The sequence below is a fragment of the Micromonospora humida genome, assembly GCF_016901255.1.
Classification (GTDB): Bacteria; Actinomycetota; Actinomycetes; order Mycobacteriales; family Micromonosporaceae; genus Micromonospora; species Micromonospora wenchangensis.
Genome location: NZ_JAFEUC010000015.1, coordinates 169999 through 221992, shown reverse-complemented (window position 1 = coordinate 221992; position 51994 = coordinate 169999). Strand labels below are relative to the sequence as shown.

Here is a 51994-nt window from a genome sequence, read left to right as displayed (position 1 = left end):
CCACAGATGCTCAATCACCTGCCGATGACCCGCTGTCAACACATGCGCCCGCGCCATCCCCACTCCTTCGACCGATCCATACCGTGATCAACGATCACTTGCACAGACCGGTCGAACCCGCCGCCCGAATGCTGACGCAAACTTCTTGATCACCGCCGCTCGGCGCGGTGTCCCGGTGGAGCGTCCCGTGATCAAGAGGTTTGCGTCACCGTTGAGCCGATTTCCGCCCCAAACTTCTTGATCACCGCCCCGTGGGCGCGGTGTCCCGGCGGTGTCCCCGGTGATCAAGAAGTTTGCGTCATCGTTCAGCCCGATACTGACGCGAACCTCTTGATCACCGGGGGCAGCGGCTCGGGGGGAGAACGGCTCAGGGTGGGAGAGGGGTGGGTCGGGTTCGGGGGCTGGTTAGGGTCGACGGGTGGACGACCTCGACGTGCTCGACTGGCGGGAACGCACCGCCGCGCTCTACCTGTCCGACACCGACCTGGCCGGCTTCCGGGCCGCCCGGGACGAGTTGTTCCGCAGTCACCCGGCCAGCCCGCTGCCGGCCGCCGACCGGGCCGGTTTCCCCGGGCTCGGTTGGTTCCCACCGGACCCGGCGGTGGTGGTCGAGGCCCTGCTGCGACCCGCCCACGGCACCGAGACCATCGACACCGGGGGCCCCGACGGGGTGGTCCGCTACCGGCGGCTGGCGGTCGCCGAGACCCCGTGGGGGCCGCTGACCCTGTGGTGGATCGAGGCGTACGGCGGGGGACTGTTCGTCCCGGTCCGCGACGGCACCAGCGGCCGGGAGACGTACGGCGGTGGCCGGTACCTCACCGACACGGTCAAGGGGACCTTCGGGCGGGGACTCACCGTGCTCCCCGGTCACCGGGTACGCCTCGACGCCAACTACCTCTACAACCCCAGTTGCGCGTACGACGACACCTGGGCCTGCCCGCTGGCACCCCCGGAGAACCGGCTCGCCACACCGATCCGGGCCGGTGAACTGGTCTATCCTCGCCGCGACCGCTGACCCTGCCACGTCCCCGCCCCGCCCCGCCCCACCCGCCCCGCCGCTCGGCGAGAGGTGAGGTCAGCGGCCGGCCTGGCATGCCCAGGTCAGGAATCGGTCGGTCACGTCCACGGGCCTGCCGCCGTCGAGCTGCGTGAGCTGGTCTTCGGCTTCCTCCTTGAGCGTCGACAGCAGGGTCAGCAGACCCGGCCGGTCGTCGGCGTACGCCGCGAGGAGCGCGAGTTTCGCTTCCCCGCAGGGCCACGGGTGGGCGTCGATCCGGCAGAGCCAGGTGGGTGGTAGCGGCGTGTGCCGGCCGGGAAGCAGCTCGGTCATGCCACCATGACCCTTCCCGGGACCGGCCTGCGCGGAGCCGGTCGACGGGGGCCGGGCTCCAGACGCGTCGCTCCGGCCGGCATCAGGAACAGGGTCCGCCGCCGGACCGCGTCGCCGGCTGCGTCCAACTCGTAGGCGTCGATCCACAACCAACCGTCGTACGTGTGCCGGTCGGTGAGCACCCGGATGACCCGTACCGTGATCGGACGGATGAACTGCACGCTCGCGGCGCGCGTCAGGTGGAGCACGTCACCGGGGCGGATCGTGTGCGGGGTCACCGGGCTGGCTCCCGTTCCAGCCGGGGGGTCCGGCGGTGGCAGTGGGTCCGGCGGTGGCAGGGGACGGCGTTCGCCAGCCGGCCGGGGCCTCGCCATGGTGGGATGAACGGCCCGATCGGGCCGGGCACCGACGGGCGTGCCGGTGGTGGGTCGTCGTCAGGCTTGCGGTGCGGCTCGGGCGGCGGTGGGCGGTCGGGCTCCGGCGTGTCCGGCATGGTGCTCCCCCTTCGTAGCGGTGGATGGAACGGGGGCCGCCTCCTGCCCCTCCACAGGAGACGGCCCCCGCAGCAGACGCGGCCGGCGGATCTCCCCTCCAACCGGCGGCGCCGCTCTGGACTCCACCTTGCCGAGGGTTGTGGAGCAAACACACCGCGTAGCAATATGCAGGCAGACGTTCATAACGTTCGGCCGCAACGTGGGAGGGAGCGGGATGAATCTGGCAGTCAAAGAGGCCATGGCGCAGACCGGGGAGACCGCCGAGAGTCTGGCAGCTCAGGTCGGGGTCGACCCGAAAACCGCAGCCAGGTGGGCACGCCACGGGAGCATCCCGCAGACCCGGCATCGCGCCAAGGTCGCGGCGGTCCTGGGCCGCGACGTCCTGGACCTCTGGCCGGATGCGGTGAAGCGCCACGAGCCGGTCTGGTTCCGACGATGGGTGGACATCGAGCGCGAGGCGGTCGAGCTGCGATGGTTCGAACTCGCGTGGGTGCCGGGACTCCTGCAAACGGAGGCATACGCGCGGGCGACGCTGGCGCTGGCGACACCCACCCCCGAAGAGGTCGACGAACTGGTGACGACACGGATGCAGCGGCAGGCGATCCTCCACCGGCCAGAGCCTCCGCTCGTCGTCGCGGTGATCGATGAAGCGGTCCTCCGGCGGCGTGCAGGCCGCGACGGCAAGCTGATGCGCGAGCAGTGCGAACACCTCGCGGCCTGCGCCGAACTGCCGTGCGTGCAGGTGCACGTCGTACCGCTCGACACGCCCATCTACCTGGGCATGGGCGGTCCGTTCATCCTGGCCGAGCTGCCGGACGGTGCGCGGATGGCGCACCAGGACGGTCCGGCCAGCGCACACATCATTGACGACGCGGCAGAGATCGCTAGCCTTGAACGTAGGTGGGCCCGCATAGTCGGCGAGGCCCTACCCCGGTCGCAGTCTCTCGACCTCATCAGGAAAGCGGTGGCAGCATGGACCTGACCGGCGCGCGGTGGCGCAAGAGCACGAAGAGCGGGGACAACGGCGGCGCGTGCGTCGAGGTCGCCGACAACCTGCCCGGCGTCGTCCTGGTGCGGGACACGAAGGACCGTGAGGGTGGGACGCTGGCGTTCGCGCCGGGTGCGTGGCGGGGGTTCGTGGACTTCGCGCGGGCGTCCCGCTAGCCAGAAATCTCAGGCCCCCCGTCGGCCGGGGCATTCCTCGCTGCCCGGGTGACGGGTGCTCCCGGCGTGTCGTGGTCGGGCCGCCCGCCCCGGTCAGGGGCCGACGACGCGACCGCCGCCCTGGCGCGACCGCCGCCCCGGCGCGACCGCCGCCCCGGCGCTGGGCGCGTCGGGACGGCGGCGGGGTCGGACGGGTCAGCGGGCCGTGGCCCCGGTCGGGGTCAGGTGCATCCGGCCGAGCATCTGCCGCGCCTGGTCGGCCAGGGCGGCGTCGACGGTCACCGCGTACTGGCCGGCGCGTAGCGAACTGGCCGAGGTGAAGTCGCGCTGGCCGCCGGACATGGCGTGCGCCACCGCGCCGAACACGGCACCCCAGATCGCGCCGATCACCAGTCCGACCAGGATCACCGCGAGCCAGTTGCCGACCGTGAAGATGCCGAACAACAGGCCGATGAACAGACCGAACCACGCGCCGGTGCCGGCACCCAGCAGGGCGGCGCGTCCCGTGGTGAGCCGGCCGAGCACCGTCTCCACCAGGGTGAGGTTGGTCCCGACGATCGCGGTGTGCTCCACCGGGAACCGGTTGTCGGCCAGGTAGTCCACCACGCGCTGCGCGGACGGGTAGTCCGGGTACGCACCGATCGTCACCGTGGGCGGACCGGCCTGCGGGCCGTGTCCGTCCCCCGGTGGGGTCGCCGGCCGGCCGGCCGGACCGGACGGGAGGTTGTCGCCGCCCGGCATCCCGGGGCGCCAGGTGGCGGTCGGGTTCGCTGCTCTGGTCATGGCTCCTCCTTCGTCAACGACCGGCGTTCCCGCCGACCCGCCGGGATAACACCCGGCGGCCCGGCAATAGGAGCGGCCCGGCAATCCGGGCCGCGGGGACAACCCCGCCGGGCGAGGCATGCGGTACGAGGAGCCCGGGTAACCCGCCCTGTGGACAGCGGACGGATCAGCGAGCACGGGTTCCTCGCCGACGGGCGCAGCGCCGCGCTGGTGGACCGGCACGGCTCGGTCAACTGGTGGTGCCCGGCCCGGTTCGACAGCCCGTCGGTGTTCGGGCGGCTCCTCGACGACCGGGCCGGGCACTGGTCGATCGCCCCGGAGGGCGACGACGTCCGGGTGTCCCGCTCCTATCTGGACGACTCGCTGGTGCTGCGTACCGTCTTCCACACCGGCACCGGCTCGGTGGCGGTCACCGACGCGCTGGCCCTCGAACCGGGGGCGCGGGGTCACGACATCGGCCTGCGTTCGCCCCGGGTGCTCGCCCGGCTGGTCGAGGGGCTCTCCGGCGAGGTGCCGGTACGCGTCGAGTTCGCGCCCCGGTTCGAGTACGGCCGGGTCACCGCGTACCTGACCCACGCCGACGGGGTGATCGACGCGCGGGCCGGCGCGTGCCGGCTCAGCCTGCGCTCCGACGTACCGTTGGCCTGCCGGCACGGCGACGCCGTCGGCCGCGCGACCGTCCGGGCCGGGGACACCCTGCGGCTCACCCTCGGGTACGCCCCGACCTACGACGGCGGCGAACCGGCGCTGCCCGACGCCGACCGGGTGGTGGCCGACGCGGTGACCGGCTGGCGCTCCTGGGCCGACCTGCACGACTACCGGGGCCTGTACCGCGACCAGGTACGCCTCAGCGCGATGGTGGTGCAGGGCATGACCTACCAGCCCAGTGGCGCGATAGTCGCGGCGGCCACCACCTCGCTGCCGGAACAGGTGGGCGGCGACCGTAACTACGACTACCGCTACGTCTGGGTCCGCGACTTCAGCCTGACCCTCCAGGCGCTGTGGCGGTCCGCCTGCCCGGACGAGGCCGACCGGCAGTTCTCCTGGGTGGCGCGGGCGATGGGCCGCATCGACGACGGCCGGGTGCCGATCATGTACGGCGTCGAGGGGGAGCGGGACCTCACCGAACACTCCCTCGACCACCTGCGCGGCTACGCCGACAGCCGACCGGTGCTGGTCGGCAACGACGCCTGGACCCAACGGCAGAACGACGTGCTGGGCGAGATCCTCGACGCCGCCTGGCTGATGCGGCACTACCTGGACCCGATGTCGCCCGACGTACGGCACCTGCTGCGCGCCCTGGCCGACCAGGCGGTCCGGGCCTGGCACCTGCCGGACTCCGGCATGTGGGAGTCCCGCGACGCCGAACGGCACTACCTGTCGTCGAAGGTGCAGTGCTGGACGGCACTGGACCGGGCGGTCCGCTTCGGTCACCGGCTCGGTGACCCGGCCGACGTCGGGCGGTGGACGCGGGCCCGCGACGAGGTCCGCGCGGCGGTGCTGCGGCGGGGGTGGAACGACCGGCTGGGCGCGTACACCGGGGCCTTCGACTCCGACCGGTTGGACGCCTCGGTGCTGCTCATGCCGCTTGTCGGGTTCCTGCCCGCCGCCGAGGCGAGGATGCGCTCCACCATCGACGTGGTGGAGCGGCGGCTGTCCCGCGACGGGCTGCTGCGCCGCTGGGACGGTGACCCGGCCGGCTTCGTGATCTGCTCGTTCTGGCTGGCGAGCTGCCTGGCCCTGGCCGGCGAGCAGGAGCGGGCCACCCGGCTGTTCGAGCAGCTCGCCGGCCGGGTCAACGACCTCGGCCTCTACGCCGAGCAGATCGACCAGGTCACCGGCGAGCAGGTGGGCAACTTCCCGCAGGCCTTCTCGCACATCGGCCTGATCAACGCGGCCGGGTTGCTCACCGACATCGCCGAACGACGACGCGACCTCGCCACCGACCGGCCGCATTTCGTGACGACCGGCACCGACGTCGTGGCGACGTCGACGTGAGCCGTGCCGACCGGCACGGACCGACGGAGAGGACACGCTGATGAGCGGACGACTGACCGGCCGCACCGCCCTGATCACCGGCTCGGACTCGGGTATCGGCCAGGCCACCGCGATCGAGTTCGGCCGGGAGGGTGCCGACGTGGTGGTGCACTACCTGCACGACCACGCCGGCGCGAACCACACCCGGGCCGAGATCGAGAAGGCCGGCCGACGGGCGGTGGTGGTACAGGGCGACATCAGCGTCGAGCACCAGGTCGAGGCGATGTTCGACGAGGCGCTGGCGGCGTTCGGCGCGCTTGACGTGCTGATGAACGACGCCGGGGTGGACGCCTCCGGCATCGGCGTGGCCGACCTGGACACCGAAACCTGGGACCGGTGCATCCGTACCAACCTGTACGGGATGTTCTTCTGCTGCCGACGGTTCGTCCGGCACCGCCGCGACCAGGGCGGCGGTGGGAAGATCATCAACATCACCTCGATCCACCAGGAGGTCGCCCGGGCCGGCGGGGCGGACTACGACGCCAGCAAGGGCGGCATGCTCGAACTGGCCAAGAGCCTCGCCCTGGAGGTCGCCCCGATGCGGATGAACGTCAACAACATCGGACCCGGGATGGTGCTCACCCCGTTCAACCAGGAGGCCATCGACGACCCGAAATACCTGGAAGAGCAGGTGCAGAGCATCCCGTGGAAGCGGGCCGCCGAGCCGGTCGAGATCGCCCGGCTGGCCGTCTTCCTGGCCAGCGACGACGCCGACTACGTGACCGGGTCGACGTACTTCATGGACGGCGGCCTGATGCAGAATCAGGGTCAGGGCGCCTGAGCCGGCCGGCCGCGCCCGGCCCCCGCCCGGAAGGCCCGCCTGATGCGGCTGCTCATGATCGCCGACACCCACCTGCCCCGGCGCGCCCGGGACCTGCCGGACGAGGTCTGGGCGGCGGTGGACGCCGCCGACGTGGTGCTGCACGCCGGGGACTGGGTCGAGGTGGAGCTGCTCGACCGGCTGGCCGACCGGGCCCGCCGGCTGGTCGGCGTGTACGGCAACAACGACGGCCCCGACCTGCGGGCCCGGCTGCCCGAGGTGGCGGAGGTGGAGCTGGCGGGCCTGCGGGTGGCGGTGGTGCACGAGACCGGGCCGAAGACCGGCCGGGAACAGCGCTGCGCCACCCGGTTTCCCGACCGTGACCTGCTCGTCTTCGGCCACTCGCACATTCCGTGGGACAGTGTCGCGCCGGGCGGCCTGCGGCTGCTCAACCCGGGCTCACCCACCGACCGGCGGGCCCAGCCGTACGCCACGTACCTGACCGCCGAGGTGGCGGCGGGACAGCTCGACCGGGTCGTGCTGCACCGCCTGCCACCCCGCTGAGGTCACCGGCCCCGGCCGGTCTCCTCCTGCAATTCGTCGATCCGCCGGGACGCCTCCGCCTTGGTCAGGTCGTCCGGCACCTCCTCGCCGGCCTCCCGGGCGAGGGTGTGCAGGTACGACTCCTGGGCGGCGGTCGGCGGTTCGTCCCCGGTCACCCACTCCTCCGGGTCCTTGATCGCCCCACGTGGGTCGGGCTGCTGGTCGTTGCGGTCGGTCATCACGTTCACCTCTCCTCGAACAGCCGTGCCAATACCCCGCCGGTCGCCCGCTCATGCCGGTCGCGGTGCCTACGATCAACAGGTGGACACGGACGTGATCGTGGTGGGTGCCGGCATCGCCGGGGTGGCGTGCGCCGGGGAGCTGGCGCGGGCGGGCGTACCGGTGCAGGTCCGGGAACGCGGTCGGGTGCCCGGTGGCCGGATGGCCAGCCGACGCTTCGACGGCCGCCCCGCCGACCTGGGGGCTGCGTACCTGACCGCCGACGACCCGGACTTCGCCGAGGTCGTCCGGCGCTGGCAGGCCGCCGGGCTGGTGCGGGAGTGGACCGACACCTTCGTCGCGTACGGCCCGGACGGCCGGCGGGAGGTGCCCGGTCCGGTCCGCTGGGCCGCTCCACGCGGCCTGCGCTCCCTGGTCGAGGAGCTGGCCCGGGAGTTGCCGGTGACCGTGGACCGGTTCGTGTCGGGCGTCGCACCGGGGCCGGTGGTGGACGGGGAGTCCGCCGCTGCCGTGGCGCTGTGCACCCCGGGGCCGCAGGCCGCCCTGCTGCTCGACCCGGCGCTGGCCGGGGTCACCCGGGCCGCCGGCCGGCAGCGGTGGTCGCCGGTGCTCGCGGCGGTGCTGCGCTTCCCCGGCCGGCGGTGGGCCGACTTCCGGGGCGCGTTCGTCAACGACCACCCGGTGCTCGCCCTGGTCTGCGACGACGGCGACCGGCGGGGCGACGCCGCCCCGGTGCTGGTCGCCCACACCACGCCGGAGTTTGCCGCCGGGCACCTGGCCCAGCCCGGCGCGGCGGGCCCGGCGATCGAGGAGGCCGTGCGGGACCTGCTCGGGTTGCCGGACCCGGCCGAACTGACCCATGTGCACCGGTGGACGTACGCCCGGCCGGTCGAGCCGGACCCCGACGGCGGGTTCTTCCTCGACGACGACCTGGTCGGGCTGGCCGGGGACGCCTTCGGCAGGCCCCGGGTGCAGAGCGCCTGGCGCTCCGGCCGGGACCTGGGCCGGGAACTCGCCCGCCGGCTCACCTGACCGTGCGGCCGGCGCGGTCCGGTGCCCGGTCAGCTTCGGGCGGCGTCCAGGGCCGGCTCGTCGCGCCGGCCCCGCTCCGACGGGTCGGCGGTGCGTTCACCGGCCCGGTCCAGCAACTGCATCACCGGGGTCGCGGCGATCCCGTGCACCACCACCGACACGACCACCACCAGGCCGACCGTCGCCCAGATCAGGTCCGCCTGGGCGAAGTCCGCCTTGGTGGTGGCGTACGCCAGGTAGTAGAACGAGCCGACGCCCCGGATGCCGAACGACGAGATCACCCAGTGCTCCGCCGGGCGACCCGGTGCGCCGCGCAGCGACAGCCAACCGAACAGCGGCCGGATGACGAACACCAGCGCCAGCCCGACCGTTGCCGCCTGCCAGGTGAGCGGGGCGAGCAGGCCGGTGATCACCGCGCCCCCGAACAACAGCAGCAGCAGGACGGTCAGCAGCCGTTCGGTCTGCTCGGCGAAGTCGTGCAGCACGGCGTGGAACTCGTGGGTCCGTTCGGCGGCCCGGATCGCCCGCGCGGCGACGAACACGGCCAGGAAGCCGTACCCGCCGATCACCTCCACCAGCCCGTACGCCAGGAAGGTGGCGGCCAGCGCGAGGAAGCCCTCGGCGTGCCGGGCCAGCCGCAGCTCGCTCGGGGCGCGGAAGAACAGCTTGCCGAGCAGCCAGCCGATCAGCAGGCCCCCGCCGATGCCGACTGCCAGCTTGTAGAGCACGTCGACGGTGAACCACTCGGCGAACCAGCCCGACGGGGCAAGCCCGGCGGTGGCGATCGCGATGGCCGCGTAGACGAACGGGAAGGCCAGGCCGTCGTTGAGGCCGGCCTCGGAGGTCAGCGCGAAGCGCACCTCGTCCTCGGAGTCCTCCGCGTCGGTGGGCTCGCCGACCTGCACGTCGGAGGCGAGCACCGGGTCGGTGGGGGCGAGGGCCGCGCCGAGCAGCAGCGCGGCGGCCGGCACCAGGCCCGCCCACCACCAGCCGAGCAGCGCCACCGCCGCGATGCACAGCGGCATCGCGATCGCCAGCAGCCGCCAGGTGGACGACCATTTCCGCCAGCTCAACGGTCTGTCGATCTTGAGGCCGGCGCCCATCAACGCCACGATCACACCGATCTCGGTCAGGTGGGTGGCGACCTGCGGGTACCGCAGCGGGTCGGGCGCGGGCAGCCCGATCGGCAGGGCGAAGACCAGCATCCCGAGGCCGAGGAACGCTATCGGCATCGACAGCGGACGACGCTCCAACAGGCGGGGGAGCACCCCGGCCAGCAGGGCACCCACGCCCACCAGCGCGAACTCGACATCGACCAGTTCCACCCCGACCGCCTCTCACCCCCGGCCACGAGCGTGGGCGGGGGTGGGACTGTGCCCCGTGACCGGCCGGGCTAAGCCTGGGTGTCCGGCTTGTCCCGGCACGGGCGGTCGATCACTGGCCGCCGATGGCCGCCGGCCGGGTCGGACCCACCGGCACGGGCGGTCAGGTCGGAGGCAGGAGGATCTCGAACCAGACCGTCGAGCCGCGTACCGTCGGGTCGGTGCCCCAGGCGTCGGAGAGCTGTTCGATCAGCCCGAGGCCCCGGCCCCGGCTGCTCAGCGTGTCGGTCTGGGCGCGGGTCACCGTGCCCCGGGTGCCCGAGTCGGCCACCGACACCAGCAGCCGTTCCGGGCTCAGGTCGATCTCCACCCGGGCGGCGGTGCCGGCGTGCAGCAACGCGTTGGTGGTCAGCTCGCTGGTGCACAGCACGGCCGCGCCGATCACCGCCTCGGGCACCTGCCACTCGGCGAGCTGTGCCGTCATCCAGTGGCGTACCCGGCTGGGCGCGGTCGGTTCGGCGGGCATCTCCATCCCGGCCGACCGGCTCGGCTTGAGCGCGTGCTCGACCGCGAGCACCGCCACGTCGTCCTCGGTGGCGCCGGGGACCGCGCCGGTGGCGACCGCGCACAGCGCCCGGGGGTCACCGCTGGCCGCCCCGGCTACCGCCGCCGCCAACCCGGCCAGGCCGGCGGTGAGGCTCTGCCGCCGCCGCTCGACCACCCCGTCGCTGTAGAGCAGCAGGGTGTCGCCGGGGGCGAAGGGCACGGTCGCGGTGGGCGGCCGGCACCCCAACCCCAGGGGCGCGCCGGTCGGCAGCTCGACGAAGTCGGCGGTGGCGACGCCGTCCGGCCCGGTCCGCCGGATCAGCGGCGGGGGATGACCGGCACTGGCCAGGGTGATCTCGCCCCGGTCGGCGTCGACCACCCCGAAGGCCACCGTCACGAACAGCTCGTGGGTGCCGGTCTCGGTGCCCAGGCTCGCCACCAGCCGGTCCAGCCCGGCCAGCACGGCGTCCGGGCGGGGATCGGTCAGCGCCAGCGCCCGCAGCGCGGCGCGTACCTGCCCCATCCGGGCCGCCGCCTGCACGTCGTGCCCGGCGACGTCGCCCAGCACCACGCCCAGGTCACCGGAGGGCAGCAGGAACGCGTCGTAGAAGTCGCCCCCGGCGGCGTTGCCGTCGACACCGGGGTCGTAGCGGGCGGCGATGCGCAGCCGGGGCAGCGCCGGCAGTTGCTCCGGGAGCATGCTGCGTTGCAGCAGCTGGGCGGTGCCGTGCTGGGTCTCGAACCGGCGGGCGCGCTCGGCAGCCTGACCGACCAGCTCGGCCGAGGCGGCCAGCAGCGCCCGTTCCGCCGCCGTCCAGCCGTGCGGGGCCTGGTAGCCGACGGCGAGGCCGCCGCGGATCACCGACGAGCGCAGCGGCAACGCGGCCAGCGAACGGATCTTCTGGTCGTGCCGGTCGACGGCGGTGTCCCGCAGCGGCTGGCCGTCGCCGGCGAAGAAGGGCACCCCGCTGCGCGCGCCGACCACCACCGGGGCGGTGGTGTCCGGCGGGACGGGCCGCCACAGCGGGGGCAGCCGCTCGTCGGCCTCGTCGAGCAGTTCGCCCCGGATCCGGCGGACCAGCCGCCAGGCGGGACCGTCGTCGACGGCGAAGGAGACCTGGTCGGCGTCGAAGGAGTGCAGCGCGTAGCGCAGCGTCACCCGGGCCACGTCGTCGAGGGTGAGGGTGCCCGACAGCGCGGCGGCGAAGTCGGACAGGCTCTGCAACTGCTGGGTGAGCTGGCTGGTCTGGGCGGCGACGGTGAGCACGCCGACGATCCGCCCGGTGCTGTCGCGGACCGGGGAGTGACCCCTGGTGAAGACGGTGTGCTCGCCGGTGCCCTGCTGGTGGACGGGGAGCACCGACTCCTTCTGGAGGAAGGACTCGCCGTACCGGTAGGCGCGCTCGATGACCTCGCCGACGCCGGGGGCGTGCCACAGGTCGGCGTAGACCTCGGGGGCGGGCCGGCCCATCGCGTCCGGGTGCCGGTCGCCGATCACCTCCGCGTACGCCTGGTTGTAGAGCAGCACGAAGTCGTCGCCGTAGTGCAGCGCCATCGGCACGGGGCAGGACAGGATCACGTCGACCAGGACGCGGATGGTCACGTCCCAACCCTGTTGCGGGCCCAGCGGGGTGTCGGCCCACGGGTGGGCGGGCACTGCCGTCGCCTCCGGTTCGACCCCGGCCGGCCCCGGTGCGGGGGTTGGTGACGTCGGGACCCGCCCGACCGTGCCTGGCATGCCCGCAGCCTATCCGGAGCCGGCCCGGACGACCCGATCATGCCCGGCGCCTCCACTGACGCCGACCTTCGTGCAGTTCCGGCCACTTTTCTATAGACATGTCGGGAAAATCGGTGCGGATTCTCCGGCGTGCTGCTGCGGCGGACGGGTAACCGGGCGGCGCAGTCCATTGGACAGGAGGGACATCATGCCGGAAACCCTTGCGGTCAGGCAGGTCGACATCGGTAGCGCCTTGACCGACATGTGGCGATCGGTGCTGCTGTTCGTGCCGAGAGCCATCGCGTTCATCGTCATCCTCGTGGTGGGCTGGCTCATCGCCCGCGCGGTACTGAAGATCGTGGACGCGGCGCTGGAACGGGTGGGTTTCGACCGGGCGGTCGAACGGGGCGGGATCAGACGCGCGTTGGAACGCACCAAGTACGACGCCAGTGACATCCTGGCCCGCCTGGCGTACTACGCGGTGCTGCTGTTCACCCTGCAGTTCGCGTTCGGGGTGTGGGGCCCCAACGCGATCAGCGACCTCATCCGGGGGGTGGTGGCCTGGCTGCCACGGGCGTTCATCGCGATCGTCATCGTGGTGGTGGCCGCCGCCATCGCCAACGCCGTGCGGGACCTGGTCTCCGGTGCGCTCGGTGGCCTGTCGTACGGCAAGGTGCTGGCCGACCTGACTGCCGTCTTCATCCTGGCGCTCGGGGTGATCGCCGCGCTGAACCAGGTCGGCATCGCCACCACGGTCACCACGCCGGTCCTGATCGCGGTGCTCGCCACCGTGGCCGGCATCCTGATCGTCGGTGTCGGCGGTGGTCTGGTGAAGCCGATGCAGTCCCGCTGGGACGGCTGGCTGGACCGGGCGGCCGAGGAGTCGCGGGCGGTCCAGGAGCACCGGCGGGCCCGCGCGGCCGGGCAGGGTGACATGAGCCGGCAGATGGCCGACCGGGGCGGCGAGCGGACGCAGGCCATGCCGCGCGTCGACGAGGCCCGCACGATGGCCGGTGGCCGGGGCACCTACCAGTCCGGCTCCGGCGACGAGACCCAGCAGTTCGGCCGTCCGGGCAGCTGAGTCGACAGCACACCTACAGGCAGGGTGTCCGCGCACGGCGCGGGCACCCTGCCTGCGTGCTTCCGGTCAGGCCGGGTCGAGGTGCCGGGGGTCGAGGGTGCGGGCCAGGGCGCAGACCGCGAGCAGGCGGACCAGCACCCAGTCCGGGGCGGTGAAGTCCGCCGCGCCCTCGGGGAACAGGCCGTGCGCGCGGGCGGTGTCGCGCACCCCCTCGGCGTAGCCGGCCAGGGCGGCCGGGGTCAGCGGCTGGCGGTCACCGTCGAGGCTGTCCCGGATGGCCGCGGCGTGCTGGTCGACCAGCGCGAGCAGGCCGGGCCGGGCCGCGGCGGCGGCGAGGCCGGGGGCACCGACCGAGGCGCTGAGCAGGGCCAGGTGGGAGCGTGCCGCGCGCACGGCGGTCTGGGTCGCGACCTGGGGGTACGGCACTCGCATGAGGACCGAGGTTAACCACCCGGTAACCCCGGCGGTGTCGGCCAGCCGGCCGGTACGGGTCCCCCCGCCGGTCGACCGGCCCTCGGCCACCGGGACCGATCCGCCCCCGGCGGCCAGACGGCGCACCGCCCACCGGCGGCGTCGGGGCGGACAGCAACGGGACGCGGTGCCGGAATCCGCCCCGGCGCGTCAGGGGGTCAACGACCCGAGCAGCACGGTGCCGCCGCACGGCAGCTGCCCGACGTTGCCGACGGTCAGCACGTACTGCCGTTGGCGGGAGCCGTCGGGGTTGGCCCGCTGCACGTACCGGCTCCGGGTCACCTCCAACTGGCAGGCGTTGCCCCCGGCGGCTCCCGTCGGGGCCAGGCCGGGCAGGTAGACAGCGGTCAGCGGGTTGGCGTTGTTCCAGGTCCAGGTGGCCGAGCCCCCGACGGCGAGCGTCCCGGTCGACCACGACGCCGACGGGTCGGTCTCGGCGAGTTGGAACTGACCGGAGCAGGTGATCGTGCCGATGTTGCGGAGCACGAAGTAGAACTTGCGTACCCCGTCCGGTTCCTGCCGGTACCAGCTGCGGGTGATCTCCAACTGGCAGGCGGCCGTCGCGGTCGCCCCGGTCGGCGTCACCCCCAGCAGGTACGACACGGTGGGCGCGATCTGCTCCACCCAGCCGTAGTTTCCGCTGGCCCCGGGCGCGAGCGCGCCTGTCGACCAGTCGTGGGTCGGCGTCAGCCAGGACAGCAGGACGGTGGCCGTGCAGGTGAGCGTGCCGCTGTTGCGGATCACGAAGTGGAACCGGCGCTCGCCGCCCGGCTCCCGGGAGTACCAGGTCCGGGTCACCTCGAACTGGCAGGGGGTCGTGTCGCCGGCCCCGGTGGGGGACAACCCCACCTGGTAGGCGGCATTCAGCGGGTTGGCGTTGTTCCACACCCAGCCCTGGCTGACGCCCGGTGCGACCGGGCCGGTGGACCACGTCGCCTGCGCGGCGGCGCTGCGGACGGCGGCGAGGTCGCGGGCGTCCCGCTCGCCCACGACCGGGGCGGCCGACGCCGGGGTCGGGGTGAGCGCCACCACCACCAGCAGGCTCAGCAGCCACGTCCACACCGTCGGTCGTCTCGTCACGGTCGGCGCTCCTCGGGGTCGGGGTGCCGGGGTACGGCGACCGGAGCACGGCGGGTGCCGGGCCCGGTGCCGGTGTGCGGCGGCATGCCGACAAGGTCGCACACCGGTGGCCGCCGTGGCGGGGCCGATATCCGACAGCGCGGGACGACGCCCCGGGCGGTGCGGCGTCGCTACAGTCCAGATCCCACCCGGAAGGAATCCCATCGATGGCTCTGTCCCGTTCCGCCCGCCGGTGGTTCGGCGTGCGCCTCGCCGGCACCGTCGCCCTGGCCCTGACCGTGCCGCTCGCCCATCCCGGGGCGGCCGTGGCCGGCACCGGGCTCGGCGACGGCGACGTGCAGATCGCCCGGACCGCACAGGACTACACCTACCGCACCTACCAGCGGCACTGGTCGGTGGTCGCCGTCCAACCCGCCGCCACCGCCGACTGGGACCTGACCCTGCGCGACGCCGCCGGCAGCACGCTCGCCACCAGCCTCTACGGGCTCGGTCGCACCGACTTCGTGGTGGTCGACTCCACGGCCGGGCACCGGCCGTTCGGTGCCTACACGGCAGCGGTCACCGCGTACACGCCCGGCCCGTACTGGGTGCAGCAGCGCACGGACACCACCACGATCACCCTGCCGCCGGTGACGCACTCCGGCACCACCGGCGCGTCCGACCCCGACCTGACCTTCTCCAGCCTGGTCGACCACGACCTGGTCACCATCGCCGACCTCTGGCTGACGGCGGGGGAGTCGTTCTGGGCGCACACCACGACGGCCGCGTCCTCGCTGCTGCTGGCCGGGAGCGACCCGGCCGACCCGACGAGCTTCGTCCAGAGCCGGGCCACCGTGACGGCCCGGCAGCACACCGAGGTAATCGACGGCTGCACCCGGTACACCGCGCAGCGCACCGGCTGGCACGCCCTGATCCAGATCGGCGACCGCGCGCCGAGCACGCACGTCCCGACGCAGGGCACCGGGTACGCCCTGCACCGGATCGACCCGGCGCGCCCGCTCAGCTGCCCGCAGCGGGAGTTCCCCGGCCCGACCCCGTGACGGGGGGCCGCCGGGCGGTTCAGTCCGCGCTGGTGGCGTCGGCCGGGCGACGACGGCTGGCGTCGTCGGCGATGATCACGGTGGCCACCATGAGCGCGACGCAGAGGCTGAACAGCCACGAGTCGTCGGAGGAGAACCTGGCGGAGACCGGGGCCTGGATGGCGGCGAGCAGGAAGCCGAGCCAGGCCAGGCGACGCTGACGAGGGGTGAGGAAACCGGAGCCCTGTTGCATCCCGAAAGTCTTGCGCGACCCCTTCGGATTACCGTCAGCCGAACGGCGGATTCTGGACGACCTGTCCGGTTTACTGCCCGTCCGGGCGTTCCAAACCACCGGTTCGGGGGAGGCGACAATCACGTCGACCCGTTCCCGGAGATGCGGCAGGATGAGCCTCCGTGTCCGTCGCCCCGCCCCGTACCTCCCTGCTCCTGCTCGCCTACCTCGCGTTCGTCAGCCTCGGCCTGCCCGACGGCCTGCTCGGCGTCGGTTGGCCCTCGATCAGCACCGAGTTCGGCGTACCGACCGGCGCGGTCGGGCTGGTGCTCACCGCCGGCACGATCGGGTACCTGACCTCCAGCGTCCTGGCCGGGTTCACCCTCGCCCGGCTGGGCGTGGGCCGGCTGCTGGCCGGCAGCACCCTGCTGGCCAGCCTCGCGCTGACCGGGTACGCCAACGCACCGGCGCTGACCGTGCTGATCGGCTGTGCGCTGGTGCTCGGTCTGGGCTCCGGGGCGATCGACTCCGGTCTCAACGCGTACGCCGCCGGGGCGTTCGGCCCCCGGCACATGAACTGGATGCACGCCTTCTTCGGCCTCGGCGTGGCCATCGGCCCGCTGGTGATGACCGCCATGCTGAGCACCGGGGCCGGCTGGCGCTGGGGGTACGCCGTCACCGCTGCCGCCCAGCTCGCGCTGGCCACCGCGTTCGCGCTCACCGTCGGCGCGTGGCGGGACCGTGCGGCCGGCCCCCCGCCGCCGCACGCCGCGCCGGTCGACCGGACGGTCGGTGCGCGGCCCGACGACACCGTCGTCGCACCGGCCGGCCACCCCGGACCGGTCGACGGTCCGGCGGAATCCGGGCGAGGTGGACCGGTGGACGACCCGGCGGTGGCCGGGCGTGGTGGACCGGTGGAGGGTCCGACGGTGGCCGGGCCTGGCGGGTCGGACGGTGGCCCGGCGGGGGTGCGGATCGCCGACACGCTCCGGTTGCCCGCCGTCTGGTTCGGCGCGCTCGCCTTCGCCGTCTACGTGGCCATCGAGGTGTCCGCCGGGCTCTACGCGTTCCTGCTGCTCACCGAGGGGCGGGGGGTGTCCGCTGAGGCCGCCGGGGTGGCGGTCTCCGGCTACTGGGGCAGCCTCTTCGTCGGCCGGGTGGTGCAGGGGCTGGTCGCCGAGCGGCTCGGCACCGCCCGGGTGCTGCGGGGCAGCCTGCTGGGCATGGCGGCCGGCGCGGTGCTGATCGCGCTGCCGGGGCCGGGCTGGGTGACGGTGGCCGGCCTGGTCGTCCTCGGGTTCGCCGCCGCGCCCGTGTTCCCGCTGCTCACCCTGAGCACCGCCGAACGGGTCGGCCGGCAGCACGCCGACCGGGTGATCGGCGTGCAGATCGGCGCTGCCGGCATCGGGGCGGCCCTCATCCCGGCCGGGCTCGGCGTGCTGCTCGGCGACACGTCGGTGCGGCTGCTCGGCCCGGCGCTGACGGTGCTGGCGGTGGCGCTGCTGGTGGCGCACGCCGCAGCCGCCCGCCAGACCGCCGCACCGCCCCCCACCCACTGAGCCCGCTTCCGCCCTCTCGGGCTCGGCCAGCCAGGGCAACCGGGCTCCTGGGTCGATGATGCGGTGTCGTTCGACCGGGACACCGCATCATCGGCCCCCATGCCGCCGACCCCGACCCCGACCTGGACCCCGACCCCGACCGTCACATGGTGTCGGGTCCGGTCCGTCCCGTCGTGGAGGGGCGGTAGGCGCGCTCGGTGTCGGTCATCTCCCGACGCCCGGTCTGCGGGCCGGCACCCCGGTCCACCGGTTCGGGGCCGTGCCCGAAGGCGGCCTCCTCGCCCGCGTCGTTACCGGTCGGGTCGTCGGCCTGCCCGTCGATGGTGGACCTGGCGATCGCCCGGTCCAACTCCTCCAGCGGTGTCTTCCGCTCGTCCCGCCACACCCTGCCGTCGTTGTCCGTCATACCGTCGCCGTACCCCGACCCGATGATCGCAAACGGCCGGACCCGGACGCGGCGACGGCCGCCGGGGAACCGGCGGCCGTCGGATTCGTGCGTCCGGGTCGGGGGAGGAGGGCAATCAGGGCTGCGGCCGGTCGACCGACCCGCGCCACGCCCCGGTCTCCTGACCGCGACGCTCGATGAACTGCTTGAACCGCTCCAGGTCACCCTTGGCCCGCCGGTCGACCACGCCCAGCTTGTCGCCGGCCTGCTCGACCACGCCGTGCGGCTCGAAGTCCATCTGCAGGGTCACCCGGGTGTTGCCCTCGTCGAGCCGGTGGAACGTCACCACACCGGCCTGCTGGGTGCCGCCCGTCGACTTCCAGGCCACCCGCTCGTCGGGGAGCTGCTCGGTGATCTCGGCGTCGAACTCGCGCTTGACCCCGGCGATCTCCACCGTCCAGTGGGTCATCGTGTCCGACAGCTGCCGGACCTCCTGCACCCCCTCCATGAAGTGGGGGAACTCCTCGAACTGGGTCCACTGGTCGTAGGCGGTCCGTACCGGTACCGACACGTCCACGTGCTCGATGACGCCGCTCATGCGAAATCCTCCTCTGGCCGCTGGTGCTCGTCCGGATCGTGGGCCGATCCGGTCACCAACGCGTCGTCTCGTTCCGGTGCCCGAGTGCGGCCCACACCTCGGAAATCGTCTGGAAACGGGTGCCCTCCGGCAGGCGCTCCAGGGCGGCCACCAGGTCGTCGGGCGCGTCGTTCTCCCGCGCGTTGGCCACCAGCGTCAACCGGTCCCCGGGCAGGGCCGTCATCGTGATGAACCGACCCAGCCGGCTGCGCGCCTCCACGTCCTCCGAGGTCATCCCCTGCGGGGTGCCGGTGCGCAGGTCGCCCGCCGGTGCCGTGGTCGCGCCCGGCTGGTCCTCGCCGGCCGGCTCCGCCTCGCGGAACTCCTCGACCCGGGAGCCACCCGCGCCGGACCCCTGGACGAGGCCGCTGACCTCCTGGCTCATCTGGTCGTCGACCCTCGGTGCGTGCTTGCTGCTGCCACGTTCCATGTCTGTTGTGCTACCCGCGCCCGCCCCGGGGAAACACCGACCCGGACGCCGAACCCGACGGGTCACGAACCGGCGGTGGCCTTCGGCGGCAGCACCGGCTCACCCGGGTCGTCCTCGCCCGCCTGCAACCGGCGTCCGCGCTGCAACTCCGCGTTGATCTGCACCCCGAACATCAGCGCCGAGTTCGACAGGTACAACCACACCAGGAAGGCGATGACCGCGCCCAGGCTGCCGTAGGTGACGTCGTACGAGCCGAAGTTGGCCACGTACAGGCCGAAGCCGAAGGAGACGACGATCCAGGACAGCAACGCCACCGCCCCACCCGGGGTGAGCCACCGGAACCGGGGCTGCCGGACGTTGGGGGCGATCCAGAACATCAGCGACAACAGCGTCATCATCACCATGGCCAGCACCGGCCACTTCGCGACGCTCCACGTCGTGCGGGCCAGTCCGCCCGCGCCCACCAGGTCACCCACCGCGTCGGTGACCGGGCCGCTGACGATCAGACCCAGCGCCACCACGGCGAGCAGCAGCAGGGACAGCGCGGCCATCCCGATCTGCAACGGGCGCAGCCGGTAGAACGGCCGGCCCTCCTCGACGCCGTAGATCGCGTTGGAGGCCCGGGTGAACGCGCCGATGAAGCCGGACGCCGACCACAACGCGCCCGCCAATCCGAAGCTGAGCAGCACCTTCGTCCCGCTCTGCTGGTCGACCACCGTGCGGACCACCGAGACGAAACCCTCGTTGCCGACCACCGAACCGGCCCCGATGTCACGGGCCAGGTCCAGCACGGTGTCCACCGTCCGCTCGCCGTCGGAGACCAGCCCCACCAGGGCCACCACCACGACCGTGGAGGGGAACAGGGCGAGCACCCCGTAGTAGGTCAACGCCGCCGCCCAGTCGGCGCAGTTGTCCTTCACGAAACCCCGCCCGCTGCGGACCAGCACCCCCCGCCAGGTGGACCAGCTCAACTGGCGCATCCGCCGGGGAATCCGTAGCTGCGGTCCGTCATCGGCGACCGTGGTCGGCTCCGTCGTCGCTGCCATGCTCGGCTCCTCGTCGCCCGACGACCCGGCGGACCCGGCGTCCGGCGCGCGTCTGGGCGGGGCGGTACCCGACGGCGGAAATCGACAAACCCGACGTCGGTGTTTGCCGGTGCCGGCCCAGGGAACCGTCCGGTCAGCCAGACGAAGTCGACGCGGAGGAGGACGGGATGCCCGGGCGCGAGGTACTGCCCAGCACGCTGCGGCGCTCCCCGGAGAAGGCGCAGCGCACCTGGGAGAAGACGCACGACTCGGCGGTGGAGACCTACGGCGAGGGGGAGCGGGCGCACCGCGCCGCCTTCGCCGCCGTCAAGCACAGCTTCGAGAAGGTCGGCGACCACTGGGAGCCCAAGGGCCGCAAGGGGCCCAGCGACCGGCAGGCCGAGGGCGGTGGCCCCGCCCGCCGGGCCCCCACCGCCGGTGGGGTGGACGCCAACGCCACCAAGGACCACCTGATGCAGGTGGCGAAGAAACTGGACGTGCCCGGCCGCAGCCGGATGACCAAGCCGGAACTGGTCAAGGCCATCGAGAAGGCCAACAACCGGGCCACCCGCAAGGCCCGCGGCGACTGACCGGGGGTACGCGCGCAACGCGGGGCCGCCCCGGTCCGGGGCGGCCCCGGCTCACCAGTGCCCGCCGGCCGGCGGTTGCAGGTGCACCGCCTTGACCGTGCTGAACTCGTCCAGCAGCTCCGGACCGTACCCGAAGCCCTGGCCGCTGCCCCGGCGCGGCTGCGCGGCACCACCCGGCGCGCCCCCGAACACCGCGTTGACCTTCACGGTGCCCACCGGCAGCTCCCGAAAGGCCCGCTGGGCGTGGCTCATCGACCCGGTCAGCACCGTCGCCGCCAGCCCGTACGGCGAGTCGGCGGCACACCGCAGCGCCTCGCTGAACGAGTCCACCGTCACCACCGCCGCCACCGGCCCGAACGTCTCCTCCCGGACCAGGGACATCTCCTGCCGGCAGTCGGTGACCACCGTCGCCGGATAGAACGCCCCCGGCCCGTCCGGCAGCACCCCACCGGCGCGCAGCGTCGCCCCCTGCGCCACCGCCGCCGTGACCTGCCCGTGCACCTGGTCGCGGTGCCGCCGGTCGACCAGCGGGCCCAGCTCGGTCGCCGGGTCGCGGCCCGGCCCGACGACCAGCGCCCCGGCCCGCTCCACCAGCGCGTCGACGAAGTCCTCCGCGACGTCGCGGTGCGCGTAGATCCGCTCCACCGCCACGCAGAGCTGCCCGGCGTTGGCGAACGCCCCCAGGGCCGCCTGCTCGGCCGCCCAGCGCGGGTCCACCCCGGCATCGACCACCAACGGATCGCTGCCGCCGTTCTCCAGCAGCGCCTTGGCCCCGGTGCGGGCGCAGGCCGCCGCGATCGCCCGGCCGGTCGCGGTGGCCCCGACGTGCGCCACCACCTCCACCGGCTGCGCGGCCAGCGCCGCACCCACCTCCGCACCCCCGGTCAGCAGGGACAGCACGCCCGCCGGGAACACCCCGTCGAACAGCCGGGCCAGCAGCCACCCGGTGACCGGGGTCCGCTCGCTCGGCTTGTAGAGCACCACGTTGCCGGTGACCAGGGCCGCGCCGAGCAGCCCGCAGGAGACCGCCACCGGGTCGTTCCACGGGGTGATCGCGGCGACCACGCCCCGCGCCTGCGGCAGCATGAAGTCGATCGCGTCACCGTCGCCGTGCAGGGTCCGGCCGCCGCGCAGCGGACCCAGCTCGGCGTACTGGCGCAGGGTGCCGACACCGGCCGCCACCCCGCCCCGGGCGTCACCCAACGGCTTGCCCATCTCCGCCGTCGTCGCGGCGGCCAGCTCCTGCGCCGCCGCCGCCACCGCGTCCGCCGCCTCGTGCAGCAGCGCCGCCCGCCCGGCCGCCGGCATCGCCGCCCACCCGGCGGCCGCCTCCCGGGCCGCCCCCACCGCCTTGGCCACCTCGTCGGCCGTCGCCACCGGCACGGTGCCGACCGGCCGGCCGTTCGCCGGATCGACGACGGTCAGCTCACCGCCCGCCCCGCCCGCGCCCCACACCCCACCGATGAGTTGCTCCACCCGGTACATGCGGCGGGATGCCCCGCTCCCGTCGAAGCAAACACGTTTCGCCCGGTTGCCCGCCGGGTAGCCGGATCTGATGATCTCGCCGGGCACGGACACCGCGGACGCCGTCGTCATCGGCGCCGGACACAACGGCCTGGTGGCCGCCAACCTGCTCGCCGACGCCGGCTGGGACGTCCTGGTGCTGGAGGCGACCGGCGCGCCGGGCGGGGCGGTCCGCTCCGCCGAGGTCACCGCCCCCGGCTACCTCAGCGACCTGTACAGCTCCTTCTACCCCCTCGGGTACGCCTCCCCGGTGCTGGCCGGCCTCGACCTGCCCCGCCACGGGCTGACCTGGACGCACGCCCCCGACGTGCTGGCCCACCTGCTGCCCGACGGGCGCGCCGCGGTGATCAACCGCGACCTGGACACCACCGCCGCCTCGCTGGAGACGTTCGCCCCCGGCGACGGGGACCGCTGGCGGCACGCGTACGCCGACTGGGCGCAGGTGGCCGGGCCGATGCTCGACGCCATCACCACCCCCTTCCCCCCGGTACGCGGCGGGCTGGGCCTGCTGCGCCAACTGCGGGTCGGCGGGGCGCTACGGCTGGCCCGCCGGCTGGTCCTGCCGGTGCGCAAACTCGGCAGCGAACTGTTCACCGGCGAGGGCGGCCCCGCGCTGCTGGCCGGCTGCGCCCTGCACACCGACCTGTCCCCCGAGGAGGCCGGCTCCGGCGTCTACGGTTGGCTGCTGGCCATGCTCGGCCAGCAGGTCGGCTGGCCGGTGCCGGTCGGCGGCGCGCAACGGATCACCGACGCGCTGGTGGCCCGGCTCACCGAGCGGGGCGGCCGGATCAGCTACCGGGCGGAGGTCGACCGGGTGCTGACCGCCCGGGGCCGGGCGGTCGGGGTCCGCACCGTCGACGGGCGGCTGTGGCGGGCCCGCCGGGCGGTGCTCGCCGACGTCCCCGCCCCCGCCCTCTACCTGGACCTGGTCGGGGCCGCCCAGCTACCGCCCCGGCTGGTCGAGGACCTGGCCCACTTCCGCTGGGACGGCTCCACCCTCAAGGTCGACTGGGCGCTGTCCGCCCCGCTGCCGTGGACCAACCCGGCGGTGGCCGGCGCCGGCACCGTGCACCTGGGCGCCGACCTCGACGGGCTCACCAGCTACTCCGCCGAGCTGGCCCGGGGTGAGATCCCGACGACCCCGTTCCTGCTGGCCGGGCAGATGACCACCGCCGACCCGACGCACTCGCCGGCCGGCACCGAGTCGCTGTGGGCGTACACCCACCTGCCGTTCCGGCGGGACTGGCGGGCCGAGGACATCGCCCGCCAGGTGGACCGGATGGAGGACGTGCTGGAGGCCGCCGCCCCCGGGTTCCGCAGCCTGGTCGTCGGCCGGCACGTCGCCGGGCCGGCCGAGCTGGAACAGGGCGACCCGAGCCTGGTCGGCGGGGCGTTGGGCGGTGGCACCGCCGCGGCGTACCAGCAGCTGTTCCTACGCCCGATCCCCGGCCTGGGCCGGGCCGACACCCCGGTCGACCGGCTCTACCTGGCCAGCGCGTCGGCACACCCCGGCGGCGGGGTGCACGGCGCGCCCGGCGCGAACGCCGCCCGGGCGGCGCTGGCCCGCGACCGCGCCGTCACCGGTGGCCTGTACGCCGGCGTCATCGACGCCGCGCACCGGACGCTCTACCGCTGAACCGTCCACCCACGACCCCGCTGCGGGGTCAGGAGTCCAGGTTGCGGTGCCGGGTACGCAGCTTGAACGGCATCAGCGCGCTCTCCACCTTGGTCGCGGTGGTCATCTTGGACAGGCCGTCGCGCCGCTCCTCGAACCGGATCGGCACCTCCAGGATGGTGTGTCCCAGCTTGGTGGCCAGGTAGTGCATCTCGACCTGGAAGCTGTAACCGTTCGACTGCACCCGGTGCAGGCCGATGTCGCGCAGTGCGTCCGCCCGCCAGATCTTGAAGCCGGCGGTCAGGTCGCGGATGCGTACCCGCAGCAGGGTGTGCACGTAGAGGTTGGCCCAGCCGCTGAGCGCCCGCCGGTAGAGCGGCCACGCCTCGTCGAGCTGCCCGCCCGGCACGTAGCGGGAACCGATCACCACCCCCGCCTGGGTGGACAGCAGCGCGCCCAGCATCCCGGGCAGCGCCTCCGGCGGATGCGACAGGTCGGCGTCCATCTGCGCCACGTACTCCGCGCCGCCGTCGAGGGCCCGACCGATGCCGTCCACGTACGCCCGGCCCAGGCCCTCCTTGCCGGCCCGGTGCACGACCTGCACCCGGTCCGGGTTCTCGATGGCCAGCTTGTCGGCCACCTCACCGGTCCCGTCGGGCGAGTTGTCGTCGGCGACGAGCACCTTCAGGCCCGGCAGCGGAAGGGCCAGCAGCCGTTCGACCAGCACCGGGAGGTTGCCCGCCTCGTTGTAGGTGGGGACCACGACGGTCAGGCGTGCGTCCCGCCACGGTGACGGCAGCTCCACGGGTTCGATCATCTCGGACATCCTCAGTCGGGGTCGGCATTCCCCCACAGGGTAGCCAAAAGCCCGAGGGGACCCCGCCGAGGCTCCCCGCGACCGCCCGGTCACCGTTCGGCGCGCTCGTCGGCCTTCTGCCGGGTGGCGATGTCGGAGAGCCGGCGCAGCGTCTCCTTGTTGCGCTGGTGCAGCACCAGGTCGTTGAGCTTGTTGCGGACCCAGCGCAACGGGCCGGCGGCGAAGTCCTCGCCGATGCGGACCCGGGTCGCGCCGTCCCCTTCCGGGGTCAGCGTGAACACCACGACCGCCTCCCCGGCCGGCCACAGGCCGGCCCGCAGCACCAGCCGGTGCGGCGGCTCGCAGACCAGCACCGTCGAGGCATCCTCCAGGGAGAACGGCCACGGGCCGGCCCGGTGGTGCAGTCGGGTGCCGACCCGGGGCCACTGCGCGTCGACGTCACGCACGTGCACCGTGCCGACCACCCAGTCGCTGTACGTCCAACCGTCGGCCAGCACGTCGAAGACCTGCTGCGGGGGTGCATCGATCACTTTCTCCACGACTGCCACCGCTGACCAGTACCCGGGCCCGCCCGGCCTAACCCGTCGCGTTAGCTTCTCCGGGCCGACGGGTAACGCTGCACCGACGCGGGCGAACAGACGGCGCGGGCCGGGGAGCGGGCCGGGCGGCGTACCGCCCGGTAGGGCCAGGTTTACTCCCCGGGGCCTCGGGAACCCGCCGCCCGTGCGACGGGACGCGGAGCCGTATCAGCGCAGGTCAGGCCGGGTTGACCCGGTCGCTGGCCGGGACGGCCGCGCACTGTACGACGCGGTGCTGCTCGACCGCGACGGCACCCTGATCGAGGACGTGCCGTACAACGGCGACCCCGACAAGGTACGGCCGGTGCCCGGCGCGCGGGCGGCGCTGGACCGGCTGCGCGCCGCCGGGCTGCGGCTCGGCGTGGTCACCAACCAGTCGGGGCTGGCCCGGGGGCTGTTCACCGCCGCCCAACTGCGGGCGGTCAACGCCCGGGTCGAGGAACTGCTCGGCCCCTTCGACACCTGGCAGTGCTGCCCGCACGACGAGCGGGCCGGTTGCGCCTGCCGCAAACCCGCGCCCGGCATGGTGCACGCCGCCGCTCGGGCGCTCGGCACCACCCCGCAGCGCTGCGTGCTGGTGGGGGACATCGCCGCCGACCTGGGGGCCGCCGCCGCGGCCGGTGCCGCCGGGGTGCTCGTGCCCACCCCGACCACCCGGGCCGTCGAGGTGGCCGCCGCCGGGCAGGTCGCCGCCGACCTGCCCGCCGCCGTGGAGCTGATCCTGACCCGGTCCGCCCTGGTCGCCGGGTCACCGCCGCGCCGGGCCGGCACCGTGCTGGTGGTCCGCAGCGACTCCGCCGGTGACGTCCTGGTCACCGGCCCGGCCGTGCGGGCCGTCGCCGCGTACGCCGAGCGGGTCGTGCTGCTCTGCGGCCCCCGGGGCCGCGCCGCCGCAGCCCTGCTGCCCGGTGTCGACGAGATCGTCGAGTGGCCGCTGCCCTGGATCGACGGCGCACCCGACCCGGTCGACCCGGCGGACATCGACCGGCTCACCGACCGGCTGCGCGCGGTCCGCGCCGACGAGGCGGTCGTGTTCACCTCGTTCCACCAGTCACCGCTGCCGCTGGCGCTGCTGCTGCGGCTGGCCGGCGTGCCGAGGGTCAGCGCGATCAGTGACGACTACCCGGGCTCGCTGCTCGACGTGCGGCACCGGGTCCCCGCCGGGCTGCCCGAGCCGGAGCGGGCGCTGTCGCTGGCCGCCGCCGCCGGGTTCGCGCTGCCGGCCGGCGACGATCCGCGGCTGCGGGTCCGCGCCGACCGGGTGCCGCCCCCGCCGGGCGGGCTCGGCGGCCCCGGGTACCTGGTGCTGCACCCCGGTTCGGCGGTGCCGAGCCGGGCCGTCCCACCCGAGCTGGCGGCCCGGATCGTGCGGACGCTCACCGCCGCCGGTCACCGGGTGGCGGTCACCGGCGGGCCCGACGAGACGGCGCTGACCGCCCGGGTGGCCGGCGACACCGGCCTCGACCTGGGCGGCCGGACGGGTCTGGCCGACTTGGCCGGGGTGCTCGCCGACGCCGGTGCGCTGGTGGTCGGGAACACCGGGCCGGCGCACCTGGCCGCCGCGCTGGGCGTGCCGGTGGTCAGCCTGTTCGCCCCCACCGTCCCCTACGGACAGTGGGGGCCCTACCGGGTGCCGACGGTCCGGTTGGGCGACGCCGCCGCGCCCTGCCGGGACACCCGGGCCACGGTCTGCCCGGTGCCCGGCCACCCCTGCCTGTCGGCCGTCGAACCGGGCCGGGTCCTCGACGCGGTACGCCTGCTCGGCGTCCCCGCCGACGCGCTGGCCGATGCGCCGCCGGTGACCGCAGGGCGGGGGAGTGACCGATGAACATCCTGCTCTGGCACGTGCACGGCTCCTGGACCACGTCCTTCGTGCACGGCAAGCACCGCTACCTGGTGCCGGTCACCCCCGACCGGGGCCCGTACGGGCTGGGCCGGGCGCGTACCTACCCGTGGCCGGACAGCGCCGTCGAGGTGACCCCGCAGCAGTTGCGGCACGCCGACGTCGACGTGGTGCTGCTGCAACGCCCCGAGGAGCACGACCTGGCCGGCGAGTGGCTCGGCCGGCCGGTGGGTCGGGCGGTGCCGGCGGTCTACGTCGAGCACAACACCCCGAAGGGCGACGTGCCGAACACCCGGCACCCGATGGCCGACCGGGACGACCTGCTGCTCACCCACGTCACCCACTTCAACGAGCTGTTCTGGGACAACGGGACCACCCGTACCGCCGTCGTCGAACACGGCGTGGTGCCGCCGTCGGTGACCTGGACCGGTGAGCTGGACCGGCTCGCCGTGGTGATCAACGAGCCGGTACGCCGGGGCCGGATCACCGGCACCGACCTGCTCGCCCGGTTCGCCGAGATCGCCCCGCTGGACGTCTTCGGCATGAAGGTGGCCGGGCTCGCCGACCACCTGGGCCTGCCGGCCGACCGGCTGACCAGCCACGACGACGTCCCGCAGCACCGGATGCACGCCGAGCTGGGTCGGCGGCGGGCCTACCTGCACCTGTGCCGGTGGACCTCGCTCGGGTTGAGCCTGATCGAGGCGATGACGATCGGCATGCCGGTGGTCGCGCTGGCCACCACCGAGGCCGTGCAGGCGGTGCCCCCCGGGGCGGGGGCGCTGTCCACCCGGGTCGACACCCTGCTGGCCGCCGCCGCCCGGTTCGTCGCCGACCCCGCCGAAGCCCGCCGGGCGGGCGCGCAGGCGCGTACCGCCGCACTGGGCCGCTACGGCCTGGACCGTTTCCTCGCCGACTGGGACCGCCTGCTGGAGGAGGAAGTATGCGCATCGCGATGATCTCCGAGCACGCCAGCCCGCTCGCCGTGCTGGGCGGTGAGGACGCCGGTGGGCAGAACACGCATGTCGCGGAACTCTCCGCCGCGCTGGTGGCGGCCGGCCACGACGTCCGGGTCTACACCCGGCGCGACGCCGTCGACCTGCCGGTCGCCGTGCGCGCCCCGGACGGGTACGAGGTGGTGCACGTGCCCGCCGGGCCGGCCGAGCCGGTCGCCAAGGACGCCCTGCTGCCGCACATGAAGGAGTTCAGCCACTGGCTCACCGGCCGCTGGCGGGGCGGGGACTGGGTGCCCGAGGTGGTGCACGCGCACTTCTGGATGAGCGGGCTGGCCGCGTTGGCCGCCGGCCGGCAGACCGGGGTGCCGGTGGTGCAGACGTACCACGCGTTGGGCACGGTCAAGCGACGTCACCAGGGGGTGCAGGACACCAGCCCGGCCCGGCGGATCGGCTACGAACGGGAACTGGGGTGCGCCGTCGACCGGGTCGTCGCCCAGTGCCGCGACGAGGTGGGGGAGCTGGTCCGGCTCGGCGTCCCCCGGTCCCGGATGACCGTCGTGCCGTCCGGGGTGAACCTGGACACCTTCGCCCCGCTCGGCCCGGCCGTGGACCGCGACGCCGACCGGCCCCGGGTGCTCACCGTCGGCCGGCTGGTGGAACGCAAGGGCTTCCAGACGGTGATCCGGGCGATGGCACTGGTGCCCGACGCCGAGTGCGTGGTCGTCGGCGGGCCGCCCGCCGGGCTGCTGGAGACCGACCCGTACGCCAGGCGGCTGCGGGCGCTCGCCGGCAGCTGCGGGGTGGCCGACCGGGTCCGGCTGGTCGGGGCGGTGCCCCGGGAGGAGATGGGCCGCTGGTACCGGTCGGCCGACGTGCTGGTCGCCGCCCCCTGGTACGAGCCGTTCGGGCTGACCCCGCTGGAGGCGATGGCCTGCGGGGTGCCCGTCGTCGGCACGGCGGTCGGCGGCATCCGGGACACCGTGGTCGACGGGGTGACCGGTGACCTGGTGCCGGCCCGCGACCCGCAGGCGCTGGGCGACGCGCTGGCCGGCCTGCTCGGCGATCCGGCCCGCCGCTACGGCTACGCCACCGCCGCGTTGCAGCGGGCCCGCCGCAGCTACTCGTGGGCCACCGCCGCCGACCGGTTGACCGAGGTGTACGCCGAGGTCGCCGCCGTACGCAAGCCGAGCCGGGTGGTCGCCTGATGACGACCTCGACCCGGGCGGCGCGGGCCGGCCTGCTCGACGCGCACCTGACCCTGCTGGCCGAGGCGCTGCTGCCGTACCGTGCGGCGGAGCCGTTGCTGGCCCGCTGGGGCACCGAGCTGGCCGGCATCCTGGTCGGCGGCGGGCGGTTGCTGGTCGCCGGCAACGGGGGCAGCGCCGCCGAGGCCCAGCACCTCACCGCCGAACTGGTCGGCCGGCTGCGCGACGAGCGCCGGCCGCTGTCGGCGATCGCCCTGCACGCCGAGACCTCCGCGTTGACCGCGATCGGCAACGACTACGGCTACGAGGAGGTCTTCGCCCGGCAGGTACGGGCCCACGGCCGTCCCGGTGACGTCCTGCTGCTGATGTCCACCAGCGGGTCCAGCGGCAATTTGCTCGCCGCCGTGGCGGCGGCCCGGGAGGTCGGGCTGCGCTGCTGGGCGTTCACCGGCCCGACACCGAACCCGCTCGCCGACGCCTGCCACGAGGCGCTGGGCGTCGCCTCGCCGGACAGCCAGGTGGTGCAGGAACTGCACCTGGTCTCCACCCACGTGCTCTGCGAGTACGTCGACCGGGCGTTGCCCACGGCGTTGACCGCGCTGGCCGGCCAGGCGGCGGCCACCGCCGCCGCATCGGCGGCCCGGCCCGTGGACGCGGCGGCGGACGACCCGGTCGAGGCATCGCCGGTGGCCGACGGCGGCCCGGTCCGGGCCGGGGTGGAGGTGGTCGTCGACCCGGCGGCCGACGGGCGACGTGGGGACCCGGCGTGAGGGGCCCGCTGGTGGTGGTCGGGGACACCCTGCTCGACCGGGACGTCGAGGGGGTGGTGAACCGGCTGTGCCCCGACTCGCCGGTGCCGGTGCTGGACGAGACGGCCGCCGCCGACCGGCCCGGCGGGGCCGGCCTGGCCGCCGTGTTCGCCGCCGCCGCGGGTGCCGAGGTGGCGCTGGTGACCGCGCTCGCCGACGACGCCGGGGCGGCCCGGCTCAGCTCCCTGCTCACCGCCGCCGGGGTGCAGGTGTACGGCCTGCCGCTGGCCGGGGCCACCCCGGAGAAGGTCCGGCTGCGGGCCCGGGGCCGGGTGCTGCTGCGCCACGACCGGGGCGGCGTGGCGGGTGAACCCGGTCCACCCGGCGAGGCGGTGCTGCGGCTGCTCGCCGGGGCGTCCGCCGTGCTGGTCAGCGACTACGGCCGGGGGGTGGCCCGGCAGCCGGCGCTGCGGGCGGCGCTGGCCGCGACCCGCGCCCCGGTGGTCTGGGACCCGCACCCCCGGGGTCCGGTCGCGGTGCCGGGGGTGCGGCTGGTCACCCCGAACGAGCCGGAGGCCCGGGAACTGGCCAAGGTGCCGCCGGGCGGGTCCCGGCTGGCGGTCGCCGCCCGCGCCGGCCAGGGGCTGCGGGAACGCTGGCGGGCCGGCGCGGTGGTGGTCACCCTCGGTGGTGACGGCGCGCTGCTCTGCTCCGCCGGGGCGACGCCGCTGATGGTCTCCGCGCCGGTCAGCGCCGAGGGGGACACCTGCGGGGCGGGGGACCGGTTCGCCTCGGCCGCCGCGGTGGCGCTCGCCGGGGGCGCGCTGGTCTCCGAGGCGGTCCAGGCGGCCGTCGGGGCGGCGTCGGCGTACGTGGCGGACGGCGGGGTGGCCGCCGCGCTGCCCGTACCGGTGCGGGACTGCCCGCCGGTGCTGGTCGGCGGCGGGGAACGGATCGGGGCCGCCGCGGCGGGCGCGGTGGTGGCCGAGGTCCGCGCGGCCGGCGGCACCGTGGTCGCCACCGGGGGCTGCTTCGACCTGCTGCACGCCGGGCACGTGGCGACGTTGCAGGCCGCCCGGCAGCTCGGCGACTGCCTGGTGGTCTGCCTGAACTCCGACACCAGCGTCACCGGCCTCAAGGGACCCGACCGGCCGGTGATCCCGCAGGGCGACCGGGCCCGGCTGCTCGCGGCGTTGAGCTGCGTCGACGCGGTGGTGGTCTTCGACGAGCCCACCCCGCACGCGACGTTGGGCTGGCTGCGGCCCGACATCTGGGTCAAGGGCGGGGACTACGCCACCGGCGTCGGTGACGGGCCGGGCCTGCCGGAGGGCGAGCTGTTGCGCCGGTGGGGCGGGGACAGCGTGGTGGTGCCGTACCTGGACGGGCGCTCCACCACCGACATGATCGCGGCGGCCCGGGGTGAGCGCCGGCGCACCGGCCCGGCCGGTGGCGCGCGGCCGGAACCCGCCGGGTCCCGGCCGGCGCATCCGACGACGGAGGGAGCACGATGAGCAGCAGTCCACCCGGTGCCGGTCCGGCCGTCCTGGTCACCGGCGGGTCGAGCGGCCTCGGCGCGGCGGTGGTCACCGCCGTCGCGCAAGCCGGCGGACGACCGCTGGTGCTGGACCGGCAGCCCCCCGACGACGGGGTGCCGTGGATCGAGTGCGACCTGGCCGACACCCGAGCCGCCGAGGAGGCCACCCGGGACCTGGCCGAGCGGGTCGGCGGGCTGGACGCGGTGGTGACCGCCGCCGGCATGGACGTGCCCGGCAAACTGGCCGACGTCCCCCGCGACACCTGGGAACGGATCGTCGTGGTGGACCTGCTCGCCACGGTGGCGGTGGTCCGGGCCGCGCTGCCCTACCTGGAGGCGTCCCGGGGCAACGTCGTCACGGTCGCCTCCACCCTGGGCGTCAAGGCGGTCGGGGACGCCACCGCGTACTGCGCGGCGAAGTTCGGGGTGGTCGGGTTCACCCGGTCGCTCGCCGCCGAGCTGGCCGGCAGCGTCGGGGTGACCCTGCTCATCCCCGGCGGGATGCGGACCGCGTTCTTCGACGACCGTGACCCGCAGTACCGTCCGGGCCCGGACGCGAAGCTCAACGACCCGGCCGACACCGCCGCCGCGATCATGTTCGCGCTCTCCCAGCCGCCCGGCAGCGCCGTGCGGGAGCTGGTGGTCTGCGCCGAGCAGGAGACCTCGTACCCGTGATCCTGGTGCTGCGGGCGCTCGGCGTCGGTGACCTGGCCACGGCGGTGCCCGCGCTGCGTGCCCTGCGGGCCGGGCACCCGGACGAGGAACTGGTGCTGGCCGCGCCGGCCTGGCTGGGTCCGCTGGTCGAGCTGGTCGGCGGGGTCGACCGGCTGCTGCCCACCGACGACCTCGGCCCGCCGCCCTGGCCCGTCCCGTCGTCGGCCGGCCGGTGGCCCGGCCCGTCCCCGGATGGCGTGCCGCCGTGGTCCGGGCCGCCGCCGGAGGTGGCGGTCAACCTGCACGGACGCGGGCCGGGGTCGCACCGGATGCTGGCCGGCGCGGGCCGGCTGGTGGCCTTCCGGTGCCCGCCGGCCGGGCACCGCGACGGACCCGACTGGGACGACGACGAGCACGAGGTGGACCGCTGGTGCCGGCTGCTCGACTGGTACGGCATCCCGGCCGACCGCACCGACCTGGCGTTGCACCGCCCGCCGCCCGGCCGGCTGCCGGCCGGGGTGACCGTGGTGCACCCGGGCAGCAAGGTGGAGGCGAAGCGGTGGCCGGCGGACCGGTTCGCCGCGCTGGCCCGGCGGCTGGCCGACCGGGGGCACCGGGTGGTGGTGACCGGCTCGGCCGGCGAACGGGACCTGGCCGACCGGGTGGCGGCCGACGCCGGCCTGCCCCGCTCGGCGGTGCTGGCCGGCCGGACCGACCTGGGTGAGCTGGCCGCCCTGGTGGCCGCCGCCCGGCTGGTGGTCAGCGGGGACACCGGGGTCGGTCACCTGGCCACCGCCTACCGGGTCCCGTCGGTGCTGCTGTTCGGCCCGGTGCCGCCGGCCCGCTGGGGCCCGCCGGCCGACCGGCCGTGGCACCGGGTGCTCTGGGCCGCGGGCGAGGATTGTGCCGCCGGGCCGGGGGTAGGTACGGCGGCGAGATGGGCGGCGCTCCCGGTCGACCGGGTGCTGGCCGCCGTGGACGAGGCCGAGGAAACGGTACGGGTCTGAGGTGCGACTGAGGCGTAGTGATCCGGGTCGGGCGGGCTACGGGCGTCGCCGGCGCGGCAAGGGCTGGACCTTCCTGGACCGCAACGGTGAGCGGGTCCGGGACCCGGACACGCTGGCCTGGCTGTCCGAGCTGGTCATCCCGCCGGCCTGGTCCGACGTGTGGATCGCGCCGTACCCCAACGGGCACATCCTGGCCACCGGCACCGACGCCGCCGGCCGACGGCAGTACCTGTACCACCCGCAGTGGCGGCGCAAGCGGGACGAGGCGAAGTTCGACCACGTGCTGGAGGTGGCCCGTCGGCTGCCGACCCTGCGCGACCGGATCGCCGGTGACCTGACCGGGCGGGGGCTGAACCGGGACCGGGTGCTGGCCACCGTCGCCCGGCTGCTCGACATGGGCGCCTTCCGGGTCGGCAACGAGCAGTACGCGGTCGGGGAGGACGCCACCTTCGGCGTGTCCACCCTGCGCCCGGAGCACGCCCGGTCCCGGGGCGGCTGCGTGGTCTTCGAGTTCCCGGCCAAGGGCGGTATCGAACAGGTCCGTCGGATCGAGGACCCGCAACTGTGCCGGGTGCTGACCACCCTGCGGCGGCGACGGCGTACCGAGGAACGGCTCTTCGGCTACTGGGACGGGCGGACCTGGCGGGACGTGCGCAGCGACGAGGTCAACGGCTACCTGCGCGACGCCAGCGGCGGCGAGATGACCGCGAAGGACTTCCGCACCTGGCACGCCACCGTCCGGGCGGCCGCCGAACTGGCGACCGTGGGGACGCAGCGTTCGGTGACGGCGCGTCGCCGGGCGGTGGCCGGGGTGATGCGGGAGGTCGCCGACCTGCTCGGCAACACCCCCACGGTGGCCCGCACGTCGTACGTGGACCCCCGGGTGGTCGACCTCTACCACGACGGCGTGGTGCTGCCGGTGCCCGCCGATGCCCCGCAAGAGCAGGTCGAACGGTTGGTGCTGGAGCTGCTGGAGGAGACCTGACCGACCCCGCCGCAGGTCCTGGGGGAGGCGCGACGGGGTCGGGGCCGGTGCGGCCGGGAGGCCATCCCGGGCGACGGCGGTCGCGTGCCGGGCGGGCTGCGGCACCGGGCGGCCGTCCGTGACCCGGATGGGTCACGGACGCCACGCCGCGGTCCCCCGTTACCGTCGGGCCGACCGGTCGGGTGACCGCCGGCCCACCGTCAGTATGTAGGTCCCGGGTTGACTGCGGACGCCGTGCTGTTGACGATCCGTGCCTGTTGCAGGTGCAGCGTCCGGTACGCCTGCGGGGTGAGCTGGTGGGCGGCCCGGAAGGCCCGGCTGAAGTGCGCCTTGTCCCGGAAACCCCAGCGTGCGGCGACGGCCTGCACCGGCCGGTGGGCGAGCGCCGGGTCGGCCAGGTCCCGCCGGCACCGCTCCAACCGCAGTTCCCGGATGTACGACGCCACCGTGGCGTGCTCCTCCTCGAAGAGCCGGTGCAGGCTGCGTACCGAGATGTGGTGCGCCTCGGCGATGGCGGCCGGGGTCAGCCCGGCGTCACCGAGGTGCCGCTGGACGTACGCCCGCACCTGGGCGAGCAGTGCCCGGCGGCGTACCTCGCGGGGCATCTCGTCCTCGGCGACCAGGTACCGGCCGAGCATGGTGGAGATCAGGTCCAGCGCCACCCCGCCCAGCCGCTCGGCGTCGGCCTGCTGGTACTGCTCCGGATGGGTGGTGATCCGGGTCAGGTACTGGGCGATCAGCGCGCCGATCCCCTCGCTCGCCGACATCCGGCCGGCCAGCAGCGGGGCGAGCTGGTCCGGGGTGAGCGGGATCGCCCCGTACGGGACCAGGGCGACGATCGAGGCGGCGTGCTCCGCGCCGTTACCGTCGCCGAGGTGGCTCACCTCGTGCGGGCGGGAACCGTCGTAGAAGGTGAACTCACCGGGGCCGAGCCGGCTCTCCCGCCCGCCCTGCCCGGCGATGCCGGTGCCGTTGGTGGTGAGGGCGAGCATGTGGAAGTCCACCTCGGTGCGGCGGACCAGCTTCGGGGTACGGACCGCCTCCAGTGACGGGTAGCGGTAGCGCACCAGCCGGATCGGGCCCAACTCGACGAACTCGGCGCGGGCCCGGAAGTCGTGCTGGTGGTCGGAGCGGATGCGCAGCGGCGCGGCGGTCCGGGCGACCAGGTCCAGCCACATCCCGAAACGTTCCGTCGGTGGCAGTTGTTCGGTGTCGATCACCGTGCGGTGCACCATGTCCGGCCTCCCCCGTCGGCGGGCACTTCCCCTCCATTCTGGACGAAGACCCCACGCCCGGAGGGTCGGGTGCGTACGCGGGGTGCGCAGATGCCGCTGTTTCGCGGAAATAGCGGCATGGGAGCGCCGGGGATACCAGTCCATCGGCGACATTGAGTCGATCAACTGACTCGCGCTCGCTCGGCATCGTTCTTGAGCGCCGGCCGGCGACCAGCGCGGGGTGTCACGCATCCGGTGGTGCGGGTGTACGTTCCGTGGTGGCAGCCTGTCGGTTCCGGCCGGTGGGGATCTCGTGTCACCGGGGGAGTGTGCTGATGCCTCGTCGCTCTATTCCTGACGATCCGTCGATCGGTGATCGTATTCGTGCTCGCCGGGAGTTGCGTGGTTGGAGCGTGCGGTATGCGGCCAGTCGGGCGGGCATCTCCCATACGTCGTGGTCGCGTATCGAGCGGGGGCTGCAGCGCACCGACCGGTACATGGTGGTGGATCTGGCGGCGGCCCTGGAGTGTTCGGTGGTCGACCTGACGGGTCAGGCGTACACGCCGGCTGACCGGCAGCTCGACGCGGCCCGCATTGATGCCGAGCGGGTCTGGCGGATCATGATGGACACCCCGTTGACCAGGCGCTCCGCCGCGACGGCGACACTCGAACAGGTGCGCGGTGAGGCGGCGCTGGTGCGCGGACTGTACGGGCGGTGCGATTACGCGGGCGCGTTGCGGCGGCTGGTGGATCTCGTCCCGGCGATACACGCCCTGGTGGACCGGCGGGCCGCGTTGTCGGAGATGGTGCCGGTGTACGGCGTGGCCATGGGGTCGTTGCTGAACGTGAGCTATCCGGCCCATGCCTGGTTGGCCGCCGAGCGTTGCGCCGAGGCTGCCGGGTTGCTCGACGACGGGGTGGCGGTCGGGGTGGCGGCGGCCAACCGGGCGCGGGTGTCGGCCTACTCCGGGGCCTACGGGCCGGCCCGCGCGTGGTGTGACGCGGCGGCTGCCGATCTTGCGGCTAGCGCTGCCGATGGCGCGTTGGACGTGTTGGGGTTCCTGCACCTGGCGCGGGCGCATCATCTCGCCGGTCTGCGGGACCGGGTCGGTGCCGAGGATCATCTCGCGGAGGCGGCGCGGATCGCCGCGTACACCGGGGAGACCGAGAGCTGGGATCTTGTCTGGGGTCCACGGAACGTGGCCCTGTGGACGATGGCGTTCCAGCTCGACACGGGTCGCCCGGAACTGGCGATGCGGACTGCGGTGGGTGTGGAGCTGGCGGGTCTGCCGGCGGTGCGCCAGGTGTACTTCTGGCTCGACATGAGTCGGGCGGCCGAGGGGACCGGTCGGGATCGTGACGCCGTGCGGATGCTGCTCGCTGCGGAGCGGATCGGGCCGCAACATGCCCGCTCGTCGGTCGCCGCCCGGGAGACGGCGCGGTCGTTGCTGCGTAAGGGGGCGACCTCGCCCGAGCTGCGGGGCCTCTGCGAACGGATGAGCCTGACCATGGGTGGTGCGTAAGCGTTCCAACCCTTCCATGTGCGCTCCGTAGCGTCTTGATCACGGTGCGGTGACGCCTCGTCGGTCTGGTGACCGGCCGTCGCTGCGCCGCTGATCGTGCGCGGTGGCAGCTTCATCTTGTACCGCCGCGCCCATGCGGAGGGGACACAGGTGGGCGACGAAGAACGTGATCCGGGCGAGAGCCGGGGCGAGCGGATTCAGGCGGTCGAGCGGGAGGCGGCGCGGCGACGGTTGCTCGCGCAGGCCGAGGCGGAGCGGATTCCGGTGGAGGAGACGACGCGGGCGGTGCCGGATCGGCGGTGGCGTCGTGGAGGGCGGTGAGTTGTTGCCGGTCGGTCGGCGGGTGGCGCACTGGCGGGGGCGGCGTGGGTTGTCGCAGCAGGTGTTCGCCGACCGGTTGGGTAAGTCGAAGAGTTGGGTGGACAAGGTCGAGCGGGGTGTCCGGACGCTGGACAAGGTGTCCACGCTTCAGGACATCGCCGCTGTCCTGCGCATCGACCCGGGTGTGCTGCTCGGCCGGGACCTCCGGCCGGCCGACGTGTCCGGTCCGGTCGAGGGAGTGGAACGGGTCCGAGAGGCGCTGTCGACGTACGACATCGCGGTGGGTCGCTCTACAGCGCGGGGTCAGGTGCTGTCGGCGGATCGGCTGGCACGGGACGTCACGCACGCCTGGGGCACGTTCCAGCACGCCCGCTACCCGCAGGTGGCCGGGCTGCTCCCGGGTCTGGTGGTCGCCGCGCAGCGTGTCTACACGGATGATCCGGCGGCGGGGCGGTCGGTGCTGGTGGAGGCGTATCGGGTCACCGCGTCACTGCTGGTCAAGCTGGGTGAGGTAGAGCTCGCGTGGGTGGCTGCCGACCGGGCGATGACCATCGCGGCCGGTGATGCGGTGCTGGTTGCCACCACTGCTGTGCAACTTGGCCAGGTGCTCCGGGCTTCGGGGCGGGCACGGGCGGCCCGGTCTACGGCGCTGGCCGCCGCGTACCGGATCGCTCCACCCGACCTCGACGACGGGCACGCCCCGGTGTTGTCGCTGTGCGGTGCCCTGGTCATTGAGGCCGCGTTGGCCGCAGCCCGAGACGGCGACGATCACGCCACGGCCGACCTGCTCGACGAGGCCGCCGAGATGGCGGCCCGGGTCGGCGACGGCCACGACCACTATCGGACCGCCTTTGGGCCGGTCGCCGTGGACCTGGCCCGGGTCGTCGCCGCTCTGGATCTGGGCGATGCCGGTACGGCGGTGCTCTGGCACGAGAAGGCCATCGCCCGCGACGGCTGGCGGTGGCTACCCGCCGAACACCGCGCCGGGCACCTGCTCGATGCCGCCCGCGCCTACCTGCACACCGGCGACTCGGCCAACGCCGGCCGCGCCCTCGTGACCGCCGAGCACGCCGCCCCCGCCGAGGTGCGCCACCGGCCTGCTGCCCGATCGGTGCTCGCCCAGTTGGCCCACGACCCACAGGCTTCAGCCGCGATCATCCAGCTCGCCGTCGCCCTCCGGGTGACCTGAGCATGACCGCGCCGTTCCTGTCCCTGGCCCAGATCCGCAACCGACTGATCCTCGCCGCCCGCCGCGCCGAGCGATCCGCGCCCGACGGTCGCTGCCCCTTCTGCGGTGCCGTGGCGATCGCCCCACGTCCGGCACGTCGCTGAAGAAGGGCGAGGGCTCCCGGGAGGCGTTATTGGTCTTTTGGGTGGTCTTTGATGTCGGTCTCCCGACTCCGGGGCGGCGTCGGCCCGTCCAGGGTGTCTGGCGTCGACAGGTTGCGATATTCCTATGGGTTGGGCATGTGGGCGACCGATCTGGGGGCTGTGATGGCGGCGGAGGAACTGCTCGCGTTGGCGGGAGCCGGTGGTGCGGCACTGGTGGGCGCGGTAGCCCAGGACGCGTGGGGGCTGGCGAAGACCGGCTTCGTGCGGTTGCTCGGCCGGGGTGACCGGGCGAGAGAGGACGCGGTGACGCAACAGTTGGAGCGGACCCGTGGTGCGGTGGAGACGGCGGGCGCGGACGGCGACCGGGTGCGTGCACAGCACGAGGCGCTGTGGGCGGGCCGGCTAGAGGACCTGCTGATCGAGCAACCGGCTGCCGCTGCCGAGCTGGAGACGCTGGTACGGCAGGTCGCCGCGAACGCCGAGGTTCGGTCGGCCGGTCACGTGGTGCAACACGTCACCGCCTCCGGCAACGCGCGGCAGGCGGTGCTGGGCCACGGCAGCCAGGTCAACACGTTCGGCACCGCGCAGGCGCGCGCCGATGACTGAACCGTCCGGCGTTCCCGTGACCGAGCCGTCACACGGTCGCGGGACAGGTGACGAGCCGGCAGATGGTCCCCCGACGGTGACTCAGCGGATGCAGACCGAGGGTCACGGCACGAGTGCCGGGGTGGGTAGCGGTCTCCAGATCAACAACTTCATCAACACCAGCGGCGTACCCGCTCCCCGGCCCGCCGCCGATCAGCCCGCCGTCGCAGCGGACCGGCCGTCGCCGGTGTGGAACCTCCGGACCCGGGATCCGAATTTCGCCGGTCGGGGGAGCGAGCTGGCCGAGCTGCGGGCACGGCTGTCATCCGGTGGTGCTGCGGCCGTGCAGGCGGTGCACGGCCTCGGCGGGGTCGGCAAGACCCAGTTGGCCCTGGAGTACGCGTACCGGCACCGGGCCGACTACGACGTCGTGTGGTGGATCTCGGCGGAACAGTCGGGGGCCATCGGTGAGCAGTTCAGCGCGCTCGGGATCGCGCTGGGCGTGCTCGACGCTCAGGTGGACAGCGTGATCGCCCAGAGCAAGGTCAAGGAGTACCTCCGGCGCCGGGACCGCTGGCTGTTGATCTTCGACAACGCGGAGGAACCCGACGCCCTCCGCCTCTGGCTGCCGGACGGCGCGGGGCATGTGCTCGTCACCTCCCGCAACACGAGCTGGGGGCAGCTCGCCCGGACCCTGCAGCTGGACGTCCTTCCCCGGGTCGAGGCGGTGGAGCTGCTGACGCTGCGCCTCGCCAGGATCAGCGCGACGGAGGCCGGTCAGCTCGCTGAGGACCTGGGCGGCCTGCCCCTGGCGCTGGCGCAGGCGGCGAGCTACCTGGCCGAGTTCGGGATGTCCGTCACGGACTACCGACAGGTGCTCCGGGAGGAGACGCTCGCGGTGCTCGGCGAGGGGCAGCCCGCGGGTTACCCGCATTCACTGGCGGCGGCCGCCACCCTCAGCATCACCGCGCTCAGTGGCAAGGATCCCGCCGCGCTCGCCGTCCTCCACCTGTGTGCGTTCCTGGCACCCGAGCCGGTGCCGACGGATCTCGTCGTCACCATCGCCCGGCACGCCGACCTACAACTGGGCGTGCTCGTGCCGCTGGCGCAGATCATCGACAAGCCGTTGCAACGGCAGCGGGCCATCAGCGCGGTCGGTGCCTCCGGTCTGGCCCGGGTCGAACTCGGGAAGATCACCGTCCACCGGCTGGTCCAGGCGATCGTCCGTGACCAGATCGACCCCGCCGTCGCCGCCGAGCTGCGGGTACGCATCGAGGCGGCGCTCGGCACCGTCGACCCGGGCAACCCCCGGGACACCGCGACCTGGGCTCAGTGGAGCACGATCCTGCCTCACCTGCTGGCGGCGGATCCCGCGCGCACCGACAACCCCGACCTCCGCCTGCGGGCCCGGGACGCCATCGTCTACCTGCTCTGCCGGGGCGACAGCCGCCCCGCGCAACAACTGGCCGAAAACCTCTACCAGGAGTGGAAGAAGCGGCACGGGCCGGATCATGTGGACACTTTGCGGGCTGCTACCGAACTCGTCTGGGCCTACCGCGACCTGGGCCAGCTCGACCGGCTCCGCCCCCTGATCGACGACACCCTCACCCGCCAGATCAACATTCTCGGCCGTGACCATCCCGACACCCTCCGGACCGCCTCCGATCTCGCGGTAGTTCACGACGAATTGGGGAACTATCAGCGGTCGCGTGAAATCGATGAAGATGTTTATGCTAGGCGGGTGCGGGTGCTGGGTAAGGATCATCCTGACACCTTGAATTCTGCAGCCAAACTGGTCGATGCACTAGGCGATGCGGGGCAACCTGATCAGGCATTGGAGGTTGCAGACGATGTGTATCGACGGTTGGTGCGGGTGCTGGGTGAGGACCATCCTGACACCTTGACTTTTGCGGTGAATTTGGCCAGTACATTGGGTCGGTTGAGAGAGTATGATCGGGCTTTAGTGATTGCGGATGATGCTTATCGGCGGTTCGTTCAAGTGTTGGGTGATAATCACCCAAATACATTGAGTGCTGCGATGAACCTATCCAGTGTATTGGTTGATGTGGGGGAGTTTAGGCGGGCATTCGAGCTTGCGGAGGATGTGTATCGGAGGCGACTGCGGGTGCTCGGTGAGGAGCATCCGGACACGCTTCGAGGAATGTTGAACCTCGCACACGCGATGGTTCTACGTGGGCAGCTAATGTCAGCTCGTCGATTGGCTGAATCGGCACATACGAAGATGCGAGCCAACCTCGGAGGGCAGCACCCTGATACAAAGCGCGCGCGCAGGACGCTCGACCAGATAACCACCGCGATGGGCGGGCGCCGGTCGACGGGAAAGGCCCGCCGTCGCCGTTGAGCCCGGCACAGCATCGGTGCCGTTTCACGAAGATCCCTACGACAGGCCAACCGCAGTGCGCGCCGCACGCTGACGACAGCGCGGGCCGGGCCGCCGTCAGGCGGGCCCGGCCCGTTGCCGTACTCGATCGACGTCAGTCGTTGAGGACCTGGGAGAGGCGGTCGCGGAACTTCCGCTCCGAGTCGCTGACCTGGTCGCCGCCGATGCCGAGCAGCCCCCCGCTGGACGCCGCCCCGACCACCTGGTCGGCGATCTCCACCAGCCAGTGCCGGTACGCCCCGGCCTCGCCCTCGTCGACCTTGGTGGCCAGCAGGGTGGCTGCCTGTCCGGCCCGGACCAGCACGTCGTCGATGAGCGCCTGCGGGTCGGCCGGCGAGATCACCGGCAATTCCTCGCCGGCCTCCGGGTCACCCACCCGGGAGACGATCTCCCCGGCGACGGCGGCGACGAGCGGGCTCGCCGACTCCCGGCCGGCGGCGATGGTCTCCAGCCCGGCCGCGTTCTCGGCGCGGGTGCGCCGGGCACCGTCCGACTCGGCGGCGCTGGCCGCGGTCAGGACCGACTGCGGCAGGCCGACCAGCAGCCCCCACTCCTCGTCGGAGAACCCGAACCCGGTGTACGCCGGCTGTTCGATCACGACTGAGCCCCTCTCGATCGTTTCACTGCGGGCACCGCCCCCGGCGGTCGCCCGGGTCAGGCTAGTCCAGCGTCAGCAGACCCTGTTCGGACACCACGCGCACGGAGAGCGTCTTGTAACCCACCTCGTCGAAGAGCACCGTCATCCGGTCCTCCTCGTAGTTGAGCACCAGGCCGGGACCCCACTCCGGGTGCCGGACCTGGCTGTGCACCGGGAACGGGCCGACCGCGCCGTCGCTCGCCACGCTGGTGCCGGCGTGGCAGTTGTCGCAGTGCCCGCAGATCTGCGACATCTGCTCGCCGAAGTAGGCCAGCAGCACCTGCCCCCGGCACCCGGTGGTCTCGGCGAAGGCGCGCATCATGTCGGTACGCGAGCGGGTCACCGTCTGCTGCCGTTCGGCCTCGGCCAGGGCCGCCGCGCCCGCCTCCGCCGGGGTGGGGGAGTAGCGCGGTGCGCCGATCTTCTGCCCGGCCCGGGGTTCGGCCGCCCCGATCTGCTCCAGCAGGGCCAGGTACTGCCCGAGCTTGCGCGGCCCGAGGCCGGTCGTCTCGCGCAGCGCCTTCTTGGTCGTCGCCCGGCGACGCAGCAGCGCGGCCAGGTCCCGCAGTTCGGTCTCGTCCGGCAGGCCGCCGGAGAAGAAGCGTTGCAGGCCGACGTCCTCGGCCCGCCACAGCAGCAGCACCCGGGCCGGCGCACCGTCGCGCCCGGCCCGGCCGATCTCCTGGAAGTAGCTGTCCGGCGAGTCGGGCAGCGCCATGTGCACCACCCAGGCGATGTTCGGCTTGTCGATGCCCATGCCGAACGCCGAGGTCGCCACCATGATCGGCACCTGGTCGGCGAGGAACGCCTCGTGCAGCCCGTGCCGGGCGGCGGTGGGCATCCCGCCGTGGTAGTACTCCGCCGGGAACCCGGCCGTGGTCAGCCGTTCGGCCAGCTCCTCGGCGGCCCGCCGGGTCGGCACGTAGATGATGCCGGGCCGCTCGTCGTCACGCAGCAGCGCGATCAGCCGCCGCCAGCGGTAGTCGTCGGTGGGGCAGTGGGCGACCTCGACGAACAGGTTCGGCCGGTCCAGCCCGGAGACCACCACCTCGGGGTCGCGTAGCCGCAGTCGGGCGATGATGTCGTCGCGTACCGGCGGGGAGGCGGTGGCGGTCAGCGCCACCACCGGCGGACGGCCGAGACCGTCGATCAGGTGGCCCAACGCCAGGTAGTCGGGGCGGAAGTCGTGCCCCCACGCCGAGATGCAGTGCGCCTCGTCGATCGCCACCAGGGCCGGTTGCAGCGACTTCACCTCGGCCATCCGGTCGGGGTTGGCCAGCGCCTCCGGGGTGATGAAGAGGAACTCCGCCCGCCCCTGCCGGATCTCCTCGATGGCCTCGGCCTGCTGGGCGGCGCTCTCGTCCGAGCTGATCCGCACGGCGCGCAGCTCGGGTCGCTGGCGTTCGTTGAGCGCGGCGATCTGGTCCTGCTGAAGGGCCAGCAGGGGGGAGATCACCACCGTCGGCCCGGGGATCAGGCTCGCCGGGATCTGGTAGATCGCCGACTTGCCGGCTCCGGTGGGGAGCACCACCAGGGCGTCGCGTCGTTTCATCACCGCGCGCATGGCGGCGAGCTGGTTGGGCCGCAGCGCTTTCCAGCCGAACAGGCTGCGCGCCGCGCGGCGCAACGTCGTCGAGTGCATGGACAGCTTCATCGAAGGCCGGAGGTACCCGGGTGGATCGGCGGCGAAACCGCTCCCACCGGATCGGGCACACCGCCCACGGTGGCCGGTACGTCGCAGGTCAGGCGCGGTGACCGGGCGCGCACAAGTGATCGACCACGGGTCACCGACGGCGGTGCGTGTCGGTGACCCGTGGACGGTGGGATTCAGCTCAGGTGGGGGAGCACCTCGCGCTGGTAGAGGTCGAACAGGCCCTGCCAGTGCGGGCCGGTGTTGGCGACGTAGACCTCGTCGAACCCGGCCTTGGCGTACCTGTCGATCATCTCCAGGTGGGCGTCGGCGCTGTTGCCGCAGACGAAGCCCTGCCGCACCTGCTCGGGCGTGACGAGTTGGGCCGCCTGCTCGAAGTGCCGGGGGGAGGGCAGCACCTGGGACAGCTCGCCCGGCACCCCGGCGTTGGGCCACGTCTCGTACGCGATCCGCGCGCCCTCGTCCTCGGTGTCGGCGTACGCGGCCTTGAAACCGGCCTGGCACGGCTTGTCGCCGCCGCCGTTGTCCCGGAACCGGCTGACCAGGTCACCGTCGGGCATCATGCTGACGTAGCCGTCGCCGATCCGGGCGGCCAGGTCGACGGCCTTGGGCCCGAAGCCGGAGACGTACACCGGCGGGGGTGTGTCGGGCAGCGTGTAGACGCGGGCGTGCTCCACCGTGTAGTGCCGGCCGTGGTGGTTGACGAAGTCGCCCCGCCACAGTTCCCGCATCACCGCCACGGCCTCCTCCAGCATCTCCAGCCGGACGTCGGTCTGCGGCCAGGCGTCGCCGAGGATGTGCTCGTTGAGCGCCTCGCCGGTGCCGACGCCGAGGACGAACCGGCCGGAGTGCATGACCGCGCTGGTCGCCGCCGCCTGCGCCAGCACCGCCGGGTGGATGCGGACCGTCGGGCAGGTCACCGCCGTGCTCACCGGCAGCGAGCTGACCTGGCTCAGCGCCCCGATGACGGACCAGACGAAGGGACTCTGCCCCTGGGCGTCCGTCCACGGGTGGTAGTGGTCGGAGATCCACAGTGCCTGGAAGCCGGCCCGCTCGGCGGCCCGGGCCTGCTCCAGCAGTTGCGCCGGGGTGTACTCCTCGCTGGACAGGAAGTAGCCGATCTTCATGGTGCCCCCTCGCCGGGCCCGCCGCCGGGTGCGGCGTGACCTCCGCCAGCGGTACCCCGGTCGGTGCGGGATCAGTCGGCCGGCGGCGGCCGAACTCAGCGGCGGCCGAACATGGCCCGGATGGCGGCCAGCAGCAGCAATCCGCCGACCACCAGGCCGAGCAGGCGTACGCCGGGTATGTCGGCCGGCGAGGTGGCGTCGGCGAGCGGCAGGTCCATCTCCGCACTGTCGCACGTCGCCCCGACCAACGCCAGACAGTAACAGTAAGGTTTATTGACTATTACCTCGCCCGGTGTGACCATGGCAGCACCGCGACGGCATCGGGCCGTCGACACGCGACGGGGGTACCGGGGCCGGATGAACGAGCGCAACCTGGCGGGTCTGGCCGCCACCGTCCTGCAACCCGGCTTCGTCGGCACCACCCCGCCCGACTGGGTCCGCCGGTGGCTGGCCGAAGGGCTCGGCGCGGTGGTGCTGTTCGCCCGCAACGTCGTCGACCCCGAACAGGTCGCCGCGCTCACCGCGACGCTGCGCGCCGAACGCCCCGACGTGCTGGTGGCCATCGACGAGGAGGCCGGCGACGTCACCCGGATCGAGTCCGGCCGGGGCAGCTCCCGTCCCGGCAACCTCGCCCTCGGCGCGGTCGACGACCCGACGCTCACCGAGGACGTGGCCCGCGACCTCGGCGTCGAACTCGCCGACCTCGGCGTCACCCTCAACTACGCCCCCGACGCCGACGTCAACATCAACCCGGCCAACCCGGTGATCGGCGTGCGGTCCTTCGGCGCCGACCCGCACCTGGTCGCCCGGCACACCGCCGCCTGGGTACGCGGCCTCCAGTCCGCCGGCGTCGCCGCCTGCGCCAAGCACTTCCCCGGCCACGGCGACACCCGGGTCGACTCGCACCACGACCTGCCCCGCATCGGAGCCAGCCGGGCCCGCCTGGACGCCGGTGAGCTGGTCCCGTTCCGGGCCGCCGTCGCCGCCGGGGTGCAGGCGGTGATGACCGGGCACCTGCTGGTCCCCGCCCTCGACCCCGACCTGCCGGCCACCCTCAGCCACCGCATCCTCGGTGACCTGCTCCGCGAGGAGTTGGGCTTCTCCGGCGTGGTGGTCACCGACGCGGTGGAGATGCGCGCCGTCGCCGACCGGTACGGCTTCGCCGGCACCGCCGTCCGGGCCCTCGCCGCCGGGGCGGACGCGATCTGCGTCGGCGGCGAACGCGCCGACGAGGCCGCCGCCCGCTACCTGCGCGACGCGATCGTCGCCGCGGTGATCGCCGGTGAGCTGCCCGAGGAACGCCTCGCCGAGGCCGCCAAGCGGGTCGGTCAGCTCGCCGAGTGGAGCACCGCCGCCCGCACCGGCCGGCCCGACCCCGCCCCGCGCCCCACCGACGGCTCGCCGGTCGGCCTGACCGCCGCCCGGCGGGCGGTCCGGGTCAGCGGCGACGCGGTCGGCCGGCTGCCGCTGACCGCCGCCGCGCACGTGGTCGAGTTCGCCGCACCACACAACATCGCGATCGGTGCCGAGACCCCGTGGGGTCTCGGGGCACCCCTGGCCGACCTGCTCCCCGGCACCACCACCGTCCGGCTCACCGAGGCCGACCTGCCCGCCGACCCGACCGGTGCGGCGGCCGGCCGGCCACTGGTGCTGGTGGTGCGGGACCTGCACCGGCACCCCTGGATGCGGGCCGCGGTCGACCGGGCGCTGGCCACCCGGCCGGACGCCGTGATAGTCGAACTCGGCCTGCCCGAGCTGGTCACCGGCGGCCTGCACCTGGCCACCCACGGCGCGACCCGGGCCGCCGCCCGCGCCGCCGCCGAACTGCTCACCGGAACCCGCTGACCCGCCCGCCCTCAGCGGTTCGCCGGTTCCCCCTGCTCGGCGAGCCGGTCCAGCTCGGCCAGCAGCCGGTCCACCTCGTCGACCGTGTTGTAGTGGTAGACGCTCGCCCGTACCGCCCCGCCACTGTCCCGCAGGCCGAGCGCCTGGAAGTACTCGTAGGCGTAGTAGTCCCCACTGGACAGGCAGAGCCCGGCGGCCCCCAACGCGGCGGCCAGCCCGGCCGGCGTCCACCCGGCCAGCCGGAACGACACCGTCGGGCAGCGCCGGGCACCGGCCGGCAGGACGGTGACCGCCGGCCGGGCGGCCAGCCCTTCGGTCAGCCGGGCGAACAGCATCCCCTCGTGATCCTGCGCGGCGGCCAGCCCGGCGCGGACCCGGGCCCGCCGGTCTCCGGTGGCCGTCGGGTCCAGCCCGGCCAGGTGGTCGACGGCGGCGGCCACCCCGGCGAGCAGCGGGAAGCTCGGCGTACCGGCCTCGAACCGGTCGGGCACCGCGTCGGAGGAGGGGACCAGCTTGGCCGGGCGCAGCCCCGCCCACCGGGCCGGGTCGGCCACCACCGCCGCCAGGTGCGGCCCGGACCACTTGTAGGCGCTGGTGACGAGGAAGTCGGCACCCGTGGCGGCCAGGTCGGTCGGGCCGTGCGGCACCGAGTGCACCCCGTCCACGCAGACCAGCGCGCCGGCCGCGTGGGCCGTCTCGGCGATCGCCGCCACGTCCGGCATGGTGCCGGTGGCGTTGCTGCCGGCGGTCACCGCCACCAGCCGGGTCCGCGCGCCGACCAGGTCGGCGTACTGCCCGGCGGGCAGCTCACCGGTGGCCGGGTCGAACTCGGCCCAGCGTACGGTCGCCCCCGCCGTCGCGGCCGCCTGCACCCAGGGCCGCACGTTGGCGTCGTGGTCGAGCCGGGAGACCACCACCTCGTCCCCCGGGCCCCAGTCCGCGCCCAGCGTCCGGGCCAGCGTGTACGTCAGCGCGGTCGCGCTCGGCCCGAGCACCACCCCGTCCGGTGCGACGCCCAGCAGGTCGGCCACCGCCGTGCGGGCCCCCGCCACCAGCTCCAGCGACCGGCGGCCGGGCAGGAAGGCGGTGCTGCGGTTGCCCACGGCGATCCGCATCGCCTCGGCCACCGCGTCGATCACCGACCGGGGGGTCTGGGTGCCACCGGCACCGTCGAAGTGGGCGAAACCCTCGGCGAGCGCGGGGTACGCGGCCCGGGTACGGGTGATGTCGAACGGCATGCCCGGACCCTAGCCCGCCGGACCGGCCCGAAGATCCACCCGGGTGCCGGGGTGGGCCGCGTCTCGTACCCTTGGTGGGGTGACGAAGCGAAGCGCCACCACCCCCACCCCCCTCCGGCGGACCGCCGGCCTGCTGGCCGGCCTGGCGCTCGGCGTGGCCGTGCTGGCCGGATGCAGCTCGGACGGCGCCGACACCGACTGCGGCCTGGACGCCTGCACGGTCACCTTCGACCGGGGTGTCGACGCCCGCGCCTCCATCCTCGGCGTCGAGGCGAAGCTGATCGGCGCGCAGGGCGACCAGGTGACCGTCGAGGTCGCCGGCGAGCAGCTCTCGTTGACCATCGGCCAGCAGGCCACCGAGGTGGGTGGCTTCGCGGTCACCCTGGACAGCGTCACCGACCAGCAGGTGCAGATCCGGGTGTCGCGTAACGCAGGCGGCTGACCTGCACGCCGGGTGCGGGCACCACGTTTGGGGATCTTCCCGAACGGAGATTGTGGGCCCATGTCACTCACCCGGAACGCCGAAGCCACCGCTAGCCGCACCGCGGACAGCCGCTGGCTGGAACTCCTCGCCCGGGCCGGCTTCATCGGCTACGGGATCGTCCACCTGCTCTTCGCCTGGATCATCCTCCAGATCGCCTTCGCCGGCTCCGGCGAGGAGGGCAACCAGAACGGGGCACTGCGCGCCCTGGGTGCCCAGCCGATGGGCAAGTTCCTGCTGATCGCGATCGCCGTCGGCCTGATCGCGATGGCCATCTGGCAGGCGCTGGAGGCGGCCGTCGGCCACCACGCCAAGCGCGGCAAGGAACGTCTCTTCGAGCGGATCGCCTCGGCCGTCCGTACCGTGGTCTTCCTCTGGCTCGCCTGGACCTCGATCCAGGTGGTGCAGGACGCCAGCTCCAACAGCGCCGACCAGCAGGAGCAGTTCAGCGAGAAGCTGATGGCCTCCAGCGGCGGCCGTGGTCTGGTCGGGTTCGCCGGCTTGGTGCTCGCCGCCGTCGGCATCGGCATGGTGATCTACGGCTACAAGAAGAAGTTCGAGCGGAACCTCAAGACCAACGAGATGAACGGCAAGACCCGGCAGACGGTCCGCCGGCTGGGCATGGCCGGTTACATCGCCCGGGGCGCGGTGTTCGCCGTCGCCGGTCTGCTGATCGTGGTCGCCGCGATCAACTACGACCCGGAGAAGGCCCGTGGCCTGGACGCCGCGCTGCGGACCCTGCGGGACCAGCCGTACGGGCCGTTCATCCTGGCGCTGATGGCGCTCGGCATCGCCGCCTTCGGGGTCTACTGCTTCTTCCAGTCCCGGTTCCGCAAGATCTGAGCCTGGTCGATACCGGAAACGCCGGGCACCATTGGGCCTTTGCCCGATTGCGATCAGCCCGGCCGGAGGGAGACAACCACGTGCAGGACTACCTCGAGACGATCGCCGCCGCGGCCACCGCGGCGGCGATCGCTCTGTTGCTCGTCGAGGTGGTACACCGGCTGATCCGCCGGCTCGGCCGGCGGTCCCATTTGATGACGGAGTTGACCGCGCACGTGCACCGGCCGTTGCAGGTGGCCGGCACGGTGGTGGCCGTCCAGTTCGCGGTCCGCTGGACCACCGGCTACGCGGTGGGCACCGGGTGGCGGCAGGCCGTGCTGCACATCCTGGTGCTGGGGGTGGTCGCCGCGGTGGCCTGGCTGGTCGCCTCGCTGCTGGTGGTGGCGGAGGACACCGCGCTGGCCCGGTTCCTGCGGGTCGACGTGCCCGACAACCGGCACGTGCGGCGGGTACGCACCCAGGTGGTGCTGCTGCGCCGGCTGACCATCGTGGTGATCGTGGTGCTCGCCGTCGGCGTGATGCTGATGACCTTCCCGGCGGTACGCGGCGTCGGCGCGGGCGTGCTCACCAGTGCCGGTGTGGTCGGTGTGGTCGCCGCGCTGGCCGCGCAGAGCCTGCTCGGCAACGTCATCGCCGGCCTCCAGCTCGCCTTCAGCGACGCCGTCCGCCTCGACGACGTGGTGGTGGTCGAGGGGGAGTGGGGCCGGATCGAGGAGTTGACGCTCAGCTACGTGGTGGTCCAGATCTGGGACGACCGGCGACTGATCCTGCCCACCTCGTACTTCACCAGCACCCCGTTCCAGAACTGGACCCGGACCGAGGCGGCGGTGCTCGGCACTGCCGAGTTCCACCTCGACTGGTCGGTGCCGGTGCAGTCGATGCGGGAGGAGCTGCGCCGGCTGGTCGAGAGCACCGACCTGTGGGACGGCCGGGTCTGCGTGCTCCAGGTCACCGACGCCACCGGCGGTGCGATCAAGGTACGCGCCCTGGTCAGCGCCGCCGACGCCGGCAGCCTGTGGGACCTGCGCTGTCTGGTGCGGGAGCACCTGGTCGGCTGGGTCCGGGACCACCGGCCGACCGCGCTGCCCCGGACCCGCGCCGAGGTGGGCGACGGCGCCGGCAACCTGCCCTGGCAGTGGGTGCCGCCGCGGCGTCAGGTCCGCCGCCGCGCCGAGGGCGAGCTGCCCGACGACGCCCGGGTCTTCGGCGGCAGCGACGACGGCGACGCCCGCAGCGAGGCGTTCGTCGGCCCGGACCAGGACGCCCGGGGCGAGGCCGTCACCGTCGGGGCGGACCCGGGGGGCGACGCCCGCCGCTGAGCCACCCGCAGCCCCGTCCAGCCCCCGCGACCGCCGGTCGCGGGGGCGGAGCATCCCCAGCCCCGACGAACCCCCGCGACTGCCGGTCGCGGGCGCTCGTCGTACCCGCTTCGGCGTTTTGCCGGACGCCCCGGCCCCACCTGCGGTCAGATGTGGTTGGTCACCGTGCGCAGGATTGACGGACGGCGGCTCCGGGCATACAGCGCGGTGATGACGAAAGGAGGACAGCATGGCTGACGTCGCGAACCACCGTACGTCCCGGACCGGGAGCGAGCCGTCCACCGCCGAACTGGTGCAGCGGGCCACCGAGCAGGTCTCCCGACTGGTCCGGGACGAGCTGGCCCTGGCCCGCGCGGAACTGACCCAGAAGGGCAAGCACGCCGGGATCGGGATCGGCCTCTTCGGCGGCGGCGGGGCGCTGGCCCTGTACGGGCTCGGCGCACTGGTCACCGCCGCGATCCTGCTGCTGGCCCTGGTGCTGCCCGCGTGGGCGGCGGCGCTGATCGTGGCGGTGGTGCTCTTCCTCGTCGCCGGGGTGCTCGCCCTGGTGGGGAAGAAGCAGGTCAGCCACGCGGTCCCCCCGATGCCGGAGGCGACGGTCCGTAGCGTCCGCGCGGACGTGGACACGGTCGCCGCCGCGGTGAAGGACAGGGGACGGGCATGACCGGCACGACAGGCAGCAACGGCAACGGCAACGGCACCGGCGACACCGAGGCGCTGCGCGAGGAGATCCGGCGCACCCGGGTGGAGCTGGGCGAGACCATGGAACTGCTGGCCGCCAAGGCCGACGTCAAGGCCCGGCTGAAGGACTCGGCGGAGCAGGCGAAGGAGCGGGTGCGCGAGCAGGCGGCGCTGACCGTGGCCCGGGTGCGCGGCCAGGCGGCCCAGAGCGTCGACCACGCGCGGGCCCAGGCGTACGACACCTCGGTGGCGGTGCGACGTGATCCGGTGCCGTGGGCGACGATAGCGGCAGGTGCGGTGGCCGCCGTGGTGGTGTTGTTGATCGTTCGGGGGAGGCGCAGGTGAGCAAGGGCATCGGCAGGACCGCGTACAAGCCGGTGGGGGTGGTGCTGGGACTGGCGGCCGGCGCGCTGGCCGGAACGATCTTCCGGCAGGTGTGGAAGGCGACCGCCGGGGACGGCGAGGCGCCCAATCCCACCGACGAGGACCGCCGCTGGGGCGAGATCCTGGCGGCGGCGGCGTTGCAGGGGGCGATCTTCTCGGTCGTCCGGGCGGCGGTGGACCGGGGTGGCGCGGTCGGCGTCCGGCGGCTGACCGGGCGCTGGCCCGACTGACCCGCTCCGACCGGCCGTACCCCGGTGACCAGCCGCGACGGCTGTCCTACCGGATGGTGACGACGACCTGTGGCCCCCCGTACGCATCGACGGACGGGGGGCCTTTCGCCCGGGTCGGGACGACCCGGCCAGCGTGCGTCGGGCATCCGTCAGGTCACATGTCGGAGAATTTCGTCGATTAGGCTGTGCAAGGTTTTTGGGTACGTGGTTTGCTGATCCCCGCTGTTGCGAGACGGTGTCG

55 protein-coding genes are annotated in these 51994 nt (G+C 73.8%); 33 read left to right on the top strand and 22 right to left on the bottom strand.

Annotation, left to right across the window (positions count from 1 at the left end; translation table 11 throughout):
* The first annotated feature begins 418 nt into the window (after positions 1–418).
* On the top strand, positions 419–1015 hold the full coding sequence (locus tag JQX11_RS26795) for a DUF1684 domain-containing protein (protein ID WP_204927704.1): 597 nt from the start codon (positions 419–421) through the stop codon (positions 1013–1015).
* Positions 1016–1075: 60 nt separating this feature from the next.
* Here JQX11_RS26795 and JQX11_RS26790 read toward each other — a convergent pair whose 3' ends face one another.
* Both JQX11_RS26790 and JQX11_RS26785 read right to left on the bottom strand, forming a co-directional pair.
* Complete coding sequence (locus JQX11_RS26790; RefSeq protein WP_204927703.1) at positions 1076–1330, bottom strand: flavin reductase; 255 nt, start codon at positions 1328–1330, stop codon at positions 1076–1078.
* Positions 1327–1608: a hypothetical protein gene (locus tag JQX11_RS26785; protein ID WP_307826363.1), complete on the bottom strand. Its 282-nt coding sequence runs from the start codon at positions 1606–1608 to the stop codon at positions 1327–1329. Before JQX11_RS26785 ends, JQX11_RS26790 begins: the two co-directional genes overlap by 4 nt.
* A gap of 430 nt (positions 1609–2038) precedes the next feature.
* Between JQX11_RS26785 and JQX11_RS26780 the strand changes: the two genes are divergently transcribed.
* Positions 2039–2806, top strand: coding sequence for a DUF5753 domain-containing protein (locus JQX11_RS26780; protein ID WP_204927702.1), 768 nt, complete (start codon positions 2039–2041; stop codon positions 2804–2806).
* Positions 2797–2988 carry a DUF397 domain-containing protein gene (locus tag JQX11_RS26775; protein ID WP_204927701.1) on the top strand — a complete coding sequence of 64 codons (192 nt, stop codon included), beginning with the start codon at positions 2797–2799 and terminating at the stop codon, positions 2986–2988. Before JQX11_RS26780 ends, JQX11_RS26775 begins: the two co-directional genes overlap by 10 nt.
* Before the next feature lie 195 nt (positions 2989–3183).
* Here the strand turns inward: JQX11_RS26775 and JQX11_RS26770 are convergent, their stop codons facing one another.
* Complete coding sequence (locus JQX11_RS26770) at positions 3184–3771, bottom strand: YflT domain-containing protein (protein WP_145918815.1); 588 nt, start codon at positions 3769–3771, stop codon at positions 3184–3186.
* A 150-nt stretch (positions 3772–3921) separates the two neighbouring features.
* Between JQX11_RS26770 and JQX11_RS26765 the strand changes: the two genes are divergently transcribed.
* The 3 genes from JQX11_RS26765 to JQX11_RS26755 are packed head-to-tail and all read left to right on the top strand — an operon-like array spanning position 3922 to position 7132.
* A complete protein-coding gene (locus tag JQX11_RS26765; protein ID WP_204927700.1) occupies positions 3922–5769 on the top strand; it encodes a glycoside hydrolase family 15 protein in 1848 nt (615 codons plus the stop codon).
* A gap of 40 nt (positions 5770–5809) precedes the next feature.
* Positions 5810–6589, top strand: coding sequence for an SDR family oxidoreductase (locus JQX11_RS26760; RefSeq protein ID WP_204927699.1), 780 nt, complete (start codon positions 5810–5812; stop codon positions 6587–6589).
* A gap of 42 nt (positions 6590–6631) precedes the next feature.
* Complete coding sequence (locus JQX11_RS26755; protein WP_204927698.1) at positions 6632–7132, top strand: metallophosphoesterase family protein; 501 nt, start codon at positions 6632–6634, stop codon at positions 7130–7132.
* A gap of 2 nt (positions 7133–7134) precedes the next feature.
* Here JQX11_RS26755 and JQX11_RS26750 read toward each other — a convergent pair whose 3' ends face one another.
* Complete coding sequence (locus tag JQX11_RS26750; protein WP_204927697.1) at positions 7135–7350, bottom strand: DUF3072 domain-containing protein; 216 nt, start codon at positions 7348–7350, stop codon at positions 7135–7137.
* Positions 7351–7444: 94 nt separating this feature from the next.
* On the opposite strand from JQX11_RS26750, the gene JQX11_RS26745 reads away from it, so the two are divergent.
* On the top strand, positions 7445–8383 hold the full coding sequence (locus tag JQX11_RS26745; protein ID WP_204927727.1) for an NAD(P)/FAD-dependent oxidoreductase: 939 nt from the start codon (positions 7445–7447) through the stop codon (positions 8381–8383).
* Positions 8384–8412: 29 nt separating this feature from the next.
* Here the strand turns inward: JQX11_RS26745 and JQX11_RS26740 are convergent, their stop codons facing one another.
* Together JQX11_RS26740 and JQX11_RS26735 are read right to left on the bottom strand one after the other, a co-directional pair.
* Positions 8413–9708, bottom strand: a complete 1296-nt coding sequence (locus tag JQX11_RS26740; protein WP_204927696.1) for a cation:proton antiporter — start codon at positions 9706–9708, stop codon at positions 8413–8415.
* Positions 9709–9868: 160 nt separating this feature from the next.
* Positions 9869–11989, bottom strand: coding sequence for an ATP-binding SpoIIE family protein phosphatase (locus JQX11_RS26735; protein WP_204927695.1), 2121 nt, complete (start codon positions 11987–11989; stop codon positions 9869–9871).
* 187 nt (positions 11990–12176) lie between these two features.
* On the opposite strand from JQX11_RS26735, the gene JQX11_RS26730 reads away from it, so the two are divergent.
* Positions 12177–13049, top strand: a complete 873-nt coding sequence (locus JQX11_RS26730; RefSeq protein WP_204927694.1) for a mechanosensitive ion channel family protein — start codon at positions 12177–12179, stop codon at positions 13047–13049.
* A 66-nt stretch (positions 13050–13115) separates the two neighbouring features.
* On the opposite strand, the gene JQX11_RS26725 is transcribed toward JQX11_RS26730, so the two are convergent.
* Positions 13116–13481 carry a DUF6401 family natural product biosynthesis protein gene (locus JQX11_RS26725; protein ID WP_204927693.1) on the bottom strand — a complete coding sequence of 122 codons (366 nt, stop codon included), beginning with the start codon at positions 13479–13481 and terminating at the stop codon, positions 13116–13118.
* Positions 13482–13670: 189 nt separating this feature from the next.
* On the bottom strand, positions 13671–14600 hold the full coding sequence (locus tag JQX11_RS26720; protein WP_204927692.1) for a hypothetical protein: 930 nt from the start codon (positions 14598–14600) through the stop codon (positions 13671–13673).
* A 206-nt stretch (positions 14601–14806) separates the two neighbouring features.
* On the opposite strand from JQX11_RS26720, the gene JQX11_RS26715 reads away from it, so the two are divergent.
* On the top strand, positions 14807–15640 hold the full coding sequence (locus tag JQX11_RS26715; RefSeq protein ID WP_204927691.1) for a hypothetical protein: 834 nt from the start codon (positions 14807–14809) through the stop codon (positions 15638–15640).
* 19 nt (positions 15641–15659) lie between these two features.
* Here the strand turns inward: JQX11_RS26715 and JQX11_RS26710 are convergent, their stop codons facing one another.
* Entirely contained in the window at positions 15660–15872 is a 213-nt protein-coding gene (locus tag JQX11_RS26710; RefSeq protein WP_204927690.1) for a hypothetical protein, read from the bottom strand.
* A gap of 161 nt (positions 15873–16033) precedes the next feature.
* On the opposite strand from JQX11_RS26710, the gene JQX11_RS26705 reads away from it, so the two are divergent.
* The gene (locus JQX11_RS26705; RefSeq protein ID WP_204927689.1) at positions 16034–17410 is read left to right on the top strand and encodes an MFS transporter; all 1377 of its coding nucleotides are present in this window, start codon (positions 16034–16036) and stop codon (positions 17408–17410) included.
* Between the two features lie 142 nt (positions 17411–17552).
* Here JQX11_RS26705 and JQX11_RS26700 read toward each other — a convergent pair whose 3' ends face one another.
* The 4 genes from JQX11_RS26700 to JQX11_RS26685 all read right to left on the bottom strand — a co-directional run bounded on the left by JQX11_RS26700 (position 17553) and on the right by JQX11_RS26685 (position 19908).
* Entirely contained in the window at positions 17553–17816 is a 264-nt protein-coding gene (locus tag JQX11_RS26700) for a hypothetical protein (protein WP_204927688.1), read from the bottom strand.
* Positions 17817–17931: 115 nt separating this feature from the next.
* Positions 17932–18393, bottom strand: a complete 462-nt coding sequence (locus JQX11_RS26695; RefSeq protein WP_204927687.1) for an SRPBCC family protein — start codon at positions 18391–18393, stop codon at positions 17932–17934.
* A gap of 52 nt (positions 18394–18445) precedes the next feature.
* On the bottom strand, positions 18446–18862 hold the full coding sequence (locus tag JQX11_RS26690; protein ID WP_088644065.1) for a DUF2795 domain-containing protein: 417 nt from the start codon (positions 18860–18862) through the stop codon (positions 18446–18448).
* A 62-nt stretch (positions 18863–18924) separates the two neighbouring features.
* Positions 18925–19908: a YihY/virulence factor BrkB family protein gene (locus tag JQX11_RS26685; protein ID WP_204927686.1), complete on the bottom strand. Its 984-nt coding sequence runs from the start codon at positions 19906–19908 to the stop codon at positions 18925–18927.
* A gap of 167 nt (positions 19909–20075) precedes the next feature.
* Between JQX11_RS26685 and JQX11_RS26680 the strand changes: the two genes are divergently transcribed.
* Entirely contained in the window at positions 20076–20477 is a 402-nt protein-coding gene (locus JQX11_RS26680; protein ID WP_145918831.1) for a ChaB family protein, read from the top strand.
* Between the two features lie 51 nt (positions 20478–20528).
* Here the strand turns inward: JQX11_RS26680 and JQX11_RS26675 are convergent, their stop codons facing one another.
* Complete coding sequence (locus JQX11_RS26675) at positions 20529–21962, bottom strand: aldehyde dehydrogenase family protein (protein ID WP_204927685.1); 1434 nt, start codon at positions 21960–21962, stop codon at positions 20529–20531.
* Between the two features lie 70 nt (positions 21963–22032).
* On the opposite strand from JQX11_RS26675, the gene JQX11_RS26670 reads away from it, so the two are divergent.
* The gene (locus JQX11_RS26670; RefSeq protein WP_204927684.1) at positions 22033–23637 is read left to right on the top strand and encodes a phytoene desaturase family protein; all 1605 of its coding nucleotides are present in this window, start codon (positions 22033–22035) and stop codon (positions 23635–23637) included.
* A gap of 28 nt (positions 23638–23665) precedes the next feature.
* On the opposite strand, the gene JQX11_RS26665 is transcribed toward JQX11_RS26670, so the two are convergent.
* Positions 23666–24433 (bottom strand): polyprenol monophosphomannose synthase, encoded by a 768-nt coding sequence (locus JQX11_RS26665; protein WP_204927683.1) that lies wholly within the window; start codon positions 24431–24433, stop codon positions 23666–23668.
* An 89-nt stretch (positions 24434–24522) separates the two neighbouring features.
* Positions 24523–24972: an SRPBCC family protein gene (locus tag JQX11_RS26660; RefSeq protein ID WP_307826362.1), complete on the bottom strand. Its 450-nt coding sequence runs from the start codon at positions 24970–24972 to the stop codon at positions 24523–24525.
* 184 nt (positions 24973–25156) lie between these two features.
* On the opposite strand from JQX11_RS26660, the gene JQX11_RS26655 reads away from it, so the two are divergent.
* From JQX11_RS26655 to JQX11_RS26620, 8 genes are read left to right on the top strand one after another with little or no spacing between them, the layout of a single operon-like run.
* On the top strand, positions 25157–26839 hold the full coding sequence (locus JQX11_RS26655; RefSeq protein ID WP_204927681.1) for an HAD-IIIA family hydrolase: 1683 nt from the start codon (positions 25157–25159) through the stop codon (positions 26837–26839).
* Positions 26836–27810: a glycosyltransferase gene (locus JQX11_RS26650; RefSeq protein WP_204927680.1), complete on the top strand. Its 975-nt coding sequence runs from the start codon at positions 26836–26838 to the stop codon at positions 27808–27810. Before JQX11_RS26655 ends, JQX11_RS26650 begins: the two co-directional genes overlap by 4 nt.
* On the top strand, positions 27795–29012 hold the full coding sequence (locus tag JQX11_RS26645) for a glycosyltransferase (protein WP_204927679.1): 1218 nt from the start codon (positions 27795–27797) through the stop codon (positions 29010–29012). Before JQX11_RS26650 ends, JQX11_RS26645 begins: the two co-directional genes overlap by 16 nt.
* Positions 29012–29782, top strand: coding sequence for a D-sedoheptulose-7-phosphate isomerase (locus JQX11_RS26640; protein WP_204927678.1), 771 nt, complete (start codon positions 29012–29014; stop codon positions 29780–29782). Before JQX11_RS26645 ends, JQX11_RS26640 begins: the two co-directional genes overlap by 1 nt.
* On the top strand, positions 29779–31272 hold the full coding sequence (locus tag JQX11_RS26635; RefSeq protein ID WP_204927677.1) for a PfkB family carbohydrate kinase: 1494 nt from the start codon (positions 29779–29781) through the stop codon (positions 31270–31272). Before JQX11_RS26640 ends, JQX11_RS26635 begins: the two co-directional genes overlap by 4 nt.
* The gene (locus JQX11_RS26630) at positions 31269–31970 is read left to right on the top strand and encodes an SDR family oxidoreductase (RefSeq protein WP_204927676.1); all 702 of its coding nucleotides are present in this window, start codon (positions 31269–31271) and stop codon (positions 31968–31970) included. The genes JQX11_RS26635 and JQX11_RS26630 overlap by 4 nt, the downstream gene beginning before the upstream one ends.
* Entirely contained in the window at positions 31967–32956 is a 990-nt protein-coding gene (locus tag JQX11_RS26625; protein WP_204927675.1) for a glycosyltransferase family 9 protein, read from the top strand. Before JQX11_RS26630 ends, JQX11_RS26625 begins: the two co-directional genes overlap by 4 nt.
* A gap of 1 nt (position 32957) precedes the next feature.
* The gene (locus JQX11_RS26620) at positions 32958–33941 is read left to right on the top strand and encodes a DNA topoisomerase IB (protein WP_204927674.1); all 984 of its coding nucleotides are present in this window, start codon (positions 32958–32960) and stop codon (positions 33939–33941) included.
* 200 nt (positions 33942–34141) lie between these two features.
* On the opposite strand, the gene JQX11_RS26615 is transcribed toward JQX11_RS26620, so the two are convergent.
* On the bottom strand, positions 34142–35176 hold the full coding sequence (locus JQX11_RS26615) for an AraC-like ligand-binding domain-containing protein (protein ID WP_204927673.1): 1035 nt from the start codon (positions 35174–35176) through the stop codon (positions 34142–34144).
* Between the two features lie 347 nt (positions 35177–35523).
* On the opposite strand from JQX11_RS26615, the gene JQX11_RS26610 reads away from it, so the two are divergent.
* The 6 genes from JQX11_RS26610 (at position 35524) to fxsT (ending at position 41278) form a co-directional block, all read left to right on the top strand.
* Positions 35524–36678 carry a helix-turn-helix domain-containing protein gene (locus tag JQX11_RS26610; RefSeq protein ID WP_307826366.1) on the top strand — a complete coding sequence of 385 codons (1155 nt, stop codon included), beginning with the start codon at positions 35524–35526 and terminating at the stop codon, positions 36676–36678.
* A 150-nt stretch (positions 36679–36828) separates the two neighbouring features.
* On the top strand, positions 36829–36999 hold the full coding sequence (locus JQX11_RS32760; protein WP_232378610.1) for a hypothetical protein: 171 nt from the start codon (positions 36829–36831) through the stop codon (positions 36997–36999).
* Complete coding sequence (locus tag JQX11_RS26605) at positions 36986–38188, top strand: helix-turn-helix domain-containing protein (protein ID WP_307826361.1); 1203 nt, start codon at positions 36986–36988, stop codon at positions 38186–38188. The genes JQX11_RS32760 and JQX11_RS26605 overlap by 14 nt, the downstream gene beginning before the upstream one ends.
* A 2-nt stretch (positions 38189–38190) precedes the next feature.
* Complete coding sequence (locus tag JQX11_RS26600; RefSeq protein ID WP_204927670.1) at positions 38191–38331, top strand: hypothetical protein; 141 nt, start codon at positions 38191–38193, stop codon at positions 38329–38331.
* 135 nt (positions 38332–38466) lie between these two features.
* Positions 38467–38937 carry a hypothetical protein gene (locus JQX11_RS26595; protein ID WP_204927669.1) on the top strand — a complete coding sequence of 157 codons (471 nt, stop codon included), beginning with the start codon at positions 38467–38469 and terminating at the stop codon, positions 38935–38937.
* 88 nt (positions 38938–39025) lie between these two features.
* A complete protein-coding gene (fxsT, locus tag JQX11_RS26590) occupies positions 39026–41278 on the top strand; it encodes an FxSxx-COOH system tetratricopeptide repeat protein (protein ID WP_204927668.1) in 2253 nt (750 codons plus the stop codon).
* A 133-nt stretch (positions 41279–41411) separates the two neighbouring features.
* On the opposite strand, the gene JQX11_RS26585 is transcribed toward fxsT, so the two are convergent.
* The 4 genes from JQX11_RS26585 to JQX11_RS33185 form a co-directional block, all read right to left on the bottom strand.
* Positions 41412–41915 carry a hypothetical protein gene (locus tag JQX11_RS26585; RefSeq protein ID WP_204927667.1) on the bottom strand — a complete coding sequence of 168 codons (504 nt, stop codon included), beginning with the start codon at positions 41913–41915 and terminating at the stop codon, positions 41412–41414.
* Between the two features lie 61 nt (positions 41916–41976).
* Complete coding sequence (locus tag JQX11_RS26580) at positions 41977–43608, bottom strand: RecQ family ATP-dependent DNA helicase (protein WP_204927666.1); 1632 nt, start codon at positions 43606–43608, stop codon at positions 41977–41979.
* A gap of 173 nt (positions 43609–43781) precedes the next feature.
* Complete coding sequence (locus tag JQX11_RS26575; protein WP_204927665.1) at positions 43782–44732, bottom strand: TIGR03557 family F420-dependent LLM class oxidoreductase; 951 nt, start codon at positions 44730–44732, stop codon at positions 43782–43784.
* 95 nt (positions 44733–44827) lie between these two features.
* Positions 44828–44950, bottom strand: a complete 123-nt coding sequence (locus tag JQX11_RS33185; protein WP_269756964.1) for a hypothetical protein — start codon at positions 44948–44950, stop codon at positions 44828–44830.
* Positions 44951–45089: 139 nt separating this feature from the next.
* On the opposite strand from JQX11_RS33185, the gene JQX11_RS26570 reads away from it, so the two are divergent.
* Positions 45090–46577 (top strand): glycoside hydrolase family 3 protein, encoded by a 1488-nt coding sequence (locus JQX11_RS26570; RefSeq protein WP_204927664.1) that lies wholly within the window; start codon positions 45090–45092, stop codon positions 46575–46577.
* 11 nt (positions 46578–46588) lie between these two features.
* Here the strand turns inward: JQX11_RS26570 and JQX11_RS26565 are convergent, their stop codons facing one another.
* Positions 46589–47815, bottom strand: coding sequence for a cysteine desulfurase-like protein (locus JQX11_RS26565; RefSeq protein WP_204927663.1), 1227 nt, complete (start codon positions 47813–47815; stop codon positions 46589–46591).
* 79 nt (positions 47816–47894) lie between these two features.
* On the opposite strand from JQX11_RS26565, the gene JQX11_RS26560 reads away from it, so the two are divergent.
* From JQX11_RS26560 to JQX11_RS26535, 6 genes are all read left to right on the top strand, one after another.
* On the top strand, positions 47895–48257 hold the full coding sequence (locus tag JQX11_RS26560) for a hypothetical protein (protein WP_204927662.1): 363 nt from the start codon (positions 47895–47897) through the stop codon (positions 48255–48257).
* A 60-nt stretch (positions 48258–48317) separates the two neighbouring features.
* Complete coding sequence (locus JQX11_RS26555) at positions 48318–49139, top strand: DUF1206 domain-containing protein (RefSeq protein ID WP_204927661.1); 822 nt, start codon at positions 48318–48320, stop codon at positions 49137–49139.
* An 80-nt stretch (positions 49140–49219) separates the two neighbouring features.
* The gene (locus JQX11_RS26550; protein WP_204927660.1) at positions 49220–50458 is read left to right on the top strand and encodes a mechanosensitive ion channel family protein; all 1239 of its coding nucleotides are present in this window, start codon (positions 49220–49222) and stop codon (positions 50456–50458) included.
* A gap of 229 nt (positions 50459–50687) precedes the next feature.
* Entirely contained in the window at positions 50688–51122 is a 435-nt protein-coding gene (locus tag JQX11_RS26545) for a phage holin family protein (protein ID WP_204927659.1), read from the top strand.
* Positions 51119–51484: a DUF3618 domain-containing protein gene (locus JQX11_RS26540; RefSeq protein ID WP_204927658.1), complete on the top strand. Its 366-nt coding sequence runs from the start codon at positions 51119–51121 to the stop codon at positions 51482–51484. The genes JQX11_RS26545 and JQX11_RS26540 overlap by 4 nt, the downstream gene beginning before the upstream one ends.
* The gene (locus tag JQX11_RS26535) at positions 51481–51753 is read left to right on the top strand and encodes a DUF4235 domain-containing protein (protein WP_204927657.1); all 273 of its coding nucleotides are present in this window, start codon (positions 51481–51483) and stop codon (positions 51751–51753) included. Before JQX11_RS26540 ends, JQX11_RS26535 begins: the two co-directional genes overlap by 4 nt.
* The last annotated feature ends 241 nt before the right edge of the window (positions 51754–51994 follow it).

Excerpts from the sequence above, each read along its gene's own strand:
- JQX11_RS26790 (WP_204927703.1), bottom strand. The coding sequence starts at position 1,330 with ATGACCGAGCTGCTTCCCGGCCGGCACACGCCGCTACCACCCACCTGG.
- JQX11_RS26780 (WP_204927702.1), top strand. The coding sequence starts at position 2,039 with ATGAATCTGGCAGTCAAAGAGGCCATGGCGCAGACCGGGGAGACCGCC.
- JQX11_RS26775 (WP_204927701.1), top strand. The coding sequence starts at position 2,797 with ATGGACCTGACCGGCGCGCGGTGGCGCAAGAGCACGAAGAGCGGGGAC.
- JQX11_RS26770 (WP_145918815.1), bottom strand. The coding sequence starts at position 3,771 with ATGACCAGAGCAGCGAACCCGACCGCCACCTGGCGCCCCGGGATGCCG.
- JQX11_RS26760 (WP_204927699.1), top strand. The coding sequence starts at position 5,810 with ATGAGCGGACGACTGACCGGCCGCACCGCCCTGATCACCGGCTCGGAC.
- JQX11_RS26755 (WP_204927698.1), top strand. The coding sequence starts at position 6,632 with ATGCGGCTGCTCATGATCGCCGACACCCACCTGCCCCGGCGCGCCCGG.
- JQX11_RS26750 (WP_204927697.1), bottom strand. The coding sequence starts at position 7,350 with ATGACCGACCGCAACGACCAGCAGCCCGACCCACGTGGGGCGATCAAG.
- JQX11_RS26735 (WP_204927695.1), bottom strand. The coding sequence starts at position 11,989 with ATGCCAGGCACGGTCGGGCGGGTCCCGACGTCACCAACCCCCGCACCG.
- JQX11_RS26730 (WP_204927694.1), top strand. The coding sequence starts at position 12,177 with ATGCCGGAAACCCTTGCGGTCAGGCAGGTCGACATCGGTAGCGCCTTG.
- JQX11_RS26725 (WP_204927693.1), bottom strand. The coding sequence starts at position 13,481 with ATGCGAGTGCCGTACCCCCAGGTCGCGACCCAGACCGCCGTGCGCGCG.
- JQX11_RS26715 (WP_204927691.1), top strand. The coding sequence starts at position 14,807 with ATGGCTCTGTCCCGTTCCGCCCGCCGGTGGTTCGGCGTGCGCCTCGCC.
- JQX11_RS26710 (WP_204927690.1), bottom strand. The coding sequence starts at position 15,872 with ATGCAACAGGGCTCCGGTTTCCTCACCCCTCGTCAGCGTCGCCTGGCC.
- JQX11_RS26700 (WP_204927688.1), bottom strand. The coding sequence starts at position 17,816 with ATGACGGACAACGACGGCAGGGTGTGGCGGGACGAGCGGAAGACACCG.
- JQX11_RS26695 (WP_204927687.1), bottom strand. The coding sequence starts at position 18,393 with ATGAGCGGCGTCATCGAGCACGTGGACGTGTCGGTACCGGTACGGACC.
- JQX11_RS26690 (WP_088644065.1), bottom strand. The coding sequence starts at position 18,862 with ATGGAACGTGGCAGCAGCAAGCACGCACCGAGGGTCGACGACCAGATG.
- JQX11_RS26685 (WP_204927686.1), bottom strand. The coding sequence starts at position 19,908 with ATGGCAGCGACGACGGAGCCGACCACGGTCGCCGATGACGGACCGCAG.
- JQX11_RS26680 (WP_145918831.1), top strand. The coding sequence starts at position 20,076 with ATGCCCGGGCGCGAGGTACTGCCCAGCACGCTGCGGCGCTCCCCGGAG.
- JQX11_RS26675 (WP_204927685.1), bottom strand. The coding sequence starts at position 21,962 with ATGTACCGGGTGGAGCAACTCATCGGTGGGGTGTGGGGCGCGGGCGGG.
- JQX11_RS26670 (WP_204927684.1), top strand. The coding sequence starts at position 22,033 with ATGATCTCGCCGGGCACGGACACCGCGGACGCCGTCGTCATCGGCGCC.
- JQX11_RS26665 (WP_204927683.1), bottom strand. The coding sequence starts at position 24,433 with ATGATCGAACCCGTGGAGCTGCCGTCACCGTGGCGGGACGCACGCCTG.
- JQX11_RS26650 (WP_204927680.1), top strand. The coding sequence starts at position 26,836 with ATGAACATCCTGCTCTGGCACGTGCACGGCTCCTGGACCACGTCCTTC.
- JQX11_RS26645 (WP_204927679.1), top strand. The coding sequence starts at position 27,795 with ATGCGCATCGCGATGATCTCCGAGCACGCCAGCCCGCTCGCCGTGCTG.
- JQX11_RS26640 (WP_204927678.1), top strand. The coding sequence starts at position 29,012 with ATGACGACCTCGACCCGGGCGGCGCGGGCCGGCCTGCTCGACGCGCAC.
- JQX11_RS26630 (WP_204927676.1), top strand. The coding sequence starts at position 31,269 with ATGAGCAGCAGTCCACCCGGTGCCGGTCCGGCCGTCCTGGTCACCGGC.
- JQX11_RS26615 (WP_204927673.1), bottom strand. The coding sequence starts at position 35,176 with ATGGTGCACCGCACGGTGATCGACACCGAACAACTGCCACCGACGGAA.
- JQX11_RS26600 (WP_204927670.1), top strand. The coding sequence starts at position 38,191 with ATGACCGCGCCGTTCCTGTCCCTGGCCCAGATCCGCAACCGACTGATC.
- JQX11_RS26595 (WP_204927669.1), top strand. The coding sequence starts at position 38,467 with ATGTGGGCGACCGATCTGGGGGCTGTGATGGCGGCGGAGGAACTGCTC.
- fxsT (WP_204927668.1), top strand. The coding sequence starts at position 39,026 with ATGCAGACCGAGGGTCACGGCACGAGTGCCGGGGTGGGTAGCGGTCTC.
- JQX11_RS26580 (WP_204927666.1), bottom strand. The coding sequence starts at position 43,608 with ATGAAGCTGTCCATGCACTCGACGACGTTGCGCCGCGCGGCGCGCAGC.
- JQX11_RS26575 (WP_204927665.1), bottom strand. The coding sequence starts at position 44,732 with ATGAAGATCGGCTACTTCCTGTCCAGCGAGGAGTACACCCCGGCGCAA.
- JQX11_RS33185 (WP_269756964.1), bottom strand. The coding sequence starts at position 44,950 with ATGGACCTGCCGCTCGCCGACGCCACCTCGCCGGCCGACATACCCGGC.
- JQX11_RS26570 (WP_204927664.1), top strand. The coding sequence starts at position 45,090 with ATGAACGAGCGCAACCTGGCGGGTCTGGCCGCCACCGTCCTGCAACCC.
- JQX11_RS26565 (WP_204927663.1), bottom strand. The coding sequence starts at position 47,815 with ATGCCGTTCGACATCACCCGTACCCGGGCCGCGTACCCCGCGCTCGCC.
- JQX11_RS26555 (WP_204927661.1), top strand. The coding sequence starts at position 48,318 with ATGTCACTCACCCGGAACGCCGAAGCCACCGCTAGCCGCACCGCGGAC.
- JQX11_RS26545 (WP_204927659.1), top strand. The coding sequence starts at position 50,688 with ATGGCTGACGTCGCGAACCACCGTACGTCCCGGACCGGGAGCGAGCCG.
- JQX11_RS26540 (WP_204927658.1), top strand. The coding sequence starts at position 51,119 with ATGACCGGCACGACAGGCAGCAACGGCAACGGCAACGGCACCGGCGAC.